We start from the raw sequence: 56,930 nt of genomic DNA, 5'->3' as shown, positions 1-56,930 counted from the left end.
GTGCTGGGCGGCATGGGCAACGTGGCGGGGGCGCTCGCGGGCGGGCTGCTCATCGGGCTGGTCGAGCAGCTCACCACGATCTACATGGACGGCCAGAGCTCGCTGCTCGGCGTGTTCGCCGTCTTCCTGGTCGTGCTGTTCCTCCGCCCGCAGGGACTGTTCGGGAGGCGAGCATGACCGGCATCACCCTCACCGGCCGCCCCGGCGCCGGCGCGGCCCGCCCGGCGAAGGCGCCGCCGCTGCGGCCGCAGAACCGGCAGCTCGCCGTCCTGGCGGTGCTGCTACTCCTGGCGATCCCGCTGCCGCTGGTGCTGCCGCCCGCGCAGGGAGCCGTCGCCGTCCGCATCCTGATCTTCGCGCTGATGGCGATCGGCTGGAACGTGATGAGCGGGTTCGGCGGCATGTTCAGCTTCGGGCACGCCGCGTTCTTCGGCCTCGGCGCCTACACCAGCGCCTACCTGCTGGTCGAGCACGGGGTGTCGCCCTGGATCGGGATGCTCGCCGGGATGGCGGTCGCGGCGGCCGTCGCCGTGGTCATCGGGTTCTTCGCGTTCCGCTACCGGCTCAAGGGCGCCTACTTCGCGCTGGCGACGTTCGCGTTCGCCGAGATGCTCCGGCTGGTGGTCACCACGACGGAGTTCACGGGCAAGGCGGTCGGGTTCACCGTCCCGCTGATCCAGGGGTCCTCGCTCTGGAAGATCCAGTTCGCGGCGGACTCGCCCGCCTACTTCTGGGTCGCGCTCGCCCTCGCGGGCCTCGCCGCCCTGGTCAGCATCCTGTTCCTGTACTCGCGGACCGGACGCTACGTCACCGCGATCCGCGACGACGAGCTCGCGGCGGCGTCCCTCGGTACGCCGGTCCTGCGGTACAAGCTGGTCACGGTCGCGCTGTCGGCCGCGATCACCGCCGTCGCCGGAGCCCTCTACACGCAGTACTACCTGTTCGTGAACCCGGATCTGGCGTTCGGGTCCTCGGTGTCGATCCAGGCGATCGCGGCCGTGGTCATCGGCGGCATCGGCACGGTCTGGGGGCCGGTCGCGGGCGCGGTCATCCTGGGCTCGCTGTCGGACGTCACCGCGACGCTGCTGCGGACCCCGCCCGGCTTCCTGGACTTCCTGCAGGGGCGCAGCGGCCTGGACGTCGCGGTCTACGCGGTCCTGCTGATCCTGATCGTCCGGCTGCTCCCCAAGGGAATCGTCGGCACGATCGCCGCGAGGTGGCGCGGATGAGCCCGTCCGGCGAGACCGTGCTGACCGTGTCCGGCGTCGGCAAGCACTTCCGCGGCCTGCGGGCCCTGGCCGACGTCGACCTGCGGGTCGCCGAAGGCGAGATCCTCGGCGTCATCGGCCCGAACGGCGCCGGGAAGACGACGCTGTTCAACGTCATCTGCGGCGCCCTCGCCCCCGACGCGGGCCGGGTCGAGTTCGGCGGCCGGGACGTCACCGGCGCCTCGCCCGACCGCATCGCCCGCGCCGGAATGGTCCGGACGTTCCAGCTGATGCGGCCGTTCGGGAGCATGACCGTCCTGGAGAACGTCGCCCTGGCCGCCCAGCACCGCCGCCAATCGCCGCACCGCCTGCGGGCCGGGGCGATGGACGTCGTGGAGCGCGTCGGGCTCGGAGAGTGGGCGCACCGGGGCGCCACCGAACTGCCGACCGCCGGGCTCAAGCGGCTCGAACTCGCCCGCGCGCTCGCGATGCGGCCGAGGGTGCTGCTGCTGGACGAGGTCCTCGCCGGGCTCGTCCCGGCCGAGCGCGAACCCGTCCTGGACCTGCTCGCCGCGCTGCGGGAGGAGGACGGCGCGACGCTGCTGTTCATCGAGCACATCATGGCGGCCGTGATGCGGCTGTCGGACCGCGTCCTCGTCCTGGACCAGGGCCGGGTGCTGGCCGCCGGGACGGCCGCGGAGGTCACCTCCGACCCCCGCGTGATCGAGGCGTACCTCGGAGAGGAGCCGGACGATGCTGGCGATTGACGGGCTCTGCGCCGGCTACGGCCGCATGCGGATCCTGCACGAGGTCGACCTGCGGCTCGGCGAGGGCGAGATCGTCGCGCTCGTCGGCGCGAACGGCGCGGGCAAGACGACCACGCTGCGCGCGGTGTGCGGGCAGCTGAGGCCGACGTCCGGGACGGTCACGTTCGCGGGCGCGTCCACGGCCGGGCGGCGCCCGGACCAGCTCGTCCGGGACGGCCTCGTGCACGTTCCCGAGGACCGGGCCCTGTTCGGCACGCTCACGGTCGAGGAGAACCTGCGGATGGGCGCCTGGACCCGCCCGCCCGCCGAGGCCGCCGCCCGGATGGGGGAGGTGTTCGAGCTGTTCCCCGTCCTCGCCGAGCGCCGCGCGCAGATCGCGCAGACGTTCAGCGGCGGGCAGCAGCAGATGCTCGCGATCGGCCGCGCGCTGATGGCCCGGCCGAAGCTGCTCATGCTGGACGAGCCGTCCACCGGCCTTTCGCCCAAACTCACCTGGGCGGTGCTCGACGCGGTCAAGCGGATCCGCGACACCGGCGTCGCCGTGCTGCTCGTCGAGCAGAACGCCAAGCAGGCCCTCGGGATCGCCGACCGCGCCTACGTCATGGAGAGCGGATCGACCGTCCTGCACGGGACAGGCCGCGAACTGGCCGGATCCGCCGAGGTCAGGAAGGCGTACCTGGGGCTGTGACGGATGCGGTGGAGGCCACGGCGCGGCTGGGGGAGTGGGTCGCGCGGCTGGACGCGGCGCGGGTGCCGGAGCCGGTGCTCGACCGGCTGTCGCTCGTGCTGCTCGACGTCATCGGCGTGACGGCGCTCGGCGCCGGGCTGGAGGAGACGAGCGCGATGCGCTCGGCATGGAACGCGCCCCCCGGGCCCGCGCCGCTGATCGGCGCCGGGCGCTGCGTCACGGTCGACGCCGCCGCCTGGCTGAACGCGACGGCCCTCGTCTGCCTCGAACTGGACGAGGGCAACAAGTACGCCAAGGGGCATCCGGCGGCGCACGGCTTCCCGGCCGTGCTGGCGCTGGCGTCGGAGGTGGACGCCTCCGGGGCGGACACGGCCGCCGCCCTGCTCGCCGCCTACGAGGTGGCGTCACGGTTCGGGCGGGCGTCGCGGCTGCGGCCGGGCGCGCACCCGCACGGGAGCTGGGGCGTCGCGGGCGCCGCCGCCGGATGCGCCCGGCTGCTCGGCCTCGGCCCGGACGCCGTCGCCGCCGCGATCGACACCGGTGCGGGGCTTCCGGTCGCGGGGCACTTCGCGTCCGCGACCGACGGCAACCCGGTGCGCGACGCCTGGATGGGCGCGGCCAACCTGTCCGGCCTGGTGGCGGCCCGGATGGCCGCGGCCGGGTCCGCCCGCAACACCGGGACGGCCGCGCTCTCGCTCGGGACCCTGCTGGGGGAGTTCGACCCGTCCGAGCTGAGCGGCGGGCTCGGGGACCGCTGGGACATCGCGCGCGGCTACTTCAAGCGGCACGCCTCCTGCTCGTTCACCCATCCGGCCGCCGACGCCGTCCTCGACCTGCGGCCCGGGCTCGACCCGTCCCGGATCACCGCGGTCCTGGTCGAGACGCACGCGCTCGGCGCCGGGCTGGCCTCGGCGCGCTGGCACAACCGGCTGTCGGCGATGTTCTCCACGCCGTTCGCCGTGGCCGCGGCCCTCCTGCACGGCGAGGTCGGACCGCGCACGAGCCTGGAGGACCCGCGGCTGCGGGCCCTCGCCCGGCGCGTCCGGCTGGTCGAGGCGGACGACCTGACGGCCCGGCTCCCGGACGAGCGCGCCGCGCGCGTCACCGTCGCGCTGGCCGACGGGACGACCCGGATCCGCGAGGTGCCGAACCCGGTGGGCGACGCCGACCACCGCCCCCTGGACGAAGCGGAGCTCCTGGCCCTGCTGAGGCGATGGCTGCCCGGACTCGAGGACCTGATCGGCAGGGCCGCGGCCTTCGCCCGCGAGCTGCCCGCCCTGGACCACACCGGTGAGCGCCTGCGCGAACTCGCCGGCGCAGACGAGACGAAGGAGCCGAAGTGATGCGCGCCCTTGCCGTGACGCCGATCCATCTGCCGTCGGAGGAGATCCGAAGGAGGCAGGCGCGCTACGACCGGCTCGCCCCGCCGGGGCTGTCGGTCGAGCTGCGCGACGTCGGCCCCGCCGCGCCCGGTTCGCTGGACGACGAGGCGTCGATCCGCGCGTCCGAACATGAGGTCGCCGCCGCGCTGGCGCGGGCCGGGGACGGCTGGGATCTCGCCTTTCCCGACTGCGTGCTGGACCCGGCCGTGCCCGAGGGCCCTGCGCCCGCCGGCCACGCCGCCGACCAGGACGTTCCGGTGAACGGCCTGCTCAGGCTGAGTAGTCTGTATCTTTCTGCGATGAATGTACGTTTCGGTGCGGTGGTGCGGAACGAGGCGATCGGTGCGGAGCTGCGCCGCCGCCTCACGGCCTACGGCCTGGACGCCCGCACCGCCGGGATCGAGGTGCTGGACCTGCCCTTCGACGCCGTCGCCGACGCGGGCGCCTGGAACGCCGCCCTCGGCGCGGCGGCGGACGCGCTCGCCGCCGCCGGGGCCACCGCCGTGATCAACGGCTGCTCGGCCGTCGACGTCGCGGAGCACCGCTTCGCGGCCCGGATCGTCGACCCCACGGCCCTGGCCCTGCGGCTCATGGTGATCGGGGGGAGCGCGTGACCGGCGGACCCGACCTCGTCGTCGCGGGCGCCGGCGGCGGCCTCGCCGGGGCGCTGCGCGCCGCCGAACTCGGCCTCAGCGTGCTCGTCGTCGAGGCGAGCGAGCACTTCCGGCGCGGCAACAACACCTCGATGTCGACCGCGATGTTCCCCGGCGCGGGCTCGCGCTGGCAGAAGGCCGCGGGCGTCGAGGACTCCCCGGACCGGTTCGCCGCCGACATCGCGGCCAAGACCGGCGGACGCGCCGACGCCCGCCTCGCCCGCACGCTCGCCGAGGTCAGCGGCCCGCTCGTGGAGTGGCTCGCCGACTCGGCCGGGCTGCCGCTCTCCCTGGTCACCGACTTCAACTACCCCGGCCACTCCGTGCACCGCTGCCACTCCGTCCCCGGGCGGCACGGCTCCAGCGTGATCGACCACCTCGCCCGCCGCGTCCGCGAGCACCCGGGCATCGACCTGCTCGTCCCGGCCGCGCTCGTGGACGTGACGACCACGGGCGGCCCCGGTGCCGCCACCACCGTGCGCGGGGCGTTGGTCCGGTACCCGGACGGGACGCAGGAGGAGATCCCCGCCGGCGCCGTGCTCCTCGCCACCAACGGCTTCGGCGCCGACCGCGCCCTGGTGAGGCGCCACCTGCCCGAGATCGCGGAGGCCCTCTACCAGGGTGGCGAGCGGTCCCGCGGGGACGCGCTGCGCATCGGCGGCGGGCTCGGCGCCGCCACCGGCTACCTGGACGCCTACCAGGGGCACGGCGCCGTCGCCGCCGGCGCGGGCACCCTCGTCGGCTGGGCCACGATCATCCACGGCGGGATCATGGTGGACCTCGACGGGCGCCGGTTCGGCGACGAGACCCGCGGCTACTCCGAGTACGCCGCCGAACTGGCCGCCCGTCCCGGCTCCACCGGCTGGATCGTCCTGGACGAGACGATCTTCGAGCAGTGCCGGCCGTTCCAGGACTTCCGCGACACCGTCGAGTCGGGCGTCCTGGTCTGGGCCGACGACGCCGAGGGCCTCGCCGAGGCCACCGGCCTCCCCGCCGGGGCCCTCGCCCGCGAACTGGAGGCCGGCGCCGCCGCCGCGCGCGGGGAACGCCCCGACGAGCACGGCCGCACCCACTGGGAGCGCCCGCTCGCCGCCCCCTACGCCGCCGTCCGCGTCGTCCCCGCCCTCTTCCACACCCAGGGCGGGCTGCTCGTCGACGGTGACGCCGCCGTCGTCGACCCCGGCGACCGTCCCATCCCCGGCCTGTACGCCGCGGGCGGCGCCGCCGCCGGGATCTCCGGCCACGGCGCAGGCGGCTACCTGCCCGGCAACGGCCTGCTGCCCGCCTTCGGGCTCGCCTACCTGGCGGCCGGCGCCATCGCCCGCCGCACGACCACCCGCGAGAATTGAGGAGACCACCATGGCGACGACCGAGCTGCTGCTGAAGAACGTGCGGGTGGTCCGCCCCGACGCCCCCGAAGGCACCGAGCCCGAACCCCTGGACATCGCCGTGAACGACGGCGCCATCGCGCGGGTCGCGCCCGGGCTGCCGGACGACGACGCCGCCACCGTGGTCGACGGCCGCGGGCGGCTCGCCTTCCCCGGCGTCGTGGACGCCCACCAGCACTGGGGCATCTACAACGAGCTGGCGACCGACACCCGCACCGAGAGCCGCGCCGCCGCGCAGGGCGGCGTCACCACGGCCCTGACCTACATGCGCACCGGCCAGTACTACCTGAACAGGGGAGGACCGTACCGCGAGTTCTTCCCCGAGGTGCTCGGCGCCGCACAGGGCAACGCCTACGTCGACTACGCCTTCCACCTCGCGCCGATGATGGCCCGCCACATCGAGGAGATCCCCTACCTGGTCGAGGAGCACGGCGTCACCTCGTTCAAGATCTTCATGTTCTACGGCAGCCACGGCCTGCACGGGCGCTCGTCCAGCCAGAGCGACTTCCTCATGACGCCGCCGGACGAGCGCTACGACGTGGCCCACTTCGAGTTCGTCATGCGCGGCGTCCAGAAGGCCCGCGAGCAGCTCGCCGAGTACGCGCCGCACATCTCCCTGTCGCTGCACTGCGAGACCGCCGAGATCATGACCGCGTACACCAGGATGGTGGAGCGCGACGGGTCGCTGACCGGGCTGCGCGCCTACAGCGCGTCCCGGCCCCCGCACTCGGAGGGCCTCGCCGTCACGATCGCGTCCTACCTCGCGCACGAGACGGGCCTGCCCAACATCAACCTGCTGCACCTGTCGTCGGAGAAGGCGCTGTCGGCCGCGCTGACCATGGCGGGCGCCTTCCCGCACATCGACTTCCGCCGCGAGGTCACCATCGGGCACCTGCTCGCCGACGTCGACACCGCGCACGGCCTGGGCGGCAAGGTCAACCCGCCGCTGCGCGAGCGCTCCGACGTCGAGGCGCTGTGGCGGCACGTCCTCGCCGGCGAGGTCGACTGGGTCGTCAGCGACCACGCCTGCTGCCGGGACGAGATGAAGTTCGGCGCCGACCGCGACGACGTCTTCCTCGCCAAGTCCGGCTTCGGCGGCGCCGAGTACCTGCTGCCCGGCCTCGTGGGCGAGGGACTGAAGCGCGGCCTGCCGCTCCAGCGCGTCGCCCGGCTGACGTCCTGGAACCCCGCCCGGCGCTACGGGCTGCTCAACAAGGGCGCCATCGCCGAGGGGTACGACGCCGACATCGCCCTGGTCGACCCGGACGTGTCCTGGACGGTCCGCGCCGCCGACTCCGAGTCGACGCAGGAGTACACGCCGTTCGAGGGCTTCGCCATGACCGCGCGGGTCACCGACACCTTCGTGCGCGGCCGCCGCGTCTACGCCGACGGCGAGATCACCGGCGCCCCCGCCGGCCGCTACCTCCACCGCGGCCGCTGATCCCATTCCCTAGGATCGTCCAGTGACCAACCAGACCGCCGCTCCGGCCCCGGGGGGAACCGAGGTCGCCGGGCGCGTCGCCGACGTGCTGCTGCTGTTCGCCGGCGGGCCCGAGTACCTCGGCGTCACCGCCATCGGTCGCGAGCTCGGCATCTCCAAGGCCGTCGTGTACCGCATCCTGCAGTCGCTCGTGTCGCGCGAGATGCTGGAGGCGGGCACGTCCGGCTACCGGCTCGGGCCCGCCGCCGTCGCCCTCGGCGTGAGCGCGCTGCGGCGCTTCAACGTCCGCACCGCCGCCGCGCCCGTGCTGCGCCGGCTGCGGGACGAGACCGGCGAGACGACCACGCTGTCGGGGCTCGTCGGCGACGAGCGGGTCTACCTCGACCAGTTCGAGAGCCCCCGCGAGGTCAAGATGACCGTCGAGGTCGGGCGGCGGTTCCCGCTGCACGCGGGCTCCTCGGGCCGGGTGATCCTCGCGTTCCTGCCCGAGGAGCGGCGCGAGGCCGTGCTGGCCCGCCCGCTGGCGGCGCTCACCGACCGGACCGTCACCGGCGGGCCTGCGCTGCGCGCCGAACTCGCCGAGACGGTCCGGGAGGGCGTCGGCGTCTCCTTCGGCGAGCGGCAGGCCGACGCCGGGTCGGTCGCCGCGCCCCTCTTCGGCCCGGACGGCGAGGTCCACGGCTCCATCAGCGTGTGCGGGCCCCGGCACCGCTTCACCCCCGAGGCCGTCGAGCGGTACCGGACGCTGGTCCGCGACGCCGCCGAGGAGATCACCCGGACCTGGACCGCGCACCGCTAGAAGGTGCGGTAGTGCGTGCTCAGGCGCCCCTCGTCGTCCAGGACGTGGAAGGCGACGCCCGGGGGAGCGTCCAGGTCGGCGATGTCGCCCTCCTGCCAGGGCAGCCGGAGGGTCGACACGACGCCGGGCGCGACGAGCAGGGGCCGTCCCGCGAAGGTCGTGGCCGCCGCCGTGTGGGCGTGCCCGCACAGCACCGCCACGACCTGCGGGTGGCGCAGGACCACCTCGGCCAGGCGCCGCTCGCCGAACTGCCGGATCCCGTCCACGTACGGAATCTGGAGCCGCACGGGCGGGTGGTGGAAGCAGACGAACGCCGGGGCGTCCGGCGCCGCGGCCAGCCGCCGGTCGAGCCACCCGATCGTCTCGTCGTCGAGCCGCCCGTGGTCCTCGCCGGGGACGGTCGAGTCGCACATCAGGAAGGTGGCCCCGGCGATCTCGTGGGCGCGGTTGACCGGGCCGCCGTCCGGCGGCTCGTCCAGCAGGACCTCCCGGTAGGGGCCGCGCCTGTCGTGGTTGCCGGGACAGGTCAGTACCGGATGCCCCGACGCGAGGACCTTGCGGGCCTGCTCGTACTCGGCGGGCTCGCCGTGGTCGGCGATGTCCCCGGTGACGAGGACGGCGTCGACCGGCACGCCGTTCAGGTGGTCCATGACGCGGGCCGCGCGTTCGGCCGGGCCCTCGCCGCCGTCCAGATGGGTGTCGCTGAGCTGCGCGAAAACAATCATGCCGCGAATCTAGGCGCCGACCGGACCAGTATTAAGATCCAGTGCCATGCGCAAAGACTGGTCCGGTTCGGTCGACCTGCATCTGGACGTCGACCCCTCCGGGGGCCGCCGCGCCGGACTCGAACGCGCCCTCCGCGCAGCGATCAGGTCCCGGCGGCTGGCCCCGGGCGACGTCGTCCCGTCGACCCGCGCACTGGCCGCCGAGCTGGGCCTGGCGCGCGGGACGGTCAGCGCCGCCTACGACCAGCTGACGGCGGAGGGCTACCTCACGGCCGTTCCCGGCGGACGAACGCGGGTCGCGGCCGGCCCCGCACCGGCGCCCGCGCCCGCGGAACCGGCGTCCGCCGAGGCGCCGGCGCACGACCTGCTGCCCGGGCGGCCCGACCTGAGCACCTTCCCCGCCACGGCGTGGTTGCGCTCGACGCGCCGCGTCCTCGCGTCCGCCCCGCCCGACGTGCACGCGCTCGGCGACCCGCGCGGGCGCCGCGAGCTGCGCGAGGCGCTGGCCGGATACCTCGGCAGGGCCAGGGGCGTGCACGCCGACCCCGCCCGGATCGTGGTCACGTCCGGCTACGCCCAGTCCCTCGGCCTCCTGGCCTCCGTCCTGCGGGACCTCGGCACGGAGTCGATCGCGATGGAGGAGCCGGGACATCCCTTCCACCGCGCGATCGTCCGGCGCGCCGGGCTCGCCGTCGTCCCGCTGCCGGTGGACGAGCGGGGCGCACGTGCGGACCGGCTCGGCCCGGCGGGCGCGGCCGTGCTGACCCCGGCGCACCAGTACCCGACGGGCGCGACCCTCCACCCGGACCGCCGCCACGCCTTCGCCGCCTGGGCCCGCGGCACCGGCGGCACGATCGTCGAGGACGACTACGACGGCGAGTTCCGCTACGACCGCCAGCCGGTCGGCGCCCTGCAGGGGACGGCGCCCGAGCACGTGGTGTACGGCGGTACCGCGTCCAAGACCCTGGCCCCGGCGCTGCGCCTGGCCTGGCTGGTCCTGCCCGCGCACCTGGTCGAGCCCTTCGCCGAGGCCAAGCGCCTCGCCGACGCCCACACCCCGTCGCTCGCCCAGCTCGTCCTCGCCGACCTCATCGCCGCCCACGCCTACGACCGGCACGTCCGCGCCGCCCGCCAGCGCTACCGGCGCCGCCGCGACCTCCTGGTCGAGACGCTCCGCGACCGCGTCCCGCGGGTCCGGGTCCAGGGGGTCGCCGCCGGCCTGCACGCCCTGGTGCTGCTCCCGGACGGCGGGCAGGGTGAGGGCGAGGTCATGCGCCGCGCCGCGTTCCATGACCTCGCCCTCATGCCTCTGCGCGACCACTGGCAGGATCCCGGCGAACGCCCGCAGGGCCTCGTCGTCGGCTACAGCACCCCGGTCGGCGCCGCCTACCCGGCCGCCCTGGACGCCCTCTGCGCCGTGCTCGCCCAGGCCTGACCCGGGCCGTTCACATGTTGGTGCGCGGCTCGGATGCCGCGCCCTCGTCCTCACCGACCAGCCGTGCGTCCTCCTCCTCGTCGTCGTCCCCTGCCGGGATGGTGGTGGGGACGGCCGACCACGCGTGAAAGAGCGTCGGAGGCCCGCCCCAGGTCGGGGTCGGCACCACCCACTGGTCGTCGGCGACGTGGTTGTTGTACAGGCCGAGGGCGTAGCCGGGATACTGGTCCGGCACGATCCCCCAGTAGTTGGCGCCCGTGCCCGGCACCGGGACGAACCTCCAGTGCTGCGGCGGGCTGCCCGTCCGCCCCTCCCGTGTGGTCAGGATCGGTGACAGGCCCGGGATGCTCCCGGGCCCGGACCCCGGCCGGAACGTCAGGACGTGCTCGTTGACCTGGTGCTCCATCAGGTAGACGGAGCGGCCGCCGCGCAGCCTGATCTCGTAAAGCCGCCACCGCACGGTCTTGTCGGACGGCAGCGGCCAGTGGTTCTCGTTCTGCACCTCGTCGTTGAGCGTCGTCGTCGACTGGTTCTCGCTCTGCAGGAACGTCCCCGACACCTGGTGGACGAGCAGGATCGGCTCGCGGGTCGGGGGCTGTCCTTGGACCAGGCGCTGAGCCGGCATGTGCGCTTCCTCTCGGGGGATCGACATCACGCTCCCCATTCCCGAGGGCGATGAACCGATCACTTACCGTGAGGACCGGCCTCCCTGGCGTCCCCGCGACCCACTTCTGACCCGCGCACCGTCACCTTCTTTGACCCGCCTGGTCCCCGGTGTCCCTCCGCCCGCCTCTAGGCTGATCACATGCCCAGCAGCGTCGTTGTCCTGACCGGCCCGCCTGGAGCGGGGAAGTCGACGGTCGCGGCCCGCATTGCCCACCGCCACCAGAAGGCCGTCCATCTGCACACGGACGACTTCTGGGACTACATCGTGGCCGGTGCGATCCCGCCGTACGAGCCGGCGTCGCGGGCCCAGAACGAGACCGTCATGGACGCGATCGCCGGCGCGGCGTTCACGTACGCGACCGGCGGCTTCGTCACCGTCGTCGACGGAATCGTCGGCCCGTGGATGCTCGATCACTTTCGCACGCGAGCGCGGCTGCACCCTGCGGTGCCGTTCCACTACGCGGCCCTTCGCCCGAGCCGCGACGTCGCGCTCGCCCGGGCCCAAGCGCGGACCGTGCCCGGCGCGCTGGTGGACCGCCATCCGGTCCTGGCGATGTGGGACCAGTTCGCCGACCTCGGCGAACTGGAGCGCCACGTGCTCGACACCTCGCACGAGGACGTTGCCGGGACCGAGGCCCGGGTCGCGGACGCCCTCGCCTCCGGCCGCCTGCGGCTGCGCCTCTAGGGCGGGCGCCCGGGATCCGGTCGGCCGGTCTGGAGATATTCCGCTCGACGCCCGGCGCGGGTCTCTGGCAGCGTGGCGGACAGACATTCGATCTTTTGCAGGACGTGGTGGGGGGCCGACTGTGGCGTGCCGGGTGAGTGAACTGGTGCTCGACTGCCGCGATCCGGAGAGACTCGCGGAGTTCTGGTGCGAGGTGCTCGGGTTCGTGGAGCTGGACCGGGAGGGCGACGACATCGAGATCGGTCCGCCGGAAGGGTTCGGCGGGCTCCATCCGACGCTGATCCTCAGCCGCAGCGAGGAGCCGAAGAACGGCAAGCTGCGGCTGCACTTCGACGTGAACGCCACGGACCGGGACCAGGACGCCGAACTGGAGCGGCTCCTGGCCGCGGGGGCCCGGCCGGTGGACGTCGGGCAGACCGGTGAGGAGAGCTGGGTCCCGCTGGCGGATCCGGAGGGCAACGAGTTCTGCCTGCTCCGGGCCCGCCTGACCTGACCGCGGGAGCTCACCGCCCGGTTCTGAAGCGGGAGCCCGCGACGGCGCCGACGAGCGCGGACAGGACCGGCACGAGGATGAAGGCGGCCAGCAGGACGGGGGTGCCGTCGACGTCGAGCGTGCGCTCCAGGACGAAGGTGAAGAACGCTCCCACGGTCTCGGTCAGCAGGAAGCCCGCGGCCCCGCCGACCACGAACCCGATCATTGCGCCGGTGTGGTTCATGGCTCCAAGGATCGGGACGCGGCCGCCCGCGCCGCATCGGCCCGCGGCGGGCATCCGCGCTACCCCGCCGGTTGCGGGCGTGTGGCGCGCCTACGTCCGTGGTCGCATCCAGCGCGGTCTGACCATGCCGGACTCGTAGGCGAGGACGACCAGCTGCGAGCGGTCCCGCACGCCCAGCTTGGACATGATGCGGCTGACGTGGGTCTTGGCGGTGGCGGGGCTGAGCACGAGGCGGGCGGCGACCTCGTCGTTGCTGAGCCCGGCCGCGACGAGCAGCATCACCTCCCGCTCCCGGACGGTGAGGGACTCCAGCCGCGGACCCGGGGCCGGCGCCTGGACCCGCCCGGCGAACTCGCCGATGAGGCGGCGGGTGACGGACGGGGTGATGAGCGCGTCCCCGCGCGCCGCGACCCGCACGGCGTGGATCAGCTCCGCCGGCTCGGTGTCCTTGAGCAGGAAGCCGGTGGCCCCGGCGCGCAGCGCCCCGTACACGTACTCGTCCAGGTCGAAGGTCGTCAGGATCACCACCCGCACGCCGTCGAGCCGCGGGTCGGCGGTGATCCGGCGGGCGGCCTCCAGGCCGTCCGTGCCGGGCATCCGCACGTCCAGCAGCGCCACGTCCGGACGCAGCTCGCGGCAGGCGGAGACCGCCCGGGCGCCGTCCGCGGCCTCGCCGACGACGGTGATGTCGTCCTCGTCGTCGAGGATGGAGCGGAACCCGGCCCGCACCAGGCCCTGGTCGTCGGCCAGCAGAACCTTGATCATCGTGCGGGGGCCTCGTTTCCGTAGGGCAGCCGGGCCCGGACGAGGAAGCCGCCGCCGGGCCGCGGCCCCGCCGTCAGCTCGCCGCCGAGGGCGCGGGCCCGCTCGCGCATCCCGTCGACGCCGCTGCCCGGACCCGCCGGCGCGGCGGCGCCCCGGCCGTCGTCGGCGACCTCGACGAGCAGCGCGCCCGGCCCGCGCTCGACGCTGACGGTGACCTCCGCGGCGGCGGCGTGCCGCGAGACGTTGGTGAGGGACTCCTGGACGATGCGGTAGGCGGCCAGGCCGACCTCGGTGGGCGGCTCCGCCTCGCCGGTGAGGCGGCCGTGCACGGTGAGCCCGGCCGCCCGGGCCGTCCCGATCAGGCCGCCGATCCCGTCCAGGGCGGGCGGGGGCGCGGTCGGCGCCTCCTCGTCGGCCTGCCGCAGCACCCCGAGGGTCGCGCGCAGGTCGCGCAGGGCCTCCCGGCTCGACGCCTTGATGGCGGCGAGGGCCGCCTCGCCCTGGGCCGGGTCCCGGTGGAAGCGGTGCAGCGACGTCCCCGCCTGGACGTTGATCAGCGAGAGGTGGTGCCCCACGACGTCGTGCAGTTCGCGGGCGATGCGCAGCCGCTCCTCGCCGGCGGCGCGCCGCTCGGCCTCGCGCAGGTAGGCGAGCCGGCTGTGCCGCACCCATCCGAGCGCGACCACGGCCACCAGCCAACCGGTCAGCATGAAGAGGGCGACGCCGTTGACGTCGCGGTTGCCGAGCAGGGTGCCGGCGCCGGTGGTGATCACGGTCAGCGCCGCGAGGACGACGGCGGCCTGGAGCCGGCCCCCGGCCGCGACGGCGTACAGCGCGGCGATGACCGCGATCATCAGCCCGCCGTCGTGCAGGCTGGTGACGTAGTAGGCGCCGGTGGTCACCAGGACCAGCGCCGCGACGGCCACCGGCCACCGGCGGGCGAAGAACAGCGCCCCGCAGGCCAGGAGGATCAGCGCCCAGTCGAACGCCGTCGCGGCCCACGGCTCCTCGCGCGGGCCGACGAGCGACTTCAGGCTGCTGACGGCCACCACGGCGAACACTCCGCCCGCCAGGGCCGCGTCCCGCGCGCGCCCTGGCGGCGGCAGCGGGATCAGGCTGCCACCCATCCCGCCAGCCTAGACGGCGGCCCGGCCCGGCGCCGTCCTCCGCGCGGCCGAACGTTTCGCGCCGGACCCGCAACCGGGGTTGTAGGCAGGCGCCGCCCGACCGCAACCGGGGGAGGACGCGAGACCCCCGCACCGCGGTCCGGGCGGTCAGTCCTCGTAGGTGTGGACGAAGCGGGACAGGAGGCGCGCGAACGCGGAGCGCTCCTCGTCCGTCCAGCCGCCCATGGCCTTGGCGAAGTGCTCCTGCCGGGTGCGGCGGGTGGCGTCGACGACGGCCCTGCCCGCGTCGGTGAGCTCCAGGTGGATGCGGCGGCCGTCCTCCTGTGAGGCGACCCGCCGGACGTAGCCCGACTTGACCGCCTCGGCGACGATGCGGCTGCCGCGCGAGGCGTCGACGCCGAGACGGGTGGCGACAAGGCCGACGCTCATCTCCTCGCCGGGCCGGTCGGGGCCCTCGTCCACGATGTCCACGACGTGCAGGACCTGCACGTCCACGGGGAGGTTGTGGTCCCGGATCGCCGCCTTGCCCAGCCGCTGCCGCGACATGCCCCGGCGCAGCCTGACCATGCTCCGCTCGACGGCGTCCAGCGCCTCGTCGCTCATGGCTCCCAGTCTAGATGGATTGCGCGACTCATCTATCTGCGCTTAGCATCTATATGTCCAAGGCATAGAAAATGGAGGTGCGCGTGATCGAGATGACCGCGCCGATGACCGGCCGGCACCGGAAGCTGGTGTTCGGCGGGCTCATGCTCGCCGGGCTCATGTCCTCGCTGGACGCGACGGTGCTCGGCACCGCGCTGCCGACGATCGTCGGGGACCTCGGCGGGCTCGACCGGCTCGCCTGGGTGTCGACGGCGTACGTGCTGGCCACGAGCGTCACCGTCCCCCTGTCGGGACGGCTCGGGGACCTGTTCGGGCGCCGCCGCGTCCTGCTGACCGGCCTGCTCGGGTTCCTCGCCGGATCGGCGGCGTGCGGGGCGGCGCCCACCATGACCTGGCTGATCGTGTTCCGCGCCCTCCAGGGCGCCGCGGCCGGATGCCTGCTGAGCTCGATGTTCGCACTCACCGGCGACCTGTTCGAACCGCGCGAGCGTGCCCGGTACCAGGGGTACTCGGCGCTCGTCTTCGCGGTCTCCAGCATCGCGGGGCCGCTGGCCGGCGGCGTCCTCACCGACCACGCGTCATGGCGGTGGGTGTTCTACCTCAACCTGCCGCTCGGCGTTGCCGCCACCGCCCTGGTCGCGCTGTTCCTGCGGCTTCCGGCGCCGAGGGGAAGGCCGCGGATCGACTTTGCCGGGATCGTCCTGCTCGGCGCGGCGGTGACCTGCTTCACCCTGTTCACCAGCTGGGCCGGGACGCGGTACGCGTGGGGCTCGCCCGTCGTGCTCTCGCTGGCGGCGGCCTCGGCCGTGCTGTTCACCGCGTGGGTGCTCGCCGAGCGGACGGCCGCCGAGCCGATCATCCCGCCGCGGCTGTTCCGCGACCGGTCGTTCGGCGTCGCCTGCGTCGTCGCCGCCGTCGGCGGCGCCACCGGGTTCGGCCTCGCCACCTACCTGCCGATGTTCTTCCAGGTCGTCGGGGGAGTGGACGCGACCAGGTCGGGCCTGCTCCTGCTGCCGATGATGCTCGCCCTGCTGGTGTCCTCCATGGCGGCCGGGAAGCACATCCACCGGACCGGCCGCTACCACCGGCTGCCCGCGGCGAGCATGGCGGTCAGCGCCGCCGGGATCGCGCTGCTGGCGACCATGGACGCCGGCACCGGCCTGGTCGCCGCGGGCTGCTACATGGCGGTGCTCGGCTTCGGGGCAGGGCTGTCCCAGCAGGTCGTCATGCTGATCGCGCAGCAGGCCGCGCCGCACCGCGACCTCGGCGCGGCGAGCTCGGGCGTCTTCGCGAGCCGGATGCTCGGCACCGCCGCCGGGATGGCGGTCTTCGGCGCCGTCGTGTCGAACCGGTTCGCCGAGGAGATCGCCTCGCGGGTCCCGGACGGGCGGGTCCCGGCGTTCGGCGACGCCGTCCGTCCCGAGGTGCTGGAGACGCTCCCGGCGCCGGTGCGCGACGGCGTCGCCGAGGCCTTCGCGGACGCGTTCTCCACCCTGTTCGTCGCCGCGCTGCCCGTCGCGGCGCTGGGCCTGGCGGCGGCGCTGCTCCTCCGCCACGTCCCGCTGGCGGGGCGCGGCCCGGAGGACTAGTCGTCGAGGGCGGCGTCGTGGACGAGGAGGGCGATCTGGACGCGGTTGTTCAGCTCCAGCTTGGTCAGCAGCCGCGACACGTACGCCTTCACCGTGGCGACGCTGAGCGACAGCTCCTTGCCGATCTCGCTGTTGGTCCGGCCGCGCCCGACGAGCGCGGCGACGGCCCGCTCGCCGTCGCTCAGCCGGGCCAGCAGATCGCGGGCGCGGGCCCGGCGCGGGTCGGCGCCGCTCTCGGCCACGTACGCCATCATCTTGCGCAGCACCGCGGGGGACATCATCGGCTCGCCGGCCGCGACCTGGCGGATCGCCCGGACGATCTCCGGCGGCGGGGTGTGCTTCAGCAGGAAGCCGCTCGCGCCCGCGCGCATCGCCCGCAGGATGTGGTCGTCGCTGTCGAACGTGGTCAGGATGATGATCTCAGGCGGCTCGCGGCGACCCCGCAGCAGCGCGGTCGCCGCGAGCCCGTCCAGCCGCGGCATCCGGATGTCCATCAGCACGACGTCGGGCCGGTGCTGGTTCACGGCGGCGACGACCTCGGCGCCGTCGGCGACGTCCGCGACCACCTTCAGGTCGTCGGCGCTCGCCAGCATCATCGACAGGCCGGCCCGGACGAGCGCGTCGTCGTCCACGATCAGGACGCGGACGGGAGGGGAGTCCATCCCGCCACCCTAGGGGCGGCTCAACCGCGGCGCAGGCGGCGGCCGGTCACGCTCGCCGCCGCCAGCCGGAACCACGCCTCCCGGTCGCCGCCCGGCCACGGCCGGACCTGCGCGACCTCGGCCTTCTCCGCCTCGGAGAGGGGGTGCGCGCCGCCGCGCAGCAGCACGCTCCAGCCCTCGTGGTGGGCCTCCTCGAACCGGTCGACCTCGAACGCCGCCCGGACCTCCCCGCCGGTCACCGCCGACAGCAGGTTGCGGTTCAGCCGGCCCGACGCCGACGTGCGGAAGATCACCGAGTCGCCCTCGACGGCGTAGTTCACCGGGATGACCGTCGGTCCCTCGCCGTCGTCGAACGCCACCCGGCCGATGGTGCCGCCGGCGAGGAGTTTCATGCACTCGGCGCGGTCGAGTTCTTCCAGGACGGGCTCGTCAGAGGAGTTCGCTGCCATGCGTACCACCTTTCCCACCGGTCCCGGCGCCATGCGCGGCCCGCAGCGGAAGGCGGGCGCGCAGCCGGAACCGCCCGTCGCCGGTGCGGCCGTGCTCCAAGGTCCCGCCGAGCAGCGCCACACGCTCGGCCAGGCCGACGAGCCCCGTGCCGGAACCCGGCAGGGGCAGGGAGGGCGGGCCCGGGGGCATCGCGTTCACGATCTCGACGTCCAGCTCGGCGCCCGCGCCCACGCAGACCCGGACGTCCGCGCCCGGCGCGTGCTTGCGGGCGTTCGTCAGCCCCTCCTGGACGATCCGGTAGGCGTGCCGCCCGACGCGGGACGGGACCAGGTCGGGGTCGGGGACGTTCTGCTCCAGCGTGACGCGGCCCCCCGCCCGCCGCGACTCCTCGACGAGCCCGGGAACGTCCGCGAGCGTCGGCTGCGGGCGTTCGGGATCGGCGCCGGGCGCGTCGTCGCGCAGCACCCCGATCACCTCGCGCAGGTCCTCCATCGCCTCGTGGGCGCTCCGCCGGATGACCCCGGCGGCCTCCCGCTGCCCTTCGGGCGTTCCCGGGCCGAACTCCAGGGCCCCCGCGTGCACGGCCAGCAGCGAGATGCGGTGCGCGAGGACGTCGTGCATCTCGCGGGCGAGCCGCTCGCGCTCCAGCAGCCGGGCCTCCTCGACCCGCAGCCGCTGCTCGGTCTCGGCGGCGCGGGCCCGCTCCTCCAGCGAGGCGATGAGCTGCCGCCGGGACCGCACCAGCATGCCCGTCGTGACGAGGACCGCGTAGATCAGCGCGAAGATGACGCTGCCCTCGAGGAAGTCCTCCCCGGCCTCCGCGATCCAGAAGAGGCCGATGATCAGCGCCAGGCTCGCGCCGGCGATCGGCAGCGCGATCCGCCAGGGGCGCAGCATCGCCAGCGAGTACATCGCGATCGCCGCCGTGCCGAGCGTCGTCGTCGCCGCCCACTGCGCGAACACCATCGTGACCGCGACGGCCACCGGATGGCGGCGCCGGAACAGCAGGAGGAACACGCAGGTGGAGGCGCCGATCAGCACGTCCCGGCGGACCGCGATCGTCTCCCCGGGAGGCAGGTCCTCCACCGTGCCCTGGAGCAGCACCCAGCCGAGCAGCATCGCGGCGCCGACGGCGCCGAGGTCGCCGAGCCAGTCGCGCCACGATCGTCTCAGGAGGTCCACCCGCCCAACGGTAGCCATGCCGCCCGCCCCGGGCAGCGGCCGCAGGTCGGCGGCGCCATCGACTTTGGTCGCCGGGGCGCCTCCTGGGGCTGTCCCCACCCCGCGGCCGCCCGCTGCCCGCAGCACCGGTCCGGGTGAGCGCCGCAGTGTGCCCGCGCCCGCGGCCGCCTAGCGTCGGAGACCATGACGACCAGACAACCGAGGCGGCGCCGGGCCGCCAGGCGGGCGGGCGCGGTGCTCGCGGCGGTGGCCGCGATCGCCGCGGCCGCCGCCGTCCCGGCGCCCGCGCGAGCCGAGCCGCCGCCGGCCGGCTGCACCGACCGCACGGCGACACTGCGCGCCCTGGAACGGATGACGGGAACGCACGGGCTCACCGGCGCCGCCGTGCGCGTCGACGACCCCGCGTGCGGGACGTGGACGGCCGGCAGCGGGGTGGCCGACCGCCGCACGCAGCGGCCGATGCGGGCGGACCTGCGGGTACGGATCGCCAGCGTCACCAAGACGTTCACGGCCGTGACCGTGCTCCAGCTGGCCCGGGAGGGCCGGATCTCGCTGGACGCACCGGTCGAGCGCTACCTGCCCGGCCTGATCGACCGGGGCGGCTACGACGGCCGGAAGATCACCGTGCGGAGCCTGCTGCGGCACACCAGTGGCCTGCCCGACCACATGGACACCTTCGCGGACCCGGACGGGTACCGCTTTCGGCACTTCGAGCCCGAAGACCTGGTCGAACGGGCGCTGACGCTCCCGCACCCGAGCCCCGGCTGGCACTACTCGACCACCAACTACGTCCTCGCGGGGCTCATCGCGGAGAAGGCGAGCGGGCACGGCCTGGAGGACGAGGTCCAGCGCCGGATCATCGGGCCGCTGCGGCTGCGCGACACCTACTGGCCCGGCGACCGGACGCGGATCAGGGGAGCGCACGCGCGCGGCTACCTGCGCGAGGAGCGCGACGGGACCGTCCGGTGGGACGACTTCACCGAGATGAACACGACGGTGGCCTGGGCCGGCGGCGCACTGATCTCCAGCCCGCGGGACCTGAACGTCTTCTTCGGGGCGCTGATGGGCGGCCGGCTGCTGTCCCCGGCGATGCTCGCCCAGATGAAGCAGACGGTTCCCGCCGACCCCGACCGCGTCTGGGACGGCGCGGCCTACGGCCTCGGCCTGATCGGGACCCCGCTGCGCTGCGGCGGCACCTGGTGGGGGCACGCCGGCGGGCTCGAAAGCTACGCCACCGTCTCGGGCGTCGCGCCGTCAGGGCGCCGCGTGACGGTCGACCTCAACGAGAGCCCGTCCACCAAGGAGATGTTCGACGACCAGATGAAACTCGTCGAGACGGCCTTCTGCGACGGGGCCGCCGCACCCGGCGCCGCGCCGGCCGCCGCCACGTCCGGCGCGGGCGGTCTCGGCCGCTACTACGACCAGCGGCTGGAGTGGAAGGACTGCACGCTCAACGCCGGCGACGAGGTCGGCAAGGAGCTCGACGAGGCGGGCGCCCGGTGTGCGGACGTCACCGTCCCGCTCGACTACCGCCGTCCGGAGGGCCGCACCATCACCGTCGCGATCTCCCGGTTGAAGGCGTCCGACGGCGCCCACCGCATCGGGACGATGATCATCAATGGCGGCGGCCCGGGACCGGCCATCGACATGCCGCCCTACATGCGCTCCATCATGGGCAGGGCCGGCCCCCGCTACGACCTGGTGGGGATGGACCCGCGCTCGCTCGGCCGCAGCGCCGCGGTCGACTGCGGCGGGCCCTCCGGGACCTGGATCAAGTCGGCGGGGGAGAGTCGCGGCTCCTTCGACCGGGCCACCGCGTTCGCCAAGGACCTCGCCGACCGGTGCGCGCGGACGAACGCCGGCGTCCTGCCGCACATCAGCACGCGCAACATCGCCCGCGACATGGACATCGTCCGGGGCGCCCTCGGTGAGCGGAAGGTCTCCTACAACGGCGCGTCCTACGGCACCTACCTCGGGTCGGTGTACGCGACGATGTTCCCCGGCCGCCTCGACCGCGTCCTCCTCGACAGTTCGGTCGACCCGACACGCTTCGGCCCGCGCCTGCTGGCCGGAACCGAAGGCGCCAACGACCACGCGCTCGGCGCGTGGGCCGCGTGGGCGGCCGAGCGCGACGCCGCCTACGGCCTCGGCGGCACCCGCGCCGAAGTCCTCGGCACCGTGCGCGGGCTCGTCGAGGCGTCCGCCAAGGCGCCCCTCGCCGTCGGCCGGTACCGCGTGGACGACACGACGCTGCCCGTCGTGCTGTTCGACAACCTCGGCACCGACGAGGACGGGCCGAGGGCCGTGCTGGCCGAGTCGCTGCGCGTCTTCGCCAAGGCCGCGGCGGGGGAGAGCGTCCAGCCGACCAAGGACCTGGACGAGGAACTGGCGTTCCTGCTCACCGGCGCCGAGTCGGTGTACGGGAGCGGGCAGACCGCCATCATCTGCGGGGACGCGGCCGCGCCGCGCGATCCGGAGTACTACCGGCGCGACATCGAGCGGAACCGGTCGGCCAGCCCGCTGTTCGCGCCGCTGACCCGCAACGTCAACCCGTGCGCCTTCTGGCCGGCGCGGCCCGCCGAGCCGCCGACCGAGGTCGGCGGGCGCCTGCCCGCGCTGATGGTGGCCGCGACCGGTGACACCCGGACCACCTACGCCGGCAACCAGGCGCTGCACCGGCTGCTGCGCGGTTCTCGGATGGTCACGCTGGACGCCGACGTCCACGCGCCCTACCAGCGCGGCTACCCGAACACCTGCGTCATGGACACCGTCAACGACTACCTGCTGACCGGTCGCCTTCCCGCGCGGGACCTCACCTGCGCCTGAGACCGAGCGCCCTCCTGCCGGAGGCGCCGGGCCGGGCCGACCCGACATCGGGCGGCCCGGCCCGGCGCCGTCGGGTCAGCCGGACTTGGCCACGGTGAGCAGCACCGCGGCGTCCTCCAGTGCCTCCAGGCTGTGCCGCGCGTTCGGGATGATCAGCAGGTCTCCGGCGATGCCGTCCCAGGTGTCCTGGCCGGCCACCAGCCGGACGCGTCCCTGCATGACCAGGATCGTCGCCTCGCCGGGGCTCTCGTGCTCCGCCAGCGACGTGCCCGCCGTCATGGCGATCAGCGTCTGGCGCAGGACGTGCTCGTGCCCGCCGTACACGGTGTCGGCGCCGCGCCCGGTCGAGGCCGCGGCGGCGCGCTTCATCAGGTCCCGTACCCGTGCGTCCAACGAGAGCTTCTGCATGGCACCAAGTGTGCCAGTGCGGTCGTGGACGGCGCCGGTGACCTCAGGTGAGGGGCGTGCCCATGACCGGCTTGCCGAGGGCGCCGCCCTTCAGCCAGGCGTCCCAGGACTTGGCCCACGGCGTCGGGCCGTTCCCGAACCGGAGCTGCCGCGACGTGCCCGTCACCTTCACCACGTCGCCCCGGTTGGTGAAGTCGAAGAACCACTTGGCGTCGCCCGGAGAGGCGTTCACGCACCCGTGGCTGACGTTGTCGTTGCCCTGTGCGTCGGTCGACCACGGCGCCGAGTGGATGAACGTTCCACTGTAGGTGAGGCGGACGTTCCACTTCGTCGGGATCCGGTACTCGCCGGGGTCGCCGGTGGTGGCCGAGTCCATGACGATGTGCGCCGCCTTCTCCTGCGCGATCATGGTGCCGCTGTAGCTGTCGTGGCCCGGCTTGCCGAGGCTCACCTTCATCGTCCGCACCGTGCGGCCGCCGTCGGTCACCGTCGCGCGGTGCTTCTTGGCGTCGACGGTGGTGATGTGCCGCGGCCCGACGGTGAAGCCGACGCTGCGGTCCTTCATCCCGTACATGCCCTCGCCGGCCTTCAGCCCCGCCAGATGCGCGACGACCTTCACCTTCTGCCCGGCGGGCCAGTAGTCGCGGGGCCGGAAGTCGACCTCCTTGTCGCCGACCCAGTACCAGGCGCCCTCGACCGGCTTGGACATGCGGACCTCAAGGGCCTTCTCCACCGCCACCTTGCCGGCCTTGGTGCTGACCGGCTTGGACAGCAGCAGCTGGACCGGCATGCCGACGCCGACGTTCTCGCCGTCCAGCGGCGACATGCCGCTCTCCAGCTTCTTGCTGGGCGTCAGTGTCGTGAACGTGGACGTCGTGGTGGCCTGCTTGCCGCCGTCGCCGGTGGCCTTGGCCGTGACCGTGTACGTCGTGGACGGCCGCAGCGTCCAGGACGACGTCCACGACTTCCCGCCGGGGGCGAGCTTCCCGTCGGCCTTCGTGCCCTTCTTGCCATAGGTCAGGGTCACGCTGGTGAGCCTGCCGTTGTCCGCCGTGACGGTGACCGGCTTGTCCGGGGCCGCCTGCCGCGTCCCGGTGGCGGGCGTGACGGCGAGCTTCACCGCGTCCTCGGCCTTGCCGCCGCCATCGCCCCTGCCTCCGCCGCCACCTCCGGACGAGCAGCCCGCGGCGGCGATCACCACCGCGCCGGCGACCGCCGCACCCACCGTCCCGGCCCGACCCTTGAGCACCTGAGAACTCCTCACGCTCGACGCGGGTTGTCCCTCGGTTAGGGTATGCACGCTTTCGCGCAAGGCATGCGGGAGCACCGCAACTGTTCAGTCTTCTCCCAGGTGTACGGGCCTGCCTTCAAGCGGGGTTCAAGGGGACGTGAGGCGCCCCATGCCCGGCGGGAGCTCGGACGCGGCGGCGCGGTCGAGCAGGAACAGGGTCCGGTTCCGGCCGCGAGCCCCGGCGCACGGGACGTGGAACGGGTCCGCGTCCGGCGCCAGCCCGAGCCCGACGGCCTTCGCCTTGGACTCGCCCGCCGCCAGCAGCCACACCTCGTCCGCGGCGCGCAGGGAGGGGAACGTCAGCGAGATCCGGGTCGGGGGCGGCTTCGGGGCGCCCCGCACCGCCGTGACCGCGCCCTCGTCGCGCAGCGCCGGCAGCTCCGGGAACAGCGACGCCACATGGGCGTCGGGGCCGACGCCCAGCATCAGCACGTCGAAGGCCGGGACCGGGCCGCCGCCGGCCCCGGCGGCGGCGCGCAGTTCGGCGGCGTACCGCTCGGCCGCGGCCTCCGGGTCGTCGCCGTCCGGGCCGTCGGCCGCCGGCATCGCATGGACCCGCGCCGGGTCGAGCGGGACGCGGTCGAGCAGCGCCTCCCGCGCCCCGGTCTCGTTGCGCTCGGGGTCCCCGGCGGGCAGGAAGCGCTCGTCGCCCCACCACACGTCGAGGCGGCCCCAGTCGACCGCGTCGCGGGCGCCGGCGGCGGCCAGCGCGGCGAGCACCGCCGTGCCGACGCCGCCACCGGTGAGCACGACCGACGCCGAGCCCCGCGCCGCCTGGGCGTCGGCGATCCGCGTCACCAGCCGGGCCGCGGCCGCCTGGGCGAGCAGGGCCTGGTCGCGGTGGACCAGGACGTCCGGGGCGGTCACGCGTCCCCCGACTTGCCGCGCCCCTTGCGCGCCGGCTGCTTGGACTCCGCCTGCCTGGACGCGGGCTGCCTGGACGCCGGCTGCTTGGACTCGGCCTGCTTCTTGGCGGGGCCCGTCGCGGCCGCGTTGGACGTCGCCGACACCGGCTCGCTCGCCACGCCCGGCTTTTGCGACCCGCCCGCCAGGTCCTTGGCGAACCGGGCGGCGGCGTCGCGGTAGACCTCGTCGGGGTCGAGGCGCCGCAGCTCCTCGGCCAGCAGCTCGGCCATCGGCCGCCGCATCAGCGACACCTGCCGGTCGGGCTGCCCGGGACGGCTCAGCGTCGCGACCCGCCCGTCCGGGCGGTCGATCAGGAGGTCGCCGCTCGTCGTCGCCAGCCGGACGCCGGTGATGCCGGGGCCCTCGGAGACCGACCGGTCCACCGGGACGCCGAGCCGGACCGACAGCCACGCCGCCAGCAGCTCCGCGCTCGGGGAGTCCGGCTCGGCCATCACCTCGCCCGCGGTGATCTCGTCGTGCTCCTGGTCGAGCGCGGCGGCCAGCAGCGACCGCCAGGACGTCAGCCGCGTCCAGGTGAAGTCGGTGTCGCCCGGCCGGTAGCCCTCGGCGAGCTGGGCGAGGGTGCCGAGCCGGTCGCGCGCCGCGTAGGCGTCGGTCACCCGGCGCTGCGCCAGCCGGCCGAGCGGGTCCTTGGCGGGCACCTTCGGCACCTTGCCGCCGGGCCACCACGTCACCACCGGGGTGTCGGGCATCAGCAGCGGCACGACGACGGAGTCGGCGTGCTCGGCGAGCGGCCCGTACATGCGCAGCAGCACGGTCTCGCCGGGGCCGGTCTCGCCCATCCGGATCTCGGCGTCGAGCCGCGAGGAGCTGCCCCGCGGGTCGCGGGAGATGACCGTCAGCACCCGGCAGGGGTGCTCGCGCGCCGCCTCGGTCGCGGCGCGCACCGCGTCGTACTGCGCCGACTCGTCCGTCACGATGATCAGTGTGAGCACCATGCCGACGGCCGGGCCGCCCATCAGATGCCGGGACTGCGTCAGCGCGTCCTGGATCTTGCGGGTCGTCGTGCCGGTCAGATCGATGTTCATCTAGAGCCGCCTCCAGGTTCGGCCGTCCCGCGCCATCAGCTCGTCGGCGCTGTCGGGCCCGTAGCCGCCGGCCTTGTACTGGTCGAGGCCGCCGCGGCTGGCCCAGTACTCCTCGATCGGGTCGAGGATCTTCCAGGACAGCTCGACCTCCTCCTGCCGGGGGAACAGCGGCGGGTCGCCGATCAGCACGTCCAGCAGCAGCCGCTCGTACGCCTCGGGCGAGGCCTCGGTGAACGACTCGCCGTAGGCGAAGTCCATGTTGACGTCGCGGATCTCCATCGAGGTGCCGGGCACCTTCGAGCCGAACCGGACCGTGATGCCCTCGTCCGGCTGCACCCGCATCACCAGGGCGTTCTGCCCGAGCTCCTCGGTGTCGGTGTGCGAGAACGGCAAATGCGGGGCCTGCTGGAACACCATCGCCACCTCCGTCACCCGGCGGCTCAGCCGCTTGCCGGTGCGCAGGTAGAACGGGACGCCCGCCCAGCGGCGGTTGTCGATCTCCAGCTTGACGGCCGCGTAGGTCTCGGTGCGGGAGTCGGCGGGGATGCCCTCCTCCTCCAGGTACCCCCGGACGCTCACGCCGCCCTGCCAGCCCGCCGCGTACTGCCCGCGCGCGGTCGACTGGGCCAGGTCGCCCCGCACCCGCACCGCGGAGAGGATCTTGGCCTTCTCGGCGCGGACGGCGTCGGCGCTGAACGACGTCGGCTCCTCCATCGCCGTGAGCGCCAGCAGCTGGAGCAGGTGGTTCTGGATGACGTCGCGGGCGGCGCCGATGCCGTCGTAGTACCCGGCCCGGCCGCCGATCCCGATGTCCTCGGCCATCGTGATCTGCACGTGGTCGACGAAGGAGCGGTTCCAGATCGGCTCGAACATCGTGTTGGCGAACCGCAGGGCCAGGATGTTCTGCACCGTCTCCTTGCCGAGGTAGTGGTCGATCCGGAAGATCGCCTCCTCGGGGAAGACGCGGTGCACCGTGTCGTTCAGCTCCACCGCGGTCTTCAGATCGCGGCCGAAGGGCTTCTCGATGACGACCCGGCGCCACGAGCCCTCCTCGCGGTCGGCGAGGCCGCTGCGCTGCAGCTGCTCGACGACCTGCGGGAAGAACTTCGGGGGGATCGACAGGTAGAAGGCGTAGTTGCCGCCCGTGCCGCGGCTCTCGTCCAGCTCCTTGACCGCCATCGCCAGCGCGTCGAACGCGCCCGGGTCGCTGAACTCGCCGGGGACGAAGTGCATGCCCTCCATCAGGTGCGTCCACACGTCCTCGCGGAACGGGGTCCGCGCGTGGGCCTTGACCGACTCGTAGGCGATCTGGCGGAAGTCCTCGTTCTCCCAGTCGCGCCGCGCGAATCCCACCAGGGAGAAGCCCGGCGGCAGCAGCCCTCGGTTCGCCAGATCGTAGATCGCCGGGAGGAGCTTCTTGCGCGACAGGTCCCCGGTGACCCCGAACAGCACGAGCACGCACGGCCCGGCCACCCGCGGCAGGCGCTTGTCCCGCGGGTCGCGGAGCGGATTGGCTGTGTTGGTCACGTGGCCCCCTCTGGTCGCACTGCGCCTTCTTCGACTACTGCTGCAAGCATCCTGCCCCAACTCGTATCGCGGGCCCCAACTGGGAATCGCCCCCTGTCCGGCCACGGTCTCCGCCGGCCCCGGTGTGAGCGCTCATGTGCCCCCTCTGGCGGCGTCCAGCAGCCGGGTCAGCCCCGCCCAGCGGTTCTGCAGATGGAGCCGGACCACCGGGCGGCCCGCCGCGTGCGCGTCGCGGGCGTCCCCGAGCGCCCGCGCGAGCTGCAGCATGCCGAGCCTGTGGTGCCGGCCGGGGACCGGCACGTCGCGGACGACGTTCCCGGTCACCAGAAGGTAAACGCATCCGTCCGGGTGATCATTTCCGGTCGCGGGCGGCCGCGCGCCCCAGTCCACCCGTACCGGCCGCCCGCAGCGGGCGGCGAGCAGCGCGGCGAGCCGGCGCACCTGCGCGCCCTGGCCGCGCGCCCCGTCCGGGTCGAGGTAGGCGACGAGCGCGAGGTGCTCGCCCCGCCCGACCCGGCCCGCCAGCGCGTCCAGCAGCTCGGAGAGCCCGGACGCGCCGGCCAGCGCCGGGACGGTCGTGTGGGCCTCGACCGCCCGGCCGGGGTCGCCGTCGGCGAACAGCGGCTCGCCGATCCCGTCGTCCAGCGTCATCGGTGCGGGCCGCTCCGCCGCCAGCGGGTCGGCCTCCAGCAGGTAGGACGCCACGGCGGCCGCGTACTCCCACACGACGAGCTGCGCGGCGAGCGGCCCGGCGACGGTGGCGTCGTCCTGGTGCGGGCGGCCGTCGAACGTCAGCAGGAACAGGTCGTCGTCGGGCAGCAGCGGCAGGCCCCCGTCCTGGACGACCGGCGCCAGCCGGCCGCGGGCCGCCTCCCGCAGCAGCAGCGCCGCCCACCCCGCGATGCCCGGCAGCGCCGCCGGGTAGCCGCCGAGCACGGCCGTCCCCCGCCCGGCCCGGGCCGCGCCGCCGAGGATGGCGCCGAGCACGAGCCCCGGGTTGTTCTCCGGCCGCGTGAGCGACGGCAGGACGGCGGTGGCCTCCACCAGCAGCGCCCCGACGTCGGCGCCCGCGAGCGCGGCGGGCACCAGCGCGTAGGGGGACAGCGCGCCGAACGCGGTGGGCGCCGGGGCCTCCACCAGCGGGTGCCCCGCTTCCGTCGCGTGCTTGGCCGCCGCCGCGCGCGGCTCGGCGACCGTCACGAACCGCCGCGCGATCCCGGCGGGGGACAGGCCCTCCTCCCGCAGCGCCTCCGCGAACACCTCGCGCAGCGCCTCGGTCGCCGGGTCGTCGCCGGTCACCACGAACGCCGTCCGGTTCAGCCGCTCCGGGTCCTCCCGGACGCGCAGCGGCGGCCCGGGGTCCGGGCCGTCCAGCACCGTCAGCGAACCGGCGCCGTCCGGCGCGGCGGGCCCGCGGGCGCGGACGATCAGCTCGGCGGCGCGGGCCGGGGCGCCGCCGCCGAGCAGCACCACGTCGGTCAGCCCGTCCTCGCGGGCCCGCGCGCGCAGCCGTTCGGCACGGTCCAACACCGCGCGTCCCGGGCCGGGCTGCCCGGGCCAGCACAGCGGGCGGCCCTCCACGCCGGCGGTGGCGGCCGACGGCCACAGCGACGGGTCCTCCGAGGCGAGCCGGACCGGCACCTGGTCGATCCACAACCGGCCCATGACCCGCTCGGCGGCCTCCCTCAGCGCACCGCGTGCGGTGATGGCCGTCTCCCCCGAGACGACGGCGGTGAAGCTCACGGTCTGCGCGCCCCCGCCACCGCACGGACCGCCTCGATCAGCCGCGCCGCGCCGTCCACCGGGTTGCGCAGGTGCAGCCGGATGACCGGCAGCCGCCGCGCGCGCAGCGCCCGCAGTTCCCCGAGGGCGCGCGCGATCTGCAGCTGCGCCAGGCTGTAGGGGCGCCCCGGGACGGGGTGCGCGGCCAGCGCGTCCCCCGGCGCGGGGTCGCCGGTGATGATCAGGAACGCGCCGTTGCCCGGACCGTCCTTGTGCACCGGGCCCGTCGCGTGGGGGTAGCCGGGCCCCGGCCCGTAGGCGACCGGGCGGCCGGACGCGCGGGCCAGCGAAGGCGCGAGGTAGCGCCCGGAGAAGTCGCCGGACAGGTACGTCATCACCGCCAGGTAGCCGTCGGACGGCACCGAGGCGACCAGGCCGCCGAGGACGGTCTGCAGCTCGGCTCCGGGCGGCCACGGGAAGTCGGCGTGCACCTCGATGTCGTCCTCGACGTACACCGGCCGCTCCGCCGTGAGCGACCCGCCCGCGACCGTGCGCAGCAGCGTGGCGGCGTCGTCCTCGGCCTCCTGGACGACCGTGCTGCCCGCCTCGAAGGGGTTGACGCCGAGCAGCCATCCGGCGACCGCCGTCGCGTACTCCCACAGCAGGAACTGCGCGCCGAGCGGCGCCCACACCGAGGTGTCGGACTCGTCCTGCGCCGCCGAGCGCGGATTGACCGACACGCCGTGCACGTCGGGGAAGTCGCCCCGCCCGCCGGGCGGCTCGAAGGCCAGCACGCCGCGCCCCCGCTTGCCGGTGCCGACCGCGAGCAGCTGGGAGATCCACGCGCTCAGCGCGCCCGGCCCGCCCGGCTCGCGCAGCAGCACCTTGTCGCGGGCGAGCCCGCCCGGCCCCTGCTGCGCGCAGCCGCCGATGACGGCGCCGAGCAGCAGTCCCGGGTTGTCCTCGTCCTTGGACAGCGACGGCACCAGCGACGCCGCCTCCTCCAGCAGCCGGTCGGCGTCGGCGCCCGCCAGCACGGCCGGGACGAGCCCGTAGGCCGACAGGGCGCCGTAGTGCCCGGGCAGATAGGGGTCGGTCAGCCCGATCCGGTAGCCGCACTGGCGGGCGAAGTCGTGCAGCGGGCTGCCGTGGTCGGTGATGACGAGGAACCGGCCGGCGATCTCCCGCTCCGACAGGCCCCGCTCCCGGAACGCGGCCGCGAAGATCCGGCGGTAGGCGTCGCCCTCCAGGGACACCCCCGACTTGCTGGCCAGCACGACCAGCGTGCGGTCGAGCCGCTCCATCGCGAACGCGAGCGCGGCGGTGTCGCCGCCGTCCAGGACGGTCAGCTCGCCGGACGGCCGCTCGCCCGCGCCGCCGGCGCCCGCCAGCGCGGGCGCGTGCGCCTCCACGATGGCCTGCGCGGCGAGGCTCTCCGCGCCGACGCCGATCAGCACCACATGGTCGAGGCCGGAGTACCGCGCCTCCGACACCAGACCGCCCACCTGGTTCAGCAGGCCGCGCGAGGCGAACGGCAGGTCGAGCCAGCCCAGCCGGCTGTGGTCGACCGCCCGCCGCCCCCACAGCTGCGGGTCCTTGGCGGCCAGCGCACCCGGGACGCCGCAGCTCACGAGGTAGTCCCGCGCCTGCAGCGCGGAGTCGAGCACGTCGCCGCGCGTGAGTACGTCGAATCCTGACACCGTTCCCTCCCGGCCCCCATCGTTTCAGGAGAGAATGGGCATTCGCGACCATCTCCATCGATCTTCTTGGTCGCGTCCCGGATCCGGCCGGTCGCACGGAGTCGACACGGCCGGACCCGGTCGGTCAGCTCAGGGCCGCAACGAGCCGGCTGAGGCCCTCGGCGCGGTCGCGCAGATGGATCCGGAAAGCGGGACGGCCGAGCGAGCGCAGCACCCGCAGATCGCCGAACGCCTGCGCGAGGTGCAGCTCACCCAGGCTGTAGGGCTTGCCCGGCACCGGGAGGTCGTCGGTGACGGCGCCGGTGATCTGCAGGAACGCACCGTTCGCCGGGCCGCCCTTGTGGTACTGCCCGGCCGTGTGCAGGCAGCGGGGCCCCCACCCGAACGTGACGGGGGCCGGTTTCCGGCGGACCTTGGCGGCCCGCGCGGCCAGCAGCGGCCGCAGCTCCGCCGCCGCGGCGTCCCCGGACCGGTCCAGGTAGGCCAGGACCGCGAGGTAGCCGCCGTCCTCGACGTCCTCCAGGAGGGCGTCCACCGCCTCGGTGAGGGTCTGCGCGCCCCGCAGCGCCTCCTCGGGGGCGTGCACCTCGACGGCGCCCTCGACCAGCTCCGGAGGCCGGTGCACCACCGTCGGCGCGGCGCCCTCCTCCGAGCGCAGCAGCGCCGCCGTGCTCTCCCGCGACTCGCCGGCGTCGGGCTCGGCGAACGGGTCGACGCCGATCACCCGGCACGCGACCGCGACCGCGTACTCCCACAGCAGGAACTGCCCGCCGAGCGGCCCGGCGACGCTCACCCCCGCTTCGCGCCCGGGGCCCGGCTCGTCCGGGCGGCGGCCGAGGATGACGCGCCGCAGCTCCCCGGTCAGCTCGAAGCCGGGCGCGTCGACGCCCTCCACCACGACCGGGAGCAGGCCCTTGCCGTCCTTGCCCATCGCCCCGGCGACCAGCTGCTCCGCCCACGCGGCGAAGCCGTCCAGGCCGGAGCCGAGGTCGGCGATCACCAGCTTGTCGCGGGCGCCGAGCGCCGAGGAGCCGAGCGCCGCGCCGAGCGCCAGCGCCGGGTTGTCGTAGGGCTGCCGCAGCGCCCCCGCGAGCCGGGCCGCCTCGTCCAGGAGGACCTCGACGTCCACGCCCGCCAGCGCCGCCGGGACCAGCGCCCGCGCGCCGAGCGCGCCGAACCGGCCGTCGACGTCGGGCTCGGCCAGGACGAGATGGTGCCCGACGTCGCGGGCCGCCCGCTGGAGGTCGGAGCCCTCCTCGGCCACCACGACGAACCGGCGCGCCAGCTCGGCCCCCTTCAGTCCGGCCTCGGAGAAGGCGCGCCCGAAGACGCGCCGAAGCGACTCGGCCTCGATGCCCTCGTCCACCACGACGACGAGCGTCCGGTCCAGGCCGCCGGCCAGGACGGCGGACACCTCGTGCGGGTCGGTGGTGTCGAGGACGGTCAGGTCCGCGCCCGCCGTCCGGCAGATCGCGTCCGCCGCCAGCGCCGGACCCCCGGACGCGACCAGCACGACCCGGTCGAGCCCGGCGGAGCGGACCTCGCCCACCAGGCCCGACAGGCGGTCGCTCAGGTACCGCGAGGTCTCCGGCAGACCCAGCCAGCCGAGCCGGCGGGCGGCGAGCGGGGCCGCGTCGGGACCCCACAGCTTGGCGTTGCGGGACGCCAGCGAGCCCGGCACGCCGTCGGAGACGAGACGGTCCAGGACCGTCTCGCTCTCGTCGACGACGGCGCCGCGGATGGTGACCGAGATCCCCCCGGCGGTCACCACCGAGGTCACGCGCCGGCCTTCTTGGACTCCAGCTCGCCGGTGATGGTGTCGAGGAGCTCCTTCCAGGACGCCTCGAACTTCTCGACGCCCTCATCCTCCAGCACCCGGACGACGTCGTCGTAGTCGACGCCGACGTCCTTCAGGGCCGCCATGTGCGCGCGGGCGTCGTCGTAGGCGCCCCGGACGGTGTCGCCGCGGACCTGGCCGTGGTCGGCCTCCGCCAACAGCGTCGCCTCCGGCATCGTGTTGACCGTGCCGGGCGCGACCAGCTCGTCCACGTACAGCGTGTCGCTGAGGTCGGGGTCCTTCACGCCGGTCGAGGCCCACAGCGGCCGCTGGGGACGGGCCCCGGCGTCCTTGAGCGCCTTCCACCGGTCGGTGCCGGACTTCTCCTCGTACAGCGCGTAGGCGAGCCGGGCGTTGGCGAGGCCCGCCTTCGAGCGCAGCGCCTTCGCCTCGTCCGAGCCGATCTTGTCGAGCCGCTTGTCGATCTCGGTGTCCACCCGGCTGACGAAGAACGAGGCCACCGAGGCGATCTTCGACAGGTCGTGGCCGTTCTCCCGGGCCTTCTCCAGCCCGGCGAAGAACGCGTCGATGACCTTGCCGTAGCGCTCCAGCGAGAAGATCAGCGTCACGTTCACGCTGATGCCCTCGGCCAGCACCGCCGTGATCGCCGGCAGGCCCTCCTCGGTCGCCGGGATCTTGATGAACAGGTTGGGCCGGTCCACCATCCACCACAGCGCACGCGCCTCGGCGATCGTGCGGCGGGTGTCGCGGGCCACCCGCGGGTCGACCTCGATCGACACCCGGCCGTCCAGGCCCTCCGTCCGGTCGTAGACCGGGCGCAGCACGTCGCAGCCCCACCGGATGTCGTAGGTGGTGATCGCGCGGGACGCCTCCTCGACGTCCACGCCGCGCACCGCGAGGTCGCGGACCTGCTCGTCGTAGGCGTCGCCCTTGCCCAGCGCCTTCGCGAAGATCGTCGGGTTGGACGTGACGCCGACGACGTACTTGTCCTTGACCAGCTCCGCCAGGTTGTCCGTGCGCAGCCGCTCCCGGCTGATGTCGTCCAGCCAGATCGACACGCCCTCGCCCGAGAGCTTCTTCAGAATCTCGCTCATCGCTTTCTCCTCGTCGTCGTCTTCATCGCCGCGCCGGGGGCGGGCGGCGCCCAGGGGTGCGCGGACGCCGTCCGCCTCGCGGGCTCCCGCTCAGTTGCCGGTCGTCTCGCCCTGACCGGCGTTCCGCACTCCCGCCTTGATGAGGCTGGCCTTGGCCGCCGCCACCACGCGTTCGGGCGTGATGCCGAACTGCAGGAACAGGGTCTTGTAGTCGGCCGAGGCGCCGAAGTGCTCCAGGCTCACCGACTCGCCGGCGTCGCCGACGTAGCCGCGCCAGCCGAGCGCCACGCCGGCCTCGACCGACACCCGGGCGCGCACCCCCGGCGGGAGGACCTCCTGCCGGTAGGCGTCGGTCTGCTCCTCGAACCACTCCACGCACGGCATCGACACGACACGGGTCGGGGTGCCCTCGGACTGCAGCGTCGCGCGCGCCTGCAGCGCCAGCTCCACCTCGCTGCCCGTCGCGATGATGATCACTTCGGGGCGCCCGCCCTCGGCGTCGGCCAGCACGTAGCCGCCCTTGGCGACGCCCTCGGCGGACGCGATCTCGCCGCCGCGCTCCAGCGTCGCCAGCTTCTGCCGGGTCAGGGCCAGGCCGGCCGGCCGGTCGGTGTGCTGCAGGACCGTCCGCCACGCGACCGCCGTCTCGTTGGCGTCGGCCGGGCGGACGACGTCCAGGCCGGGGATCGCCCGCAGCGCCCACAGGTGCTCGACGGGCTGGTGGGTCGGGCCGTCCTCGCCGAGGCCGATCGAGTCGTGCGTCCAGACGAAGGTGACCGGCAGCTTCATCAGCGCCGCCAGCCGGACCGCCGGGCGCATGTAGTCACTGAAGATCAGGAACGTGCCGCCGTAGGGGCGGGTGCCGCCGTGCAGCGCGATGCCGTTGCAGATCGCGGCCATCGCGTGCTCGCGGACGCCGAAGTGCAGCGTGCGGCCGTAGCGGTGGCCGGGGAACTCCTTGGTCTGGAACTCCTCCGGGATGAAGGAGGGCTCGCCCTTCATCGTCGTGTTGTTGCTCTCCGCGAGGTCGGCCGAGCCGCCCCACAGCTCCGGCAGCGTCGGTGCCAGCGACGCCAGCACCTCACCGGACGCCGCGCGGGTCGCGAGGGCCTTGCCCGCCTCGAACTCCGGAAGCGCGGCCTCCCAGCCGGCCGGAAGCGTCCGGGACGAGATCCGGTCGAACTCCGCGGCCCGCTCGGGGTTCGCGGAGCGCCACGCCTCGAACGCCTTGGCCCACTCGGCGTGGTCGGCGCGGCCCCGGTCGGACACGGCGCGGGCGTGGGCCAGCACGTCCTCGGGGACCAGGAAGCTCTCGGCCGGGTCCATGCCGAGGATCCGCTTGGTCGCGGCGACCTCGTCCGCGCCGAGCGCCGAACCGTGGATCTTGCCGGTGTTCTTCTTGTTCGGCGCCGGCCAGCCGATGATCGTGCGCAGCGCGATGAAGGACGGGCGGGACGTGTCGGCCTTTGCCGCGGCGAACGCCTCCGCCAGCGCGGCGACGTTCTCCGCGTAGTCGCCGTCCTGCGTCCAGTCGACGTGGTGGACGTCCCAGCCGTAGGCCGCGTACCGGGCGCGCACGTCCTCCGACAGCGCGATCGCCGTGTCGTCCTCGATCGAGATGTGGTTGTCGTCGTAGAGCAGGACCAGGTTGCCCAGGCGCTGGTGCGCGGCGAGCGCGCTCGCCTCGTGGCTGATGCCCTCCTCGATGTCGCCGTCGGACGCGATCGCCCAGACGGTGTGGTCGAAGGGGGACTCGCCCTCCGGCGCGTCCGGGTCGAACAGGCCGCGCTCGCGGCGGGCCGCCATCGCCATGCCCACGGCGTTCGCGATGCCCTGCCCGAGGGGCCCGGTGGTGGTCTCCACGCCCGCGGTGTGCCCGTACTCGGGGTGGCCGGGGGTGAGGCTGCCCCACTTGCGCAGGGACTTCAGGTCGTCCAGCGTCAGCGGGTAGCCCGACAGGTACAGCTGGATGTAGAGGGTCAGGCTGGAGTGTCCGCAGGACAGCACGAACCTGTCCCGCCCGGCCCAGTGCGGGTCCGTCGGGTCGTGCCGCAGGAAGCGCTGGAAGAGGAGGTAGGCGGCCGGCGCGAGGCTCATCGCCGTGCCGGGGTGACCGGAGCCCGCCTCCTCGACCGCGTCCATGGCGAGGGCGCGGATCACGTCCACCGCGCGCCGGTCCTGCTCGGACCACTCAAACGTGCTGTTGTCCCTGCTCACGGAAACGCCAGGCTCCTCTCGAACCGATGTCAAAGAACCACTCTGTAATGTTGTGCGCCGGCGACCCCGCAGACGACCCCCACAGAGGACAACGCCCGGCGGTGCGGCGCCTCTTCCCCCGCCCCGCACGGCCGCACGGGCGCGGTCGCGAAGATCATGCCCGCGCCCAGCCGCGAGCCTATCGCGCGGGAGGGCCGTCGCAGGCGGGGGCGGGGGACCCCTGCGCCGACGCGCCGGGCATCGGGCCGCGACGCTTCATGCACCCTTGCCCGAACGCCCCGCGGACTAACCCCCCGCACGGGGGATCCGGCGGGTGATCCGAGGTCGCCCCGGGTCCGGACGGGGGCCGCCGGCATCGGGCGCGACGCGTCCGGCGACCCGGTGCGCGCCTCCGTGAGGGGGCGGACTACAGTGATTGCGCGGCTGACGCCAGCCGCCGCGGCAAGACGACCAAGCCGAAGTCGCACCCAGCCGAGGCCGGCCCGATCGCGGGGCACCGCCAGGGTGGTACCGATTTCTCATCCCTAGTCAGACGTGGACCCGATTGTGACGGTGCTCAGTAACAAGCGCGGGATCGACCTGGACGAGCAGGTGCCGGAGGCGCCCGCGTCCGGGCTCGCGCCGCCCCCCGCCGAGCGGGCCGCCCGGCGCACGCCCGGTGCGAGCGTGCGCGCCTACGTGGCGCTGACCAAGCCGCGCGTGATCGAGCTGCTCTTGATCACCACCATCCCGGTGATGTTCCTGGCGGACCGGGGCGTGCCGCCGCTGTCCACCGTGCTGCTGACGCTGGCGTTCGGCACCATGTCCGCCGGCGCCGCCAACGCGATCAACTGCTACATCGACCGCGACATCGACGCCAAGATGCGCCGCACCCGGCGCCGCCCGCTGGCCCGCCACCAGGTCACCCCGGCCCGCGCCCTCGTCTTCGGGGTGACGCTCGCCGTGCTGTCCACCGCCGGGTTCCTGCTCGCGGTCAACCCGGTCGCCGCGGCGGGCTCGCTGTTCGCGATCCTGTTCTACGTCTTCGTCTACTCGCTGCTGCTCAAGCGGCGCACCTCGCAGAACGTCGTGTGGGGCGGCATCGCCGGGTGCATGCCCGTCCTCATCGGCTGGGCCGCCGTCACCGGGACCGTCGCCTGGACGCCGTTCGTCCTGTTCGGCGTGGTGTTCCTCTGGACGCCGCCGCACACCTGGACGCTCGCGATGCGCTACCGCGAGGACTACGCCGTCGCCAAGGTCCCGATGCTGCCGGTCGTCGCGTCCGAGCGCCGCGTCGTCGTCGAGAGCCTCGTGTACACCTACGCGACCGTCGCCTGCTCGCTGGTGCTGTGGCCCGTCGCCGGGATGGGCCCTGTGTACGGGGCCGTCGCCGTCGTGCTCGGCCTGGTCTTCCTGGCCGAGGGGCACCGGCTGCTGAAGGCCGTGCGCGCCGGGGTCACCGGCGTCCACCTGCGGCCGATGCGCTTCTTCCACCTGTCGAACGTCTACCTGGCGCTGCTGTTCACCGCCGTGGCGGTCGACCCCCTCCTGTACTGACCGGCGCTGTACTGACCGGCGCGCGGTACTGCCGGCGTGCTCCCGCGCCGCCGCCGCGGGAATCGTCTGCGCTTTAGCGGATCGGTGCGACCTGCCGTTACGCTTCGCGTTATGGCGAGCATGGATCCCAAGGCGGTGCTCGAAGGCCGTGTCCCCGGACGGCCCCCGGTCGGCCTGATCCTCGGCATGACCGTGTCCGGGCTGTGCGCCGTCATCGCGCTCGGCGCGGACGCCGCGCTCGGCGGGGCCGGCTTCTGGGTCGGGGTGTTCCTCGCCATCCTGCCGATCCCGGTGCTGATCGCCCTCGCCCTCACCCTCGACCGGCTGGAGCCCGAGCCGCCGCGCGCCCTCGCCTTCTCGTTCATGTGGGGTGCGGGCGTCGCCGTTCTGGGCGCCCTCGTGCTCAACACCGCCGGGATGCTGTACGTGACCGTGCCCATCTTCGGCGAGACGGAGGGCCACTTCGTCAGCGCCGCCGTCGGCGCGCCGATCATCGAGGAGACCCTGAAGGGCGCCGTCCTGTTCGGCATGCTGTGGTTCCGCCGCAACGAGATCGACGGGTTCGCCGACGGGATCATGTACGCCGCCATGGTCGGGCTCGGCTTCGCCATGATGGAGAACGTCACCTACTACACGCGGGCCTTCGAGGACGGCGGCGCCCAGCAGCTCCAGGCGGTCTTCATCCTGCGCGGCCTGATCGCGCCGCTCAGCCACCCGCTGTTCACCTCGATGACCGGCCTCGGCGTCGCCTACGCCGCCACGCACCGGCGCGGCCAGATCGCCGCGCCGCTCGCCGGGCTGCTCGGCGCGATGGTGCTGCACGGGCTGTGGAACGGCGCCGCCGCGTTCGGGCTCGGCGGGCTCGGCATCGTCTACCTGCTGGACTTCTGCGTCCTGGTCACGCTGATCGTCATCGTGTTCGTCGAGCGGCGCAACACCGTGCGCCGCATCGAGGCCTACCTGCCGATGTACGCGGGGACGGGCCTGGTGACGCCGCAGGACGTGCGGATGCTGCGCTCCATCCCCTCGCGCCGCGCCGCCCGCCGCTGGGCCCGCTCGGTCGGCGGCGCGCCCGCCGGGCGCGCCATGGTCGACTACCAGCTCGCCGCGACCGAGCTGGCGCTGCTGCACAAGCGCGCAGACCGGGGGGTGGCCGACCAGCGCTGGTTCCTGACCCGCCGCGACTCGCTGCTCGCACTGATGTCACTGGCCAGGCAGGCGTTCCTGCGCACCCCGCCGCGCCCCGGAGCGGGCCTGCAGGCCGGGCCGCCCTGGGCGCGGCAGGGGCCGTCGGGGTTCCTGCCGCCGCGGCCGCCCGGTCCGTACGGCGCCTGACCCGCGGACGCGGGCGGAGCGGCGCGAGGTGGCCGGGGGCCGGGTCACGGTCGCGGGGACCCGGCCATACGATTGGTGCCGTGGCAGAGCGAGAGTCCTCCAACCTCCTGATCCGGACCTGGAACAGCGTGTGGCGCCCGACGCCCGGGTCGCTGCGGCTGCTCGCGCTGATCGGCGTCATCGGCAACGTGGTGATCGTCGTCAGCGGCGGCGCCGTCCGCGTCACCAAGTCCGGCCTCGGCTGCCCCGACTGGCCGCGCTGCTCCGGTGACAGCCTCGTGCCGACCCACGATCCTGAGCACCATGTGCTCAACATGTCGATCGAGTTCGGCAACCGGCTGATCACCTTCGTGGTGCTGGGCGTCGGCGTGCTGGTGTTCGTCGCCGCGCTGCGGCTGCGGCCGCGCCGCCGGGGCCTGGTGTGGTGGGCGCTGGCCCAGCCGATGAGCGTGGTCGCTCAGGCGGTCATCGGCGGCATCGTCGTGCTGACCGAGCTGCACCCGGCGGCGGTCTCGCTGCACTTCCTCGTCTCGCCGGCCCTGCTGGTGTTCTGCGTCGCGCTGTGGATCCGCGCGGGAGAGGGCGACGCGCCGCCCCGGCCGCTCGCCGGGCCCTGGACGCGCCGCCTCGCCGCCGCGCTGCTGGTCTCCTGCGCCGCCGTGCTCGTCGCGGGCACCGTCGTCACCGGCACCGGCCCTCACGCGGGCGACGCCGAGTCGCGCCGCTACGGGTTCGACATCACCGACGTCGCCCGGATCCACGGCGAGCTGGCGTGGCTCACCATCGCCCTGACGGTGCTCGCCATCGTGGCCCTGCACCGCGCGGGGGCGCCCGCCGCCGCCCGCCGCCGCGCCCACGAGCTGGCCGGGCTGATCGTCCTGCAGGGCGCCGTCGGCTACACCCAGTACTTCCTCGGCGTGCCCGCCGGCCTGGTGCTGCTGCACATGCTCGGGTCGGTGCTGATGTGGATCGCGGCGTTCCGCCTGTTCTTCGCCCTGCGGGACCGGGGCCCCGCCTCCGCGGCCGCGGACCCGGCCTCGGCGGCCCCGCGGCCCGCCGAGGCGCCCCAGCCCGCCTGACCCGCGCTCAGGCCTTGCGCAGGAACGCGCGGAGGCGCTCCAGCGGCCAGGTGTTGATGACGTCGTCGGGGGTCAGCCAGCCCCGCTGGGCGGTGCCGACGCCGTAGCGGATGTTGCGGTGGTGGCCCACCGAGTGGGCGTCGGTGTCGATGGAGAACTTCACGCCGAACCGCTTCGCGCGCCGGATCAGGTCGGCGGGCAGGTCGAGGCGGTCGGGGAAGGAGTCGATCTCCATCGCGGTGCCGGTGCGGGCGGCGGCGCGGAACACCTCGTCCCAGTCGGCGTTCACCGGCGCCCGGCGGCCGATGCTGCGGGCGGTGGGGTGCCCGATCACGTGGACGTGGGGGTTCTCGCACGCGCGGACGAGCCGCCGGGTCATGCTCGCCTCGTCCTGCGTGAAGTGGGAGTGGACGGAGGCGACGCAGACGTCGAAGCCGGACAGGAAGTCGGCGTCCCAGTCGACGCCGCCGTCGGGGTCGATGTTGAGCTCGGTGCCGTGCAGGAGCGTGAGGCCGGGGAACCGCTCCCGCAGCTCGGCGACCTGCGCGCGCTGGGCGAGCATCTTCTCGTCGGTCATGCGCTGCATGACCAGGTTCGGCGCGTGGTCGGTGATCGCGTAGTACTCCAGGCCGCGGTCCCGCGCGGCGGCGGCCATGTCCTCCAGGGAGGCGACGCCGTCGGTCAGGTCGGTGTGGCTGTGCAGGTCGCCGCGGAGGTCCTCGACGGTCACCAGGTGGGGCAGTTCGTCCTTCAGCGCCGCCTCGATCTCGCCGGAGTCCTCGCGGAGGGTGGGATGGACCCAGGGGAGCCCGAGGCGCTCGTAGACCTCCTCCTCGGTCCTGGACACGATCAGCTCGTCGGTCCGGGCGTCGAACAGCCCGTACTCCGACAGCCTGAGCCGCGCCCTCACGGCGATCTCGCGGGTGCGGATGTTGTGGGCCTGCGAGCCGGTGAAGTACTGGAGCGCGGCGCCCCACGATTCGGGCGGGACGACGCGCAGGTCGACCTGCAGGCCCTGGGCGGTGCGGATCGAGGTCTTCTTGTCGCCGCCCGCGATCACCTCAGCGACGAACGGGAGCGCGGTGAACGCCTCCATGATCGGACGCGGGTCGCGGGAGGCGGCCAGCACGTCCACGTCGCCGATCGTCTCGCGCATCCGGCGCAGCGAGCCGGCGTGGGCGCAGCGCTCCACCTGGGGCAGTTCGGACAGGGCCGCGACGATCTCGTCGGCGACGCCCGCCGCGGCGTCGACCAGGACGCGCTCGCCGGAGCTGCGCATCAGCTCGATGCCGTGGAGGATGTTCTCCTCGGTCTTGGCGCCGAAGCCCTTGAGCCCGCGGAGCCGGCCCTCCTGGACGGCGGCGGCCAGCTCGTCCACCGAGGAGACGCCGAGCGCCTCGTAGACGGCGAGGGCCTTCTTCGGGCCGAGCGTGGGGATGGCCGTCAGGGCGCGGACCCCGGCCGGGATCTGCGTGCGCAGCTCCTCCACCTGCCGGATCGTTCCGGTGGTGTTGTAGTCGAGGAGCTTCTTGGCGATCGCGTCGCCCACCCCCGAGATCGTGCGGAGCCCGGCCAGGTCGAGGCCGGCGATGTCGCCGGGGTGGCCCGCGACCGCCCGCGCCGCCTTCTCGTACGCCCTGATCTTGAAAGCGTCGCCGCCCGTGATGGACAGCAGGTCCGCCAGTTCCTGGATGAGGGCCGCAGCCTCGTCGTTCGCCCGTGCCATGGGCCGAGTCTAGAAGCCGGGTACGACGTTTCCGGCGCTCAGCGCAGGGGCGCGACGGGTCCGCCGGGCCGCTCGGTCCGGCCGCGCACGACCTCCCCGGCGATCGCCGCGACCTGCTCCTCGGGCAGCCGCCGGTAGCCGTCGGCGGTGACGACCGCGATCGTCGGGTAGATGCGCCGGGCCGGGTCGGGGCCGCCGGTGGCGGTGTCGTCGTCGGCCGCGTCGTAGAGGGCCTGGACGCACACGGTGGCGGCGTCCTCCAGGGACAGGTCGTCGCGGTAGAGCTTCTTCAGCGCGCCGGTCGCGTACGGGGAGCCGGAGCCGTCCGCGTGGAAGCCGCGGGCCTCCTGCGGGGCGCCGGTGATGTCGTAGGTGTAGATTCGCGCCTCGCCGGAACCGGGGTCGAGGCCGGCGAACAGCGGGACGACCGCGAGCCCTTGGAGGGCCTGCGCGAGGTTGGCCTGGATCACGGCGCCGAGGCGGCGGGCCTTGCCCGGCAGCGACAGCGGGACGGTCTCCATCTTCTCGTAGTGCTCCAGCTCCACCTGGAACAGCCGGACCATCTCCAGCGCCAGCCCGACCGTGCCCGCGAAGGCGACGGCGGAGTACTCGTCGGCGCGCTGCACCTTGTCGAGCTCGCGGTAGGCGATGCGGTGGCCCTGCGTGGCGCGCCGGTCGCCGGCCATCATGACGCCGCCCGGGAACGTCAGCGCCAGGACCGTCGTCCCGTGCGGCAGTTCGGGCGCGTCCCCCTCGGGCACCCGGTTGACGGGCAGCAGCTCAGGGGAGTGCAGGCGCAGGAAGTCGACGAACGACGCCGACCCCGCCTCGAAGAACTCGGGCGGAATCCCCTGGTCCTCGCTCCGGCCGATCACGGCGGCTCCTCTCCGGCTTGATGATCGCGACGTCCCGATCCTTCCACGCTGCCACACGGGGCCGCCACCGCTCAGGCCTCAGGGGCCTCGGGCGGCTCCTTCCGGCTCCGGGTGGCGCCCGCGCAGGCGACGATGACGCAGCAGATCGCGACCCACTGGCGCGCCGTGAGGATCTCGCCCAGCAGCGCCACCCCGACGAGCGCCGCGACGGCGGGCTCCAGGCTCATGAGGATCCCGAAGACGCGGGCGGGCATCCGCCGCAGCGCCTCCAGTTCGAGCGAGTACGGGATCACCGACGACAGCAGCCCGACGCCGAGGCCGATCAGCACCAGCCGCGGGTCCAGCAGGGCGGTGCCCGCGGACGCCACGCCGAGCGGGAGGATCGCGACGGTCCCGACGACGCTGGCGAGCGCCAGGCCGGTGGAGCCGGGGAACCGCCTGCCGGTCGCGGCGGTGAGCACGATGTAGCCCGCCCAGCACGCCCCCGCCAGCAGGGCGAACGCGATGCCGACCGGGTCGAGGGCGCCGCTGCCGCCCCTGGCGAGCAGGACGACCCCGGCGCCCGCCAGCACGACCCACAGCGCGTCGCGGGGGCGCCGGGAGGCGACGATCGAGACCAGGAGCGGCCCGAGGAACTCGATCGTGACCGCGACGCCCAGCGGGATCCGCGAGAACGACTGGTAGATCGAGAAGTTCATCAGCGCCAGCGCCAGCCCGAAGCCGGCGGCGATCGCGAGGCTGGAGCGCGAGTGGTCGCGCAGGACGGTCCGCAGCGCCTTGCGGCTGAGGAACCCCAGCACGATCGCCGAGGTCAGCAGGCGCATCGTCACGACGGCGCTCGGCGGCAGCCGGTCGAAAAGGTGCTTGGCCATGCCCGCCCCGACCTGCAGGGAGATGATGCCGAGCAGGATCAGCGCGGGCGGCGGCACCGACCCGAGCGACAGTTTCCGCGATGACAGCGCCCGCGCCCAGGAAGGCCGGGCGGGGTGGGACGCGCCGCCGAACGAGCCGGGCGCTTCAGACAGGACCATGCGCTACTCCCACTTGAAGAAGCGGGCGGCCAGGACGAGGCCCGCGACGGCCCACACGGCGAGGACCGCCAGCGGCCGGCCGGGGAACGCGGCGCCGTGCTGGAGGACCTGGCGCAGCCCCTCGGAGAGCGCCGAGATCGGCAGCAGCTCCAGGGCGGAGCGCACCGCGCCGGGGAACCGGTCCAGCGGGAAGACGACGCCGCCGAGGGCGAGCAGCAGGATGTAGACGAGGTTGGCGGCGGCCAGGGTGGCCTCGGCGCGCAGCGTCCCGGCCATGAGCAGCCCGAACCCGCTGAACGCGGCGGTGCCGAGCAGCAGCAGGACGACCACCGAGGCGGGGTCGCCGTGCGGGTGCCAGCCGAGCGCCAGCGCCACGGCGCAGACCACCGCGGCCTGCACGGCCTCGACCGCGACCACGCTGAGCGTCTTGGCGGCGATGAGCCCGCCGCGCGGCAGCGGGGTCGCGCCGAGCCGCTTGAGGACGCCGTAGCGCCGCTCGAAGCCGGTGCCGATGGCCTGGCCGGTGAACGCGGTGGACATCACCGCGAGGGCGAGGATGCCGGGCGCCAGGAAGTCGACGCGGCGGCCCGCGCCGAGGTCCAGCAGGGACGTGGCGCTGAACAGCGCGAGCAGCACCACCGGGATGATCAGTGTGAGCAGCAGCTGCTCGCCGTTGCGCAGCACGGCGCGGAACTCGTAGCCGGTCTGGGAGAGGATCATGCGCGGCAGCGGCGCGGCGCCCGGCGCGGGGGCGAGGTCCAGCGAGGTCGTCACGAGCGCAGCTCCCGTCCGGTGAGTTCCAGGAAGACGTCCTCCAGCGTGCGCCGCTCGATCCGCAGGTCCTCGGTCAGGACGCCGTGCGAGGCGCACCAGGCGGTGACCGTGGCCAGCAGCTCGGGCCGGACGTCGGCCTCGATCAGGTAGTGCCCGGCGGGCGACTCCTTGGCGGCGCTCCCGGCGGGCAGCGCCGCGAGCAGCTCCTCCAGGCCGAGGCCGGGACGGGCGCGGAACCGCAGCTGCCGCTCGGCGCCGGTCAGCTCCTCGGGGGCGCCCTCGGCGACGACCCGGCCGCCGTCGACGATCACGATGTGGTCGGCGAGGCGCTCGGCCTCCTCCATGTTGTGCGTGGTGAGCACGACCGAGACCCCGGCGGCGCGCAGCTCGCCGATCAGGTCCCAGGTGGCGTGCCTGGCCTGCGGGTCGAGCCCGGTGGTGGGCTCGTCGAGGAAGACCAGCTCGGGACGTCCGACCACGGCGACGGCGAGGGAGAGCCGCTGCTGCTGCCCGCCCGACATCCGCCGGAACGGGGTGCGGGCGTGCCCGGTGAGGCCGAGCCGCTCCAGCAGGGCGGAGGCGTCGAGCGGCGCGGTGTGGAACGAGGCCACGAGCCGCAGGAACTCGCCGGCCCGGGCGGTGCCCGGCACGCCGCCGGACTGCGGCATCACGCCGACCCGCGGGCGCAGGGCGCGCCCGTCGGTGGCGGGGTCGAGGCCGAGGACGCGGACGGTGCCCGCATCGGCCCGCCGGAACCCCTCGCAGATCTCGATCGTGGTGGTCTTGCCGGCGCCGTTCGGGCCGAGCAGCGCGGTGACCGCACCCCGGGCGGCGCTGAGCGACAGGCCGTCCACGGCCGCCACCGCGCCGTAGCGCTTGGCGAGCGAGTGCAGTTCGACCGCGCCGTCTCCGGGGGGTGTCATGGTGACGAGTTTAGGTCCGGGGCAGGACAGCTCCGCGCCCGGTCCCGGCGCCGCCGGCGTGAAGTCGCGGTAAAGCCGCCCGGTGGAAGTCGATCTAGTTTCGCCGCCGCGCCCCGGGGAATCCGCGCTCTGGGGGAGTCGCGGCGCCGTGGCCGTGCTCCGGGGAGGTGGGGATGGCGTTCCGCGTCGATTCGGAGGTGGGCCGGCTCCGGGAGGTGCTGCTGCACCGGCCCGAGCTGTCCCTGAAGCGGCTCACCCCCTCCAACGCCGCCGGGCTGCTGTTCGACGACGTGCTGTGGGTCCGGCGGGCCGTGGAGGAGCACGAGGAGTTCGAGGACGTGCTGCGCGCCCAGGGCGTGCGGACGCATCTGCTGATCGACCTGCTCGGCGAGACCGTCACGATCCCCGAGGCGCGCCGGCACATCCTCGACAGGGTGGTCGACCCGCACTGGTTCGGCCCGCTGGCGACCGACGCGATCCGCAACTGCTTCGACGCCATGGACGTGGCGGAGCTGGCGGCGTTCCTGATCGGGGGCATCACCAAGCGGGAGATGCTGGAGCGGATGCCCGAGCCGGCGTCCATCGCGTTCCACTCCCTCGGCATGGACGGGTTCGTCCTGCCGCCGCTGCCCAACCACCTGTTCACCCGCGACACGTCCTGCTGGATCTACGACGGCGTGTCGATCAACACGATGCGCATGAAGGCCCGGATGCGCGAGACGGTGAACATGGAGGCGGTCTACCGCTGGCACCCGCTGTTCGCGACCGGCTACGACCGGCCCGCCGAGGGCGGGTACCACGTGTGGAACCGCGGCACCGCCATGGCGCCGGCGACGCTGGAGGGCGGCGACGTGCTGGTCCTCGGGAACGGCGCCGTGCTGGTCGGGATGAGCGAGCGCACGCAGCCGCAGGCCGTCGAGATGCTGGCCCAGGCGCTGTTCGCCGGGGGCTCCTGCGACCGGATCGTCGCGCTGCGGATGCCGCGCAGGCGGGCGTTCATGCACCTGGACACGGTCATGACGATGGTCGACCACGGGGTGTTCACCAAGTACGCGGGGATGGGCATGCTGCCGTCCCACACCGTGGAGCCCGGCGACAACGAGAAGGAACTCAAGATCACCGATCATCCGGCGGAGGACATGCACCGGGCCGTCGCCGCCGCGCTCGGGTTGGACGACATCACGGTCCTCGCCCCGACCCAGGACGTGTTCTCCGCCGAGCGCGAGCAGTGGGACGACGGCGCGAACGTCCTGGCCGTCGCGCCCGGCGTGGTCGTCGCCTACGAGCGCAACGCCACGAGCAACAACCACCTGAGCCGGAACGGCGTCGAGGTCATCACGATCCGCGGCAGCGAGCTCGGCCGGGGCCGCGGCGGCCCGCGCTGCATGAGCTGCCCGCTCGTCCGGGACGCCTGATGGCGGCCGAGCTGCGCGGCCGCAGCCTGCTCAGGGAACTCGACTTCACGCCGGGCGAGTTCGAACACCTCATCGACCTGGCGGCCGACCTGAAGGCGGCCAGGCGCGGCGGGACGGAGACGCAGGCGCTGGCGGGCAGGAACATCGCGCTCATCTTCGAGAAGGCCTCCACCCGCACCCGCTGCGCGTTCGAGGTCGCCGCGCACGACCAGGGCGCCCACGTCACCTACCTCGACCCCGGCGGGACGCAGATCGGCCACAAGGAGTCGATGAAGGACACGGCGCGCGTCCTCGGACGGATGTACGACGGCATCCAGTACCGGGGGGCCGGCCAGAGGCGCATCGAGGAACTGGCCGAGCACGCGGGCGTCCCGGTGTGGAACGGCCTGACCGACGAGTGGCACCCGACGCAGATGCTCGCCGACATGCTCACCATGCGCGAGCACGGCGGCAGGCCGTTGCGCGAGGTCACGTACGCGTACCTGGGCGACGCGCGCAACAACATGGGGCACTCCTACGTGGCGGCCGGGGCGCTGCTCGGCATGAACGTCCGCATCGTCGCCCCGCGCGCCCTCTGGCCCGACGAGGAGACGGTCGTCGGGCCGTCCCGCGCGGTCGCGGCCGGGACGGGTGCGAGCATCACCGTCACCGAGGACGTCGCGGACGGCGTGCGCGGCGCCGACTTCGTCATCACCGACGTGTGGGTGTCGATGGGCGAACCGGCCGAGGTGTGGGACGAGCGGATCGCGATGCTCGCGCCCTACCAGGTGAACGCCGAGGTCATGCGGGCGACCGGCAATCCGGCCTCCAGGTTCATGCACTGCCTGCCGGCCTTCCACGACCGGCGGACCGCCGTCGGGGAGGAGATCTACCGCAGGACCGGCCTGGACGCCCTGGAGGTCACCGACGAGGTGTTCGAGTCCGAGGCGTCGATCGTCTTCGACGAGGCCGAGAACCGGATGCACACGATCAAGGCGGTCATGGTGGCGACGCTCGGCTGAGCGGGGCCGCCGGGGAGGGGGAGGACGCATGCGCGTGGTCGTCGCGCTCGGGGGGAACGCGCTGGTCAAGCGGGGGCAGACGCCCGACGCCGAGCTCCAGCGCGGCAACGTCGACCGGGCCGTGCGGTCGCTGGCGCCGCTCGCCGAGCGGCACGAGCTGATCATCACGCACGGGAACGGGCCGCAGGTCGGGGTGCTGGCGCTGGAGAGCGTCAACGACCCGAACCTGACCCGGCCCTACCCGCTGGACACGATCGGCGCCGAGACCCAGGGCATGATCGGCTACTGGATGCTCCAGGCCCTGCAGAACGCGCTGCCCGGCCGCCAGGTGATGGCGATGATCAACCAGACGCTGGTGTCGGCGGTGGACCCGGCGTTCCAGAATCCCACCAAGTTCGTCGGCCAGGTCTACGAGCGCGAGGAGGCGGAGAAGCTCGCCTCCGAGTACGGCTGGACCGTCCGGCCCGACGGGGACCGCTGGCGCCGCGTGGTGCCGTCCCCGCGGCCGCAGCGGGTGATCGAGACGCGGCTGATCAGGGAGCTGGTCCGGCTCGGCACGGTGGTGGTGTGCGCGGGCGGCGGCGGCATCCCGGTCTTCCGCAACGACGTGGGGCGGTTGGAGGGCGTCGAGGCGGTGGTCGACAAGGACCTCACCGCGGCCGTCCTCGCCGAGAGCATGGACGCCGACGCGCTGCTCATCCTCACCGACGTGCCCCGCGTGATGCGCGGCTTCGGCACGCCGCGGCAGGAGGAGATCACCCACACGACGCCGTACGAGCTGCGCGGCGAGGACTTTCCCGCCGGGTCGATGGGCCCCAAGGTCGAGGCGGCGGTGAGCTTCGTCGAGCGGACGGGCGACATGGCCGCGATCGGGATGATCGACCAGTGCGAGCGCATCCTGGAGGGGACCGCGGGGACGATCGTCACCCCGAACGCCACCTGGCCGCTGGCGAGCACCCTGTGACCGCCGGGACCGCGCCGGAGACCTTCGCGCGCAGCCTGCTGCGGACCAAGCCCGTCGACCTGATCGTCGCCGAGGGCGGGCGCGGCGAGGGCGGCGAGCTGAGGCGCACGATGAGCCTGCTCCAGCTCACCCTGTTCAGTGTCGGCGCGACCCTCGGCACCGGCATCTTCGTCGTCCTCGGCGAGGCGGTCCCGCTGGCCGGGCCCGCGGTCGTGCTGTCGTTCGTCCTCGCCGCCGTGACCGCCCTGTTCTCGGCGCTGTCCTACGCCGAACTGGCCGGGACCATCCCGGTCTCCGGCTCGTCCTACTCCTACGCCTACGCGACTTTGGGCGAGCTGGTCGCGTGGGTCTGCGGCTGGTGCCTGCTGCTGGAGTACGCCGTGTCGGTGTCGGCCGTGGCGGTCGGCTGGGGCTCCTACCTCAACGCCTTCCTCGACGGCGCGGCGGGCTTCACGATCGCGGCGCAGATCAGCAACCCGCCGGGGGAGGGCGGCCTCGTCAACGTCCCCGCGGTGATCGTGGTGCTGTTCGCCACGGCGCTGCTGCTGCGCGGCACGTCCGAGAGCGCCGCCGCCAACACGGTCATGGTGTTCCTCAAGATCGGCGTGCTGCTGTTCTTCTGCGCGATCGCCTTCACGGCGTTCCGGGCGGGGAACATGACCCCGTTCGCGCCGATGGGATGGGCGGGCATCAGCGCGGCCGGCTCCAAGGTGTTCTTCTCCTACATCGGCTTCGACGCCGCCTCCACCGCCGGTGAGGAGGCCAGGAACCCGCGCCGCGACCTGCCCCTCGCGATCATGCTCTCGCTGGCCGTCGTGACCGCCCTGTACGTCCTGGTCGGGCTCGCCGCGGTCGGTGCCATGCACTGGACGCGGTTCTCGCTCAGCGGCTCCGAGGCCTCGCTGGCGCAGGTGCTGGACTCGGTGAGCGGGCGGACGTGGCCGTCGCTGGTCCTGTCCCTGGGCGCCGTGGTCGCCATCGCCAGCGTCGTGCTCACCGTCATGTACGGGCAGACCCGCATCCTGTTCGCGATGTCGCGGGACGGGCTCGTGCCGCACGTCTTCCAGAAGGTGAGCCCGCGGCGCCGCGTGCCGGTCGCCAACACCGTCATCGTGGCGGCGTTCATCGCGATCCTCGCCGCGGTGATCCCGCTCGGCCGGCTCGTCGACGCCACCAGCATCGGGACGCTGTTCGCGTTCGCCCTGGTCAGCGTCGGTGTGATCGTGCTGCGCCGCACCCGGCCGGAGCTCGCGCGCAGCTTCCGCACGCCGCTGTACCCGGTGACGCCGCTGCTCGGCGTCGCGCTGTGCGTCTACCTGATGGTCGGGCTCGGCGGCGTCACCTGGACCGTCTTCGCGATCTGGACCGCCGTCGGCCTGGCCGCCTACTTCCTGTACGGCCGCCGCCACTCGCGCCTGGCGGCCCGGCACGCAGGGCCCAACGGAGGGAGCCCGCATGAGTGAACCGAACGGCAGTGAACCGAACGGCAGTGAACCGAACGGCAGTGAGCCGAATGCCGGGGAATCGAGGGGCGGGGGACCGGACGGGCTGCGCGTGCTGGTCGGGTACTCGCCCGACGAGCGCGGCGACGACGCCCTCGCCCTGGCCGCGATGGTCCGGTCGGCGGACCGGTCGAGCCGGCTCGCGCGGCTGACGGTCGTCAACCTCTATCCGCCCGCCTGGCCCGCGCACGGCCCCGCGTCGGTGGACGCCGAATGGGTCGCCTACCTCAGGGGCCAGGCCGAGGAGGCGCTGGCGCGGGCCGTCGCGCGGCTCGGCGAGCTCCAGGTGCCGCGGCCGGAGCTGGACCTGCGGGCGCGCGCCCACCGGGGGACCGGGCGCGGCCTCATCGAGGCCGCGAAGGAGGCGGACGCCGATCTCGTCGTGATCGGCTCGGCGCCGGGCGGCCGCCGCGGCCGGATCGCCATCGGCAGCACCGCCGACCAGCTCCTGCACGACTCGCCGGTGCCGGTGATGCTGGCGCCGCGCGGATACGCCGAGGAGTCGCTGGGCCACCACCGGACGCTCGGGCCCGACCGCTCGGCGCGGCGGCTGAAGCGGATGACCGTGGCGTTCTGGCCGCGCCGCGATGTCGAGGGCCCGCTGCTGGCCGCCGCCGCGCTCGCGCGGAAGCTGGGGCTGCCGATGCGGCTGCTGACGCTGGTGCTGCGGCCGGCCGCGCTCGCGGCCGGGCTCGGCGGTGTCGGCGGCGCGCTGGACCGCCAGGTCGCCCGGGCCGACGAGGAGCTGCGGGAGGCCGCGGGCCTGCTCGGGGCGCGCCTGGGGGACGGGATGCCGGTGGAGCGGCTCGCGGAGGTGGGGACCGGGGTCGCCGCCACTCTCGGCGCCGTCGATATGCTGCCGGGCGAGGTCGTCGCCTGCCTGCCCGGCCGTCATGGACCGCTGCGCAAGGTGTTCCTCGGGGAGGGCTCCGGCAAAATCGTTCGGGCCGCCCCGTGCCCGGTGCTGGTGCTGCCGCGCGGGACCGGCGCGGGCCAGGGCGAGGCGCCCTCCGGCGAGGACGCCCAGCTTAGGTAAGGCTTACCTGCGTGAGCTACGACATTGGCGATCCGGTGTTTCGCGGGAAGTAATTACGGCACACTGATGTTGTGAAAAACGTGGGCGAGGATCAGACGAGCAGCCGGGGCGCCACCGCGCGCCCTGTCGGCGTGCCGTCCGGCCAGCCCGAGCGCGACACCCGCGCCCGGGTGGCCAGGCTGATCCTCGAACACGGCCCCGTCACCGCGTCCACGTTGGGAGAGCGCGTCGGCCTCACGCCGGCGGCGATCCGGCGGCACCTGGACGCGCTCCTGGCCGAGGGCATGATCGAGATCCGCAAGGCGCGGGTGCCGCAGTCCCGGCGCGGCCGGGGCCGCCCCGCCAAGTGGTTCGCCATCACCGACGCCGGGCGCAGCGCCTTCGTGCACGCCTACGACGACCTGGCGACCAGCGCCCTGCGGTTCCTCGCCGAGACGGCCGGCGACCACGCGGTCGCCGAGTTCGCTCGGCGGCAGATCGCCGATCTGGAGCGCCGGTACCGGCCCGTCGTGCAGGACGCGCCGCCTCACCAGCGGGTCCGCACGCTCGCCGAGGCCCTGTCGGGGGACGGCTACGCCGCCGCCGCCGCCAAGGCGCCCCAGCCGGGCGGCGGCGAGCAGTTGTGCCAGCACCACTGCCCGGTCGCGCACGTCGCCGCGGAGTTCCCCCAGCTGTGCGAGGCCGAGACCGAGGCGTTCAGCCGGCTGCTGGGCACTCCAGTGCAGCGGCTCGCCACGATCGCGCACGGCGACGGCATCTGCACCACCCACGTCAGCTCCCGCTCGCTGTGCGGGACCGGCGACACCGGCGAGGGCGGCGCCCGCGCCGCCCACGCCGCCCCTGGCGGGGACACGGCGGACGCGGGGGCGTCCGCCGGCACGCATCTGACCAGTGACGAGGAGTCCGGAGGGACCTCCCTATGACTACGGCAGCCCACCCGGAGCTCGAAGGGCTCGACAAGTACAAGTTCGGCTGGGCCGACTCGGACGCGGCCGGCGCCTCGGCGCGCCGCGGCCTGAACGAGGACGTCGTCCGCGACATCTCGGGCAAGAAGAGCGAGCCTGAGTGGATGCTCGACCTGCGCCTCAAGGGGCTGCGGTTGTTCAGCAAGAAGCCGATGCCCACCTGGGGCTCGGATCTCACGGGCATCGACTTCGAGAACATCAAGTACTTCGTGCGCTCCACCGAGCAGCAGGCCACGTCCTGGGAGGAGCTCCCCGAGGACATCAAGAACACCTACGACAAGCTCGGCATCCCCGAGGCGGAGAAGCAGCGCCTCATCGCCGGCGTCGCCGCCCAGTACGAGTCGGAGGTCGTCTACCACAAGATCCGCGAGGACCTTGAGGAGAAGGGCGTCATCTTCGTCGACACCGACACCGGCCTGCGCGAGCACCCGGAGATCTTCCAGGAGTACTTCGGCTCGGTGATCCCGGTCGGCGACAACAAGTTCGCCGCGCTCAACACCGCCGTGTGGTCGGGCGGCTCGTTCATCTACGTCCCGCCGGGCGTGCACGTGGAGATCCCGCTCCAGGCCTACTTCCGGATCAACACCGAGAACATGGGCCAGTTCGAGCGGACGCTGATCATCGCCGACGAGGGCTCCTACGTCCACTACGTCGAGGGCTGCACCGCCCCGATCTACAAGTCCGACTCGCTGCACTCGGCCGTCGTGGAGATCGTCGTGAAGAAGGACGCCCGCGTCCGCTACACGACGATCCAGAACTGGTCGAACAACGTCTACAACCTGGTGACCAAGCGCGCCGTCGCCTACGAGGGCGCCACCATGGAGTGGGTCGACGGCAACATCGGCTCCAAGGTCACCATGAAGTACCCGGCCATCTACCTGCTCGGCGAGCACGCCAAGGGCGAGACCCTGTCGATCGCGTTCGCGGGCGAGGACCAGCACCAGGACGCCGGCGCGAAGATGGTGCACGCCGCGCCGAACACCTCCAGCAGCATCATCTCCAAGTCGGTGGCGCGCGGCGGCGGCCGCACGTCCTACCGCGGGCTGGTGCAGATCCAGGAGGGCGCCGAGCACAGCAAGTCCACGGTCAAGTGCGACGCGCTGCTGGTCGACCAGATCAGCCGCTCCGACACCTACCCCTACGTCGACGTCCGCGAGGACGACGTGGAGATGGGCCACGAGGCCACCGTCTCCAAGGTGTCCGAGCAGCAGCTGTTCTACCTGATGAGCCGCGGCCTCACCGAGGACGAGGCGATGGCGATGATCGTGCGCGGGTTCGTCGAGCCGATCGCGCGCGAGCTGCCGATGGAGTACGCCCTGGAGCTGAACCGGCTCATCGAACTGCAGATGGAAGGAGCCGTCGGCTGATGGGGCTGGAGCAGAAGCCTCTCTCGACGCTGCACGAGAAGGCGTCCTACGAGGTTGCCGACTTCGACGTGCCCACGGGCCGCGAGGAGGAGTGGCGGTTCACCCCGCTGCGCCGCCTGCGCGGCCTGCACAACGGCACGGCCCAGGACGGCGGCAAGGTCCTCCTGGAGGTCGAGGCGGCGCCGGAGGTGACCGTCGAGACCGTCGGCCGCGGCGACGAGCGCCTCGGCAGGGCCTACGTCCCCGCCGACCGGGTCAGCGCCCAGGCGTGGAGCTCCTTCACCCAGGCCACGGTCGTGACCGTCCCGAAGGAGACCGCGGCCTCCGCGCCGACGGTGCTGCGGCTGCGCGGCGAGGACGCCTCGGCCGCCGCCTACGGGCACACCACCGTCGTCCTGGAGCCCTTCGCCGAGGCCACCGTCGTGCTGGCGCACCAGGGCTCGGCGACCTACGCCGACAACATCGAGTTCGTCGTCGGCGACGGCGCCCGCCTGTCGGTGATCAGCCTGCAGGACTGGGCGGACGACGGCGTCCACGTCTCCCACCAGCACGCCCGGCTCAGCCGCGACGCCCGGTTCGTCTCGCACAACATCTCGCTCGGCGGCGACGTCGTGCGGATCTCGCCGTCCGTCGCCTACGAGGGGCCCGGCGGCGACGCCGAGCTGTACGGGGTGTACTTCGCCGACGGCGGCCAGCACCTGGAGCACCGCCTCCTCGTCGACCACGCCGTCCCGCACTGCCGCAGCCGCGTCGACTACCGCGGCGCCCTGCAGGACCGGGACGCGCACGCCGTCTGGATCGGCGATGTGATCATCCGCGCGGAGGCCGAGGGCACCGACACCTACGAGCTGAACCGCAACCTCGTGCTCACCGACGGGACGCGGGTCGACTCCGTGCCGAACCTGGAGATCCTCACGGGCGAGGTCGCCGGAGCGGGCCACGCCTCGGCGTCCGGGCGGCTGGACGACGAGCACCTGTTCTACCTCCAGGCGCGCGGCATCACCTTCGACGCGGCGCGCCGCATGGTGGTCCGGGGCTTCCTCGGCCAGCTCATCGAGCGCATCGAGGTCGTCGAGGTGCGCGAGAAGGTGCGCGAGGCGATCGAGGCGGAGCTGGACCGGGGAGCGGCCAAGTGACCTTCGTGAAGGTGTGCGCGCTGGACGAGGTCCCCGCCGACGGGGCGCTCGGCGTCGAGGTCGACGACACGCCCGTCGTCATCGCGCGAAGCGGCGGCGACGTGTTCGCCCTGAACGACATCTGCTCGCACGCCGAGGTCTCGCTCTCCGAGGGCGAGGTCTACAACGGCACCATCGAGTGCTGGCTGCACGGGTCCTGCTTCGACCTGCGCAGCGGCAAGCCCACCAACCCGCCGGCCACGCAGCCGGTCGCCACCTACAAGGTCAGGGTCGAGGACGGCGAGGTCTACGTCTCGCTCGCCGGCGACGACTGACCGCACGACGAAGGACTAGACGCACTATGGCCACGCTTGAGATCCGCGACCTCCACGTCTCCGTCGGCGACGGCTCCGACGGCGCGAAGGAGATCCTGCGCGGGGTCGACCTGACCGTGAAGGCCGGCGAGACCCACGCGATCATGGGGCCGAACGGCTCCGGCAAGTCCACCCTCGCCTACGCGGTCGCCGGCCACCCGAAGTACGAGGTGACGTCCGGCTCCGTCACGCTGGACGGCGAGGACGTCCTGGCCATGTCGGTCGACGAGCGCGCTCGCGCCGGGCTGTTCCTGGCGATGCAGTACCCGGTCGAGGTGCCCGGCGTCTCGGTGTCCAACTTCCTGCGCTCGGCCGTCACCGCCGTGCGCGGCGAGGCCCCGAAGCTGCGCGAGTTCTCCAAGGAGATGAAGGCCGCGATGGACGCCCTGTCCATCGACCCGGCGTTCGCGCAGCGCAGCCTGAACGAGGGCTTCTCGGGCGGCGAGAAGAAGCGGCACGAGATCCTCCAGCTGGAGATGCTGAAGCCGAAGGTCGCCGTGCTGGACGAGACCGACTCCGGCCTCGACGTCGACGCCCTGAAGGTCGTCTCCGAGGGCGTCAACCGCTTCGCCTCCGGCGACACCGGCGTCCTGCTCATCACCCACTACACGCGCATCCTGCGCTACGTGAAGCCCGACTTCGTGCACGTGTTCGCCGCCGGCCGCGTCGTCGCCGAGGGCGGGCCCGAGCTGGCCGACGAGCTGGAGAACGAGGGCTACGAGAAGTACGTGAAGGCGGGCGCGTCCCTATGACGGAAGCGGCCCGGGGGGCGGGGACGGCCGCCTCCGCACAGGGAACGGCGAGCCTTCTGCCCGAGGAGCTGAAGAAGGACTTCCCGCTGCTGCAGCGCACGGTCCGCGGCGGGCGCCCGCTGGTGTACCTCGACTCGGGGGCGACGTCGCAGAAGCCCGTCCGGGTGCTGGACGCCGAGCGGGAGTTCTACGAGCGGCACAACGCGGCGCCGCACCGCGGGGCGCATCTGCTCGCCGAGGAGGCGACGGAGGCCTACGAGAACGCCCGCGCCTCGATCGCCCGCTTCGTCGGCGCGTCGCCCGCCGAGATCGTGTTCACCAAGAACGCCACCGAGGGCATCAACCTGGTCGCCTACGCGATGAGCAACGCGGCCACCGCCGGCCCCGGGGCCGAGCGGTTCGCGGTCGGCCCCGGCGACGAGGTCGTGGTGTCGGAGATGGAGCACCACGCCAACCTCGTCCCGTGGCAGCAGCTCTGCCGGCGGACGGGCGCCACCCTGCGCTGGTTCGGCATCACCGACGAGGGCCGCCTCGACCTCGACGACCTCGACGGCATCGTCAACGAGCGCACGAAGATCGTCGCACTGACGCACCAGTCGAACGTGCTCGGGACCGTTCCGCCGATCGAGCGGATCGTGGAGCGCGCCCACGCCGTCGGCGCGCTCGTCCTGCTGGACGCCGCGCAGTCGGTTCCGCACCAGCCCGTGGACGTGGCCCGGCTCGGCGCCGACTTCCTGGTGTTCTCCGGCCACAAGATGCTCGGCCCCACCGGCATCGGCGTGCTGTGGGGCCGCGGCGAGCTGCTCGCGGCCATGCCGCCGTTCATCACCGGCGGTTCCATGATCGAGGTCGTCCACATGGAGGAGACCACGTTCATGCCGCCGCCGCAGCGGTTCGAGGCGGGCGTCCCGATGACCGCGCAGGCGGTCGGGCTGGGCGTGGCCTGCGACTACCTCACCGAGATCGGCATGGACCGCGTGCACGCCCACGAGGAGGCCCTGGTCGGCCACTCGCTGGACCGGCTCGGCGAGATCCCCGGCATCCGGGTCATCGGCCCCGGCACCACCGAGGCCCGCGGCGGCGCCGTGTCGTTCACCGTCGACGGCATCCACCCGCACGACGTCGGGCAGGTCCTGGACGAGCTGGGCGTCGAGGTCCGCGTCGGCCACCACTGCGCGTGGCCGATCTGCCGCCGCTTCGGCATCCCGGCGACCACCCGCGCGACGTTCTACCTCTACAACACCCTCGGCGACGTGGACGCGCTCGCCGACGGCGTGAGGCAGGCGCAGAAGTTCTTCGGCACCGCCTGAGGAACACGCCCTGACGTGCCCGGGTTGTAGCGAGAAAGGTTGAGAAAGGACGCCATGCAGCTGGAGGCGATGTACCAGGAGGTCATCCTGGATCACTACCGCAACCCCCTGCACAAGGGGCTGCGGGAGCCGTTCGAGGGGGAGGCGCACCACGTCAACCCCACGTGCGGCGACGAGGTGACGCTGCGCGTCCACCTGGAGGGCGGGGGCCAGGACGCCACGGTCGCCGACGTGTCCTACGACGCCATGGGCTGTTCGATCAGCCAGGCGAGCGCCTCGGTGATGTCCGACCTGCTGATCGGCAAGTCCGTCAAGGAGGGGATGGCGGTCGGCGAGGAGTTCCTGGCGCTGATGCAGTCCCGCGGCCAGGACGTCGCGCCT

Annotated in this window: 53 protein-coding genes (2 of these 53 only partly in view); 29 read left to right on the top strand and 24 right to left on the bottom strand. The window is 73.8% G+C overall.

Annotated features, from left to right (window positions below; translation table 11 throughout):
* The 9 genes in view from BJ999_RS23460 to BJ999_RS43675 are tightly spaced (at most 22 nt apart) and all read left to right on the top strand, a layout consistent with a single transcriptional unit that may run on beyond the window.
* Positions 1-177: the 3' end of a branched-chain amino acid ABC transporter permease gene (locus BJ999_RS23460; protein WP_179835279.1), read on the top strand. 840 nt of this gene lie to the left of the window's left edge; only the last 177 of its 1,017 coding nucleotides appear in the window; its start codon lies off the left edge, out of view; its stop codon occupies positions 175-177.
* A complete protein-coding gene (locus BJ999_RS23455) occupies positions 174-1,229 on the top strand; it encodes a branched-chain amino acid ABC transporter permease (protein WP_179835278.1) in 1,056 nt (351 codons plus the stop codon). Before BJ999_RS23460 ends, BJ999_RS23455 begins: the two co-directional genes overlap by 4 nt.
* Positions 1,226-1,975: an ABC transporter ATP-binding protein gene (locus BJ999_RS23450; RefSeq protein ID WP_179835277.1), complete on the top strand. Its 750-nt coding sequence runs from the start codon at positions 1,226-1,228 to the stop codon at positions 1,973-1,975. Before BJ999_RS23455 ends, BJ999_RS23450 begins: the two co-directional genes overlap by 4 nt.
* Positions 1,962-2,663, top strand: a complete 702-nt coding sequence (locus BJ999_RS23445; RefSeq protein ID WP_179835276.1) for an ABC transporter ATP-binding protein — start codon at positions 1,962-1,964, stop codon at positions 2,661-2,663. Before BJ999_RS23450 ends, BJ999_RS23445 begins: the two co-directional genes overlap by 14 nt.
* A complete protein-coding gene (locus tag BJ999_RS23440) occupies positions 2,660-4,006 on the top strand; it encodes an MmgE/PrpD family protein (RefSeq protein WP_218935189.1) in 1,347 nt (448 codons plus the stop codon). Before BJ999_RS23445 ends, BJ999_RS23440 begins: the two co-directional genes overlap by 4 nt.
* Positions 4,006-4,659, top strand: a complete 654-nt coding sequence (locus BJ999_RS23435; protein WP_179835275.1) for a hydantoin racemase — start codon at positions 4,006-4,008, stop codon at positions 4,657-4,659. Before BJ999_RS23440 ends, BJ999_RS23435 begins: the two co-directional genes overlap by 1 nt.
* On the top strand, positions 4,656-6,047 hold the full coding sequence (locus tag BJ999_RS23430) for an FAD-dependent oxidoreductase (RefSeq protein WP_179835274.1): 1,392 nt from the start codon (positions 4,656-4,658) through the stop codon (positions 6,045-6,047). Before BJ999_RS23435 ends, BJ999_RS23430 begins: the two co-directional genes overlap by 4 nt.
* Positions 6,048-6,057: 10 nt before the next feature.
* Entirely contained in the window at positions 6,058-7,527 is a 1,470-nt protein-coding gene (locus BJ999_RS23425; protein WP_179835273.1) for a dihydroorotase, read from the top strand.
* Positions 7,528-7,549: 22 nt separating this feature from the next.
* Positions 7,550-8,326: an IclR family transcriptional regulator gene (locus BJ999_RS43675; RefSeq protein WP_179835272.1), complete on the top strand. Its 777-nt coding sequence runs from the start codon at positions 7,550-7,552 to the stop codon at positions 8,324-8,326.
* Here the strand turns inward: BJ999_RS43675 and BJ999_RS23415 are convergent.
* A complete protein-coding gene (locus tag BJ999_RS23415; protein ID WP_179835271.1) occupies positions 8,323-9,051 on the bottom strand; it encodes a phosphodiesterase in 729 nt (242 codons plus the stop codon). The genes BJ999_RS43675 and BJ999_RS23415 overlap by 4 nt on opposite strands.
* Before the next feature lie 46 nt (positions 9,052-9,097).
* Between BJ999_RS23415 and pdxR the strand changes: the two genes are divergently transcribed.
* Complete coding sequence (gene pdxR / locus BJ999_RS23410; RefSeq protein ID WP_179835270.1) at positions 9,098-10,486, top strand: MocR-like pyridoxine biosynthesis transcription factor PdxR; 1,389 nt, start codon at positions 9,098-9,100, stop codon at positions 10,484-10,486.
* A gap of 10 nt (positions 10,487-10,496) precedes the next feature.
* On the opposite strand, the gene BJ999_RS23405 is transcribed toward pdxR, so the two are convergent.
* A complete protein-coding gene (locus tag BJ999_RS23405; RefSeq protein WP_179835269.1) occupies positions 10,497-11,111 on the bottom strand; it encodes a hypothetical protein in 615 nt (204 codons plus the stop codon).
* A 180-nt stretch (positions 11,112-11,291) separates the two neighbouring features.
* Between BJ999_RS23405 and BJ999_RS23400 the strand changes: the two genes are divergently transcribed.
* Complete coding sequence (locus BJ999_RS23400; RefSeq protein WP_179835268.1) at positions 11,292-11,837, top strand: AAA family ATPase; 546 nt, start codon at positions 11,292-11,294, stop codon at positions 11,835-11,837.
* Between the two features lie 121 nt (positions 11,838-11,958).
* Entirely contained in the window at positions 11,959-12,330 is a 372-nt protein-coding gene (locus BJ999_RS23395) for a VOC family protein (RefSeq protein WP_179835267.1), read from the top strand.
* 10 nt (positions 12,331-12,340) lie between these two features.
* Here the strand turns inward: BJ999_RS23395 and BJ999_RS23390 are convergent, their stop codons facing one another.
* The 4 genes from BJ999_RS23390 to BJ999_RS23375 form a co-directional block, all read right to left on the bottom strand.
* On the bottom strand, positions 12,341-12,553 hold the full coding sequence (locus BJ999_RS23390) for a hypothetical protein (RefSeq protein WP_179835266.1): 213 nt from the start codon (positions 12,551-12,553) through the stop codon (positions 12,341-12,343).
* Positions 12,554-12,643: 90 nt separating this feature from the next.
* Positions 12,644-13,318, bottom strand: a complete 675-nt coding sequence (locus BJ999_RS23385) for a response regulator (RefSeq protein ID WP_179835265.1) — start codon at positions 13,316-13,318, stop codon at positions 12,644-12,646.
* On the bottom strand, positions 13,315-14,445 hold the full coding sequence (locus tag BJ999_RS23380) for a sensor histidine kinase (protein WP_179835264.1): 1,131 nt from the start codon (positions 14,443-14,445) through the stop codon (positions 13,315-13,317). Before BJ999_RS23380 ends, BJ999_RS23385 begins: the two co-directional genes overlap by 4 nt.
* Positions 14,446-14,592: 147 nt before the next feature.
* Entirely contained in the window at positions 14,593-15,048 is a 456-nt protein-coding gene (locus tag BJ999_RS23375; RefSeq protein WP_179835263.1) for a MarR family winged helix-turn-helix transcriptional regulator, read from the bottom strand.
* Positions 15,049-15,140: 92 nt separating this feature from the next.
* On the opposite strand from BJ999_RS23375, the gene BJ999_RS23370 reads away from it, so the two are divergent.
* Positions 15,141-16,637 carry an MDR family MFS transporter gene (locus BJ999_RS23370; protein ID WP_229810329.1) on the top strand — a complete coding sequence of 499 codons (1,497 nt, stop codon included), beginning with the start codon at positions 15,141-15,143 and terminating at the stop codon, positions 16,635-16,637.
* Here BJ999_RS23370 and BJ999_RS23365 read toward each other — a convergent pair.
* The 3 genes from BJ999_RS23365 to BJ999_RS23355 are packed head-to-tail and all read right to left on the bottom strand — an operon-like array spanning position 16,634 to position 18,931.
* Positions 16,634-17,299: a response regulator transcription factor gene (locus tag BJ999_RS23365; RefSeq protein WP_179835261.1), complete on the bottom strand. Its 666-nt coding sequence runs from the start codon at positions 17,297-17,299 to the stop codon at positions 16,634-16,636. The genes BJ999_RS23370 and BJ999_RS23365 overlap by 4 nt on opposite strands.
* A gap of 20 nt (positions 17,300-17,319) precedes the next feature.
* Complete coding sequence (locus BJ999_RS23360) at positions 17,320-17,748, bottom strand: pyridoxamine 5'-phosphate oxidase family protein (protein ID WP_179835260.1); 429 nt, start codon at positions 17,746-17,748, stop codon at positions 17,320-17,322.
* On the bottom strand, positions 17,729-18,931 hold the full coding sequence (locus tag BJ999_RS23355; protein WP_229810299.1) for a sensor histidine kinase: 1,203 nt from the start codon (positions 18,929-18,931) through the stop codon (positions 17,729-17,731). The genes BJ999_RS23360 and BJ999_RS23355 overlap by 20 nt, the downstream gene beginning before the upstream one ends.
* Positions 18,932-19,114: 183 nt before the next feature.
* On the opposite strand from BJ999_RS23355, the gene BJ999_RS41415 reads away from it, so the two are divergent.
* Positions 19,115-21,757 (top strand): serine hydrolase, encoded by a 2,643-nt coding sequence (locus BJ999_RS41415; RefSeq protein ID WP_218935188.1) that lies wholly within the window; start codon positions 19,115-19,117, stop codon positions 21,755-21,757.
* A 75-nt stretch (positions 21,758-21,832) separates the two neighbouring features.
* On the opposite strand, the gene BJ999_RS23340 is transcribed toward BJ999_RS41415, so the two are convergent.
* From BJ999_RS23340 to tkt, 10 genes are all read right to left on the bottom strand, one after another.
* Positions 21,833-22,165 (bottom strand): cupin domain-containing protein, encoded by a 333-nt coding sequence (locus BJ999_RS23340; RefSeq protein WP_179835258.1) that lies wholly within the window; start codon positions 22,163-22,165, stop codon positions 21,833-21,835.
* A gap of 43 nt (positions 22,166-22,208) precedes the next feature.
* Positions 22,209-23,414 carry a L,D-transpeptidase gene (locus BJ999_RS23335; protein ID WP_229810300.1) on the bottom strand — a complete coding sequence of 402 codons (1,206 nt, stop codon included), beginning with the start codon at positions 23,412-23,414 and terminating at the stop codon, positions 22,209-22,211.
* A gap of 129 nt (positions 23,415-23,543) precedes the next feature.
* Positions 23,544-24,323: a 6-phosphogluconolactonase gene (pgl, locus tag BJ999_RS23330; protein ID WP_179835257.1), complete on the bottom strand. Its 780-nt coding sequence runs from the start codon at positions 24,321-24,323 to the stop codon at positions 23,544-23,546.
* A complete protein-coding gene (locus tag BJ999_RS23325) occupies positions 24,320-25,411 on the bottom strand; it encodes a glucose-6-phosphate dehydrogenase assembly protein OpcA (protein WP_179835256.1) in 1,092 nt (363 codons plus the stop codon). Before BJ999_RS23325 ends, pgl begins: the two co-directional genes overlap by 4 nt.
* Positions 25,412-26,938, bottom strand: a complete 1,527-nt coding sequence (gene zwf, locus BJ999_RS23320; protein WP_179835255.1) for a glucose-6-phosphate dehydrogenase — start codon at positions 26,936-26,938, stop codon at positions 25,412-25,414. It lies immediately after the preceding gene.
* A gap of 132 nt (positions 26,939-27,070) precedes the next feature.
* Positions 27,071-28,681: a hypothetical protein gene (locus BJ999_RS23315; RefSeq protein ID WP_179835254.1), complete on the bottom strand. Its 1,611-nt coding sequence runs from the start codon at positions 28,679-28,681 to the stop codon at positions 27,071-27,073.
* Positions 28,678-30,360 (bottom strand): phosphoheptose isomerase, encoded by a 1,683-nt coding sequence (locus BJ999_RS23310; protein ID WP_179835253.1) that lies wholly within the window; start codon positions 30,358-30,360, stop codon positions 28,678-28,680. The genes BJ999_RS23315 and BJ999_RS23310 overlap by 4 nt, the downstream gene beginning before the upstream one ends.
* Positions 30,361-30,484: 124 nt before the next feature.
* Positions 30,485-32,140 carry a glucose-6-phosphate isomerase gene (locus BJ999_RS23305; protein ID WP_179835252.1) on the bottom strand — a complete coding sequence of 552 codons (1,656 nt, stop codon included), beginning with the start codon at positions 32,138-32,140 and terminating at the stop codon, positions 30,485-30,487.
* The gene (gene tal / locus BJ999_RS23300; protein WP_179835251.1) at positions 32,137-33,252 is read right to left on the bottom strand and encodes a transaldolase; all 1,116 of its coding nucleotides are present in this window, start codon (positions 33,250-33,252) and stop codon (positions 32,137-32,139) included. The genes BJ999_RS23305 and tal overlap by 4 nt, the downstream gene beginning before the upstream one ends.
* A gap of 90 nt (positions 33,253-33,342) precedes the next feature.
* The gene (gene tkt, locus BJ999_RS23295) at positions 33,343-35,469 is read right to left on the bottom strand and encodes a transketolase (RefSeq protein WP_179835250.1); all 2,127 of its coding nucleotides are present in this window, start codon (positions 35,467-35,469) and stop codon (positions 33,343-33,345) included.
* Positions 35,470-36,015: 546 nt separating this feature from the next.
* Between tkt and BJ999_RS23290 the strand changes: the two genes are divergently transcribed.
* From BJ999_RS23290 to BJ999_RS23280, 3 genes are all read left to right on the top strand, one after another.
* A complete protein-coding gene (locus tag BJ999_RS23290) occupies positions 36,016-37,005 on the top strand; it encodes a heme o synthase (RefSeq protein ID WP_179835249.1) in 990 nt (329 codons plus the stop codon).
* 111 nt (positions 37,006-37,116) lie between these two features.
* A complete protein-coding gene (locus BJ999_RS23285; RefSeq protein WP_179835248.1) occupies positions 37,117-38,340 on the top strand; it encodes a PrsW family intramembrane metalloprotease in 1,224 nt (407 codons plus the stop codon).
* A gap of 80 nt (positions 38,341-38,420) precedes the next feature.
* A complete protein-coding gene (locus tag BJ999_RS23280) occupies positions 38,421-39,419 on the top strand; it encodes a COX15/CtaA family protein (protein ID WP_179835247.1) in 999 nt (332 codons plus the stop codon).
* Between the two features lie 7 nt (positions 39,420-39,426).
* On the opposite strand, the gene polX is transcribed toward BJ999_RS23280, so the two are convergent.
* The 5 genes from polX to BJ999_RS23255 all read right to left on the bottom strand — a co-directional run bounded on the left by polX (position 39,427) and on the right by BJ999_RS23255 (position 44,748).
* Entirely contained in the window at positions 39,427-41,145 is a 1,719-nt protein-coding gene (gene polX, locus BJ999_RS23275) for a DNA polymerase/3'-5' exonuclease PolX (RefSeq protein ID WP_179835246.1), read from the bottom strand.
* Between the two features lie 38 nt (positions 41,146-41,183).
* On the bottom strand, positions 41,184-42,020 hold the full coding sequence (gene prcB, locus BJ999_RS23270) for a proteasome subunit beta (protein WP_179835245.1): 837 nt from the start codon (positions 42,018-42,020) through the stop codon (positions 41,184-41,186).
* Between the two features lie 71 nt (positions 42,021-42,091).
* On the bottom strand, positions 42,092-43,051 hold the full coding sequence (locus tag BJ999_RS23265) for an EamA family transporter (protein ID WP_179835244.1): 960 nt from the start codon (positions 43,049-43,051) through the stop codon (positions 42,092-42,094).
* A 3-nt stretch (positions 43,052-43,054) separates the two neighbouring features.
* Positions 43,055-43,771 (bottom strand): ABC transporter permease, encoded by a 717-nt coding sequence (locus tag BJ999_RS23260; RefSeq protein WP_179838760.1) that lies wholly within the window; start codon positions 43,769-43,771, stop codon positions 43,055-43,057.
* Positions 43,772-43,821: 50 nt separating this feature from the next.
* Entirely contained in the window at positions 43,822-44,748 is a 927-nt protein-coding gene (locus BJ999_RS23255; protein ID WP_179835243.1) for an ABC transporter ATP-binding protein, read from the bottom strand.
* A 173-nt stretch (positions 44,749-44,921) separates the two neighbouring features.
* Between BJ999_RS23255 and BJ999_RS23250 the strand changes: the two genes are divergently transcribed.
* The 12 genes from BJ999_RS23250 to sufU all read left to right on the top strand — a co-directional run.
* On the top strand, positions 44,922-46,163 hold the full coding sequence (locus BJ999_RS23250) for an arginine deiminase (RefSeq protein WP_179835242.1): 1,242 nt from the start codon (positions 44,922-44,924) through the stop codon (positions 46,161-46,163).
* Positions 46,163-47,164 (top strand): ornithine carbamoyltransferase, encoded by a 1,002-nt coding sequence (gene argF, locus BJ999_RS23245; protein ID WP_179835241.1) that lies wholly within the window; start codon positions 46,163-46,165, stop codon positions 47,162-47,164. Before BJ999_RS23250 ends, argF begins: the two co-directional genes overlap by 1 nt.
* 28 nt (positions 47,165-47,192) lie before the next feature.
* Entirely contained in the window at positions 47,193-48,128 is a 936-nt protein-coding gene (gene arcC, locus BJ999_RS23240; RefSeq protein WP_179835240.1) for a carbamate kinase, read from the top strand.
* The gene (locus BJ999_RS23235; protein ID WP_229810302.1) at positions 48,125-49,591 is read left to right on the top strand and encodes an amino acid permease; all 1,467 of its coding nucleotides are present in this window, start codon (positions 48,125-48,127) and stop codon (positions 49,589-49,591) included. Before arcC ends, BJ999_RS23235 begins: the two co-directional genes overlap by 4 nt.
* Positions 49,584-50,666, top strand: coding sequence for a universal stress protein (locus BJ999_RS23230; protein ID WP_179835239.1), 1,083 nt, complete (start codon positions 49,584-49,586; stop codon positions 50,664-50,666). The genes BJ999_RS23235 and BJ999_RS23230 overlap by 8 nt, the downstream gene beginning before the upstream one ends.
* An 80-nt stretch (positions 50,667-50,746) precedes the next feature.
* The gene (locus BJ999_RS23225) at positions 50,747-51,589 is read left to right on the top strand and encodes a helix-turn-helix transcriptional regulator (protein ID WP_373292728.1); all 843 of its coding nucleotides are present in this window, start codon (positions 50,747-50,749) and stop codon (positions 51,587-51,589) included.
* Positions 51,586-52,998 carry a Fe-S cluster assembly protein SufB gene (gene sufB / locus BJ999_RS23220; RefSeq protein ID WP_179835238.1) on the top strand — a complete coding sequence of 471 codons (1,413 nt, stop codon included), beginning with the start codon at positions 51,586-51,588 and terminating at the stop codon, positions 52,996-52,998. The genes BJ999_RS23225 and sufB overlap by 4 nt, the downstream gene beginning before the upstream one ends.
* A complete protein-coding gene (gene sufD, locus BJ999_RS23215) occupies positions 52,998-54,134 on the top strand; it encodes a Fe-S cluster assembly protein SufD (protein WP_179835237.1) in 1,137 nt (378 codons plus the stop codon). The genes sufB and sufD overlap by 1 nt, the downstream gene beginning before the upstream one ends.
* On the top strand, positions 54,131-54,448 hold the full coding sequence (locus tag BJ999_RS23210) for a non-heme iron oxygenase ferredoxin subunit (protein WP_179835236.1): 318 nt from the start codon (positions 54,131-54,133) through the stop codon (positions 54,446-54,448). The genes sufD and BJ999_RS23210 overlap by 4 nt, the downstream gene beginning before the upstream one ends.
* A 26-nt stretch (positions 54,449-54,474) precedes the next feature.
* Complete coding sequence (gene sufC / locus BJ999_RS23205; protein ID WP_179835235.1) at positions 54,475-55,239, top strand: Fe-S cluster assembly ATPase SufC; 765 nt, start codon at positions 54,475-54,477, stop codon at positions 55,237-55,239.
* The gene (locus tag BJ999_RS23200) at positions 55,236-56,549 is read left to right on the top strand and encodes a cysteine desulfurase (RefSeq protein WP_179835234.1); all 1,314 of its coding nucleotides are present in this window, start codon (positions 55,236-55,238) and stop codon (positions 56,547-56,549) included. The genes sufC and BJ999_RS23200 overlap by 4 nt, the downstream gene beginning before the upstream one ends.
* 54 nt (positions 56,550-56,603) lie before the next feature.
* Positions 56,604-56,930 carry the 5' portion of a Fe-S cluster assembly sulfur transfer protein SufU gene (gene sufU / locus BJ999_RS23195; protein WP_179838758.1) on the top strand. It continues 132 nt past the right edge of the window, so 327 of the gene's 459 nt are visible here — the first part of the coding sequence; it begins with the start codon at positions 56,604-56,606; the stop codon falls past the right edge of the window.

This window comes from Actinomadura citrea (genome assembly GCF_013409045.1).
Lineage (GTDB): Bacteria > Actinomycetota > Actinomycetes > Streptosporangiales > Streptosporangiaceae > Spirillospora > Spirillospora citrea.
Note: the sequence above shows the minus strand (reverse complement) of the source record. Positions and strands in the feature narration are given on the sequence as shown.

Excerpts from the sequence above, each read along its gene's own strand:
- BJ999_RS23455 (WP_179835278.1), top strand. The coding sequence starts at position 174 with ATGACCGGCATCACCCTCACCGGCCGCCCCGGCGCCGGCGCGGCCCGC.
- BJ999_RS23450 (WP_179835277.1), top strand. The coding sequence starts at position 1,226 with ATGAGCCCGTCCGGCGAGACCGTGCTGACCGTGTCCGGCGTCGGCAAG.
- BJ999_RS23445 (WP_179835276.1), top strand. The coding sequence starts at position 1,962 with ATGCTGGCGATTGACGGGCTCTGCGCCGGCTACGGCCGCATGCGGATC.
- BJ999_RS23435 (WP_179835275.1), top strand. The coding sequence starts at position 4,006 with ATGCGCGCCCTTGCCGTGACGCCGATCCATCTGCCGTCGGAGGAGATC.
- BJ999_RS23425 (WP_179835273.1), top strand. The coding sequence starts at position 6,058 with ATGGCGACGACCGAGCTGCTGCTGAAGAACGTGCGGGTGGTCCGCCCC.
- BJ999_RS23415 (WP_179835271.1), bottom strand. The coding sequence starts at position 9,051 with ATGATTGTTTTCGCGCAGCTCAGCGACACCCATCTGGACGGCGGCGAG.
- pdxR (WP_179835270.1), top strand. The coding sequence starts at position 9,098 with ATGCGCAAAGACTGGTCCGGTTCGGTCGACCTGCATCTGGACGTCGAC.
- BJ999_RS23405 (WP_179835269.1), bottom strand. The coding sequence starts at position 11,111 with ATGCCGGCTCAGCGCCTGGTCCAAGGACAGCCCCCGACCCGCGAGCCG.
- BJ999_RS23400 (WP_179835268.1), top strand. The coding sequence starts at position 11,292 with ATGCCCAGCAGCGTCGTTGTCCTGACCGGCCCGCCTGGAGCGGGGAAG.
- BJ999_RS23390 (WP_179835266.1), bottom strand. The coding sequence starts at position 12,553 with ATGAACCACACCGGCGCAATGATCGGGTTCGTGGTCGGCGGGGCCGCG.
- BJ999_RS23385 (WP_179835265.1), bottom strand. The coding sequence starts at position 13,318 with ATGATCAAGGTTCTGCTGGCCGACGACCAGGGCCTGGTGCGGGCCGGG.
- BJ999_RS23380 (WP_179835264.1), bottom strand. The coding sequence starts at position 14,445 with ATGGGTGGCAGCCTGATCCCGCTGCCGCCGCCAGGGCGCGCGCGGGAC.
- BJ999_RS23375 (WP_179835263.1), bottom strand. The coding sequence starts at position 15,048 with ATGAGCGACGAGGCGCTGGACGCCGTCGAGCGGAGCATGGTCAGGCTG.
- BJ999_RS23370 (WP_229810329.1), top strand. The coding sequence starts at position 15,141 with ATGACCGCGCCGATGACCGGCCGGCACCGGAAGCTGGTGTTCGGCGGG.
- BJ999_RS23365 (WP_179835261.1), bottom strand. The coding sequence starts at position 17,299 with ATGGACTCCCCTCCCGTCCGCGTCCTGATCGTGGACGACGACGCGCTC.
- BJ999_RS23360 (WP_179835260.1), bottom strand. The coding sequence starts at position 17,748 with ATGGCAGCGAACTCCTCTGACGAGCCCGTCCTGGAAGAACTCGACCGC.
- BJ999_RS41415 (WP_218935188.1), top strand. The coding sequence starts at position 19,115 with ATGACGACCAGACAACCGAGGCGGCGCCGGGCCGCCAGGCGGGCGGGC.
- BJ999_RS23340 (WP_179835258.1), bottom strand. The coding sequence starts at position 22,165 with ATGCAGAAGCTCTCGTTGGACGCACGGGTACGGGACCTGATGAAGCGC.
- BJ999_RS23325 (WP_179835256.1), bottom strand. The coding sequence starts at position 25,411 with ATGAACATCGATCTGACCGGCACGACGACCCGCAAGATCCAGGACGCG.
- tal (WP_179835251.1), bottom strand. The coding sequence starts at position 33,252 with ATGAGCGAGATTCTGAAGAAGCTCTCGGGCGAGGGCGTGTCGATCTGG.
- BJ999_RS23285 (WP_179835248.1), top strand. The coding sequence starts at position 37,117 with ATGGCGAGCATGGATCCCAAGGCGGTGCTCGAAGGCCGTGTCCCCGGA.
- polX (WP_179835246.1), bottom strand. The coding sequence starts at position 41,145 with ATGGCACGGGCGAACGACGAGGCTGCGGCCCTCATCCAGGAACTGGCG.
- BJ999_RS23265 (WP_179835244.1), bottom strand. The coding sequence starts at position 43,051 with ATGGTCCTGTCTGAAGCGCCCGGCTCGTTCGGCGGCGCGTCCCACCCC.
- BJ999_RS23260 (WP_179838760.1), bottom strand. The coding sequence starts at position 43,771 with ATGATCCTCTCCCAGACCGGCTACGAGTTCCGCGCCGTGCTGCGCAAC.
- BJ999_RS23255 (WP_179835243.1), bottom strand. The coding sequence starts at position 44,748 with ATGACACCCCCCGGAGACGGCGCGGTCGAACTGCACTCGCTCGCCAAG.
- BJ999_RS23250 (WP_179835242.1), top strand. The coding sequence starts at position 44,922 with ATGGCGTTCCGCGTCGATTCGGAGGTGGGCCGGCTCCGGGAGGTGCTG.
- argF (WP_179835241.1), top strand. The coding sequence starts at position 46,163 with ATGGCGGCCGAGCTGCGCGGCCGCAGCCTGCTCAGGGAACTCGACTTC.
- arcC (WP_179835240.1), top strand. The coding sequence starts at position 47,193 with ATGCGCGTGGTCGTCGCGCTCGGGGGGAACGCGCTGGTCAAGCGGGGG.
- BJ999_RS23230 (WP_179835239.1), top strand. The coding sequence starts at position 49,584 with ATGAGTGAACCGAACGGCAGTGAACCGAACGGCAGTGAACCGAACGGC.
- sufB (WP_179835238.1), top strand. The coding sequence starts at position 51,586 with ATGACTACGGCAGCCCACCCGGAGCTCGAAGGGCTCGACAAGTACAAG.
- sufD (WP_179835237.1), top strand. The coding sequence starts at position 52,998 with ATGGGGCTGGAGCAGAAGCCTCTCTCGACGCTGCACGAGAAGGCGTCC.
- sufC (WP_179835235.1), top strand. The coding sequence starts at position 54,475 with ATGGCCACGCTTGAGATCCGCGACCTCCACGTCTCCGTCGGCGACGGC.
- BJ999_RS23200 (WP_179835234.1), top strand. The coding sequence starts at position 55,236 with ATGACGGAAGCGGCCCGGGGGGCGGGGACGGCCGCCTCCGCACAGGGA.